General features: G+C 70.6%; 36 protein-coding genes and 1 pseudogene. 15 read left to right on the plus strand and 22 right to left on the minus strand.

From position 1 onward, the window contains the following. Positions 1 to 1,937 (minus strand): PQQ-dependent sugar dehydrogenase (locus ABZV06_RS26395; protein ID WP_355624852.1); only part of this gene is annotated, 1,937 nt, incomplete at its 3' end. A 1,090-nt stretch (positions 1,938 to 3,027) separates the two neighbouring features. On the opposite strand from ABZV06_RS26395, the gene ABZV06_RS26400 reads away from it, so the two are divergent. The 4 genes from ABZV06_RS26400 to ABZV06_RS26415 all read left to right on the plus strand — a co-directional run bounded on the left by ABZV06_RS26400 (position 3,028) and on the right by ABZV06_RS26415 (position 6,609). After that, positions 3,028 to 4,074, plus strand: a complete 1,047-nt coding sequence (locus tag ABZV06_RS26400; protein ID WP_355624854.1) for a polysaccharide deacetylase family protein — start codon at positions 3,028 to 3,030, stop codon at positions 4,072 to 4,074. A 198-nt stretch (positions 4,075 to 4,272) separates the two neighbouring features. Continuing rightward, positions 4,273 to 4,761, plus strand: coding sequence for an STAS domain-containing protein (locus tag ABZV06_RS26405; protein ID WP_355624856.1), 489 nt, complete (start codon positions 4,273 to 4,275; stop codon positions 4,759 to 4,761). 59 nt (positions 4,762 to 4,820) lie between these two features. Next, entirely contained in the window at positions 4,821 to 6,035 is a 1,215-nt protein-coding gene (locus ABZV06_RS26410) for a hypothetical protein (protein WP_355624858.1), read from the plus strand. Beyond that, a complete protein-coding gene (locus ABZV06_RS26415) occupies positions 6,028 to 6,609 on the plus strand; it encodes a hemerythrin domain-containing protein (RefSeq protein ID WP_355240202.1) in 582 nt (193 codons plus the stop codon). Before ABZV06_RS26410 ends, ABZV06_RS26415 begins: the two co-directional genes overlap by 8 nt. Before the next feature lie 52 nt (positions 6,610 to 6,661). On the opposite strand, the gene ABZV06_RS26420 is transcribed toward ABZV06_RS26415, so the two are convergent. Next, on the minus strand, positions 6,662 to 7,390 hold the full coding sequence (locus tag ABZV06_RS26420) for a GAF and ANTAR domain-containing protein (protein ID WP_355240204.1): 729 nt from the start codon (positions 7,388 to 7,390) through the stop codon (positions 6,662 to 6,664). Positions 7,391 to 7,560: 170 nt separating this feature from the next. Beyond that, positions 7,561 to 8,028 carry a MarR family transcriptional regulator gene (locus tag ABZV06_RS26425; protein ID WP_355624860.1) on the minus strand — a complete coding sequence of 156 codons (468 nt, stop codon included), beginning with the start codon at positions 8,026 to 8,028 and terminating at the stop codon, positions 7,561 to 7,563. Positions 8,029 to 8,125: 97 nt separating this feature from the next. Between ABZV06_RS26425 and ABZV06_RS26430 the strand changes: the two genes are divergently transcribed. Together ABZV06_RS26430 and ABZV06_RS26435 are read left to right on the plus strand one after the other, a co-directional pair. Next, a complete protein-coding gene (locus tag ABZV06_RS26430) occupies positions 8,126 to 8,971 on the plus strand; it encodes an SDR family oxidoreductase (RefSeq protein WP_355624862.1) in 846 nt (281 codons plus the stop codon). Positions 8,972 to 9,150: 179 nt separating this feature from the next. Then, entirely contained in the window at positions 9,151 to 9,492 is a 342-nt protein-coding gene (locus tag ABZV06_RS26435) for a metalloregulator ArsR/SmtB family transcription factor (protein WP_355240301.1), read from the plus strand. Positions 9,493 to 9,529: 37 nt separating this feature from the next. Here ABZV06_RS26435 and ABZV06_RS26440 read toward each other — a convergent pair whose 3' ends face one another. Together ABZV06_RS26440 and ABZV06_RS26445 are read right to left on the minus strand one after the other, a co-directional pair. After that, complete coding sequence (locus ABZV06_RS26440; protein WP_355240212.1) at positions 9,530 to 10,348, minus strand: SAM-dependent methyltransferase; 819 nt, start codon at positions 10,346 to 10,348, stop codon at positions 9,530 to 9,532. 74 nt (positions 10,349 to 10,422) lie between these two features. After that, the gene (locus tag ABZV06_RS26445; RefSeq protein WP_355240215.1) at positions 10,423 to 11,415 is read right to left on the minus strand and encodes a PaaX family transcriptional regulator C-terminal domain-containing protein; all 993 of its coding nucleotides are present in this window, start codon (positions 11,413 to 11,415) and stop codon (positions 10,423 to 10,425) included. A gap of 278 nt (positions 11,416 to 11,693) precedes the next feature. Here ABZV06_RS26445 and ABZV06_RS26450 point away from each other — a divergent pair, with 278 nt between their 5' ends. Then, positions 11,694 to 13,082, plus strand: coding sequence for a PHB depolymerase family esterase (locus ABZV06_RS26450; protein ID WP_355624864.1), 1,389 nt, complete (start codon positions 11,694 to 11,696; stop codon positions 13,080 to 13,082). Between the two features lie 68 nt (positions 13,083 to 13,150). Here the strand turns inward: ABZV06_RS26450 and ABZV06_RS26455 are convergent, their stop codons facing one another. The 3 genes from ABZV06_RS26455 to ABZV06_RS26465 all read right to left on the minus strand — a co-directional run bounded on the left by ABZV06_RS26455 (position 13,151) and on the right by ABZV06_RS26465 (position 16,677). Continuing rightward, complete coding sequence (locus ABZV06_RS26455; protein ID WP_355240221.1) at positions 13,151 to 13,765, minus strand: dihydrofolate reductase family protein; 615 nt, start codon at positions 13,763 to 13,765, stop codon at positions 13,151 to 13,153. Positions 13,766 to 13,948: 183 nt separating this feature from the next. After that, a complete protein-coding gene (katG, locus tag ABZV06_RS26460) occupies positions 13,949 to 16,225 on the minus strand; it encodes a catalase/peroxidase HPI (RefSeq protein WP_355624866.1) in 2,277 nt (758 codons plus the stop codon). Continuing rightward, entirely contained in the window at positions 16,222 to 16,677 is a 456-nt protein-coding gene (locus tag ABZV06_RS26465; RefSeq protein ID WP_355240227.1) for a Fur family transcriptional regulator, read from the minus strand. Before ABZV06_RS26465 ends, katG begins: the two co-directional genes overlap by 4 nt. Before the next feature lie 486 nt (positions 16,678 to 17,163). Here ABZV06_RS26465 and ABZV06_RS26470 point away from each other — a divergent pair, with 486 nt between their 5' ends. Next, positions 17,164 to 18,216 carry a glycoside hydrolase family 11 protein gene (locus tag ABZV06_RS26470; RefSeq protein ID WP_355240229.1) on the plus strand — a complete coding sequence of 351 codons (1,053 nt, stop codon included), beginning with the start codon at positions 17,164 to 17,166 and terminating at the stop codon, positions 18,214 to 18,216. 73 nt (positions 18,217 to 18,289) lie between these two features. On the opposite strand, the gene ABZV06_RS26475 is transcribed toward ABZV06_RS26470, so the two are convergent. Genes ABZV06_RS26475 through ABZV06_RS26485 form a run of 3 tightly spaced genes read right to left on the minus strand, consistent with a single transcriptional unit; the run spans position 18,290 to position 21,477 of the window. Next, positions 18,290 to 20,029: a multicopper oxidase family protein gene (locus ABZV06_RS26475; protein ID WP_355624868.1), complete on the minus strand. Its 1,740-nt coding sequence runs from the start codon at positions 20,027 to 20,029 to the stop codon at positions 18,290 to 18,292. Further along, entirely contained in the window at positions 20,026 to 20,478 is a 453-nt protein-coding gene (locus tag ABZV06_RS26480; RefSeq protein WP_355624870.1) for a DUF6220 domain-containing protein, read from the minus strand. Before ABZV06_RS26480 ends, ABZV06_RS26475 begins: the two co-directional genes overlap by 4 nt. Positions 20,479 to 20,487: 9 nt before the next feature. Then, positions 20,488 to 21,477, minus strand: a complete 990-nt coding sequence (locus ABZV06_RS26485; protein ID WP_355240238.1) for a carboxymuconolactone decarboxylase family protein — start codon at positions 21,475 to 21,477, stop codon at positions 20,488 to 20,490. A 144-nt stretch (positions 21,478 to 21,621) separates the two neighbouring features. On the opposite strand from ABZV06_RS26485, the gene ABZV06_RS26490 reads away from it, so the two are divergent. Both ABZV06_RS26490 and ABZV06_RS26495 read left to right on the plus strand, forming a co-directional pair. Then, positions 21,622 to 22,749, plus strand: a complete 1,128-nt coding sequence (locus tag ABZV06_RS26490) for a sensor histidine kinase (RefSeq protein ID WP_355624872.1) — start codon at positions 21,622 to 21,624, stop codon at positions 22,747 to 22,749. A gap of 17 nt (positions 22,750 to 22,766) precedes the next feature. Beyond that, positions 22,767 to 23,429, plus strand: a complete 663-nt coding sequence (locus ABZV06_RS26495) for a response regulator transcription factor (RefSeq protein WP_355240304.1) — start codon at positions 22,767 to 22,769, stop codon at positions 23,427 to 23,429. Positions 23,430 to 23,464: 35 nt separating this feature from the next. On the opposite strand, the gene ABZV06_RS26500 is transcribed toward ABZV06_RS26495, so the two are convergent. The 4 genes from ABZV06_RS26500 to ABZV06_RS26515 all read right to left on the minus strand — a co-directional run bounded on the left by ABZV06_RS26500 (position 23,465) and on the right by ABZV06_RS26515 (position 28,826). Continuing rightward, on the minus strand, positions 23,465 to 26,464 hold the full coding sequence (locus ABZV06_RS26500) for a glycoside hydrolase family 95 protein (protein ID WP_355240244.1): 3,000 nt from the start codon (positions 26,462 to 26,464) through the stop codon (positions 23,465 to 23,467). 369 nt (positions 26,465 to 26,833) lie between these two features. Beyond that, the gene (locus tag ABZV06_RS26505) at positions 26,834 to 26,992 is read right to left on the minus strand and encodes a hypothetical protein (protein ID WP_355240247.1); all 159 of its coding nucleotides are present in this window, start codon (positions 26,990 to 26,992) and stop codon (positions 26,834 to 26,836) included. A 53-nt stretch (positions 26,993 to 27,045) separates the two neighbouring features. After that, complete coding sequence (locus ABZV06_RS26510) at positions 27,046 to 28,236, minus strand: MFS transporter (RefSeq protein ID WP_355240250.1); 1,191 nt, start codon at positions 28,234 to 28,236, stop codon at positions 27,046 to 27,048. A gap of 98 nt (positions 28,237 to 28,334) precedes the next feature. Further along, on the minus strand, positions 28,335 to 28,826 hold the full coding sequence (locus ABZV06_RS26515; protein WP_355624874.1) for a MarR family transcriptional regulator: 492 nt from the start codon (positions 28,824 to 28,826) through the stop codon (positions 28,335 to 28,337). Between the two features lie 109 nt (positions 28,827 to 28,935). Here ABZV06_RS26515 and ABZV06_RS26520 point away from each other — a divergent pair, with 109 nt between their 5' ends. From ABZV06_RS26520 to ABZV06_RS26530, 3 genes are read left to right on the plus strand one after another with little or no spacing between them, the layout of a single operon-like run. Then, complete coding sequence (locus tag ABZV06_RS26520; protein WP_355240256.1) at positions 28,936 to 29,985, plus strand: LLM class flavin-dependent oxidoreductase; 1,050 nt, start codon at positions 28,936 to 28,938, stop codon at positions 29,983 to 29,985. Then, positions 29,978 to 31,009, plus strand: coding sequence for an LLM class flavin-dependent oxidoreductase (locus ABZV06_RS26525; RefSeq protein ID WP_355624876.1), 1,032 nt, complete (start codon positions 29,978 to 29,980; stop codon positions 31,007 to 31,009). The genes ABZV06_RS26520 and ABZV06_RS26525 overlap by 8 nt, the downstream gene beginning before the upstream one ends. A 30-nt stretch (positions 31,010 to 31,039) precedes the next feature. Next, on the plus strand, positions 31,040 to 31,777 hold the full coding sequence (locus ABZV06_RS26530) for an NADPH-dependent F420 reductase (protein ID WP_355624878.1): 738 nt from the start codon (positions 31,040 to 31,042) through the stop codon (positions 31,775 to 31,777). 11 nt (positions 31,778 to 31,788) lie between these two features. On the opposite strand, the gene ABZV06_RS26535 is transcribed toward ABZV06_RS26530, so the two are convergent. The 4 genes from ABZV06_RS26535 to ABZV06_RS26550 all read right to left on the minus strand — a co-directional run bounded on the left by ABZV06_RS26535 (position 31,789) and on the right by ABZV06_RS26550 (position 35,813). Beyond that, positions 31,789 to 32,514: a tetratricopeptide repeat protein gene (locus ABZV06_RS26535; RefSeq protein WP_355624880.1), complete on the minus strand. Its 726-nt coding sequence runs from the start codon at positions 32,512 to 32,514 to the stop codon at positions 31,789 to 31,791. 55 nt (positions 32,515 to 32,569) lie between these two features. Further along, a complete protein-coding gene (locus ABZV06_RS26540; protein WP_355624882.1) occupies positions 32,570 to 33,328 on the minus strand; it encodes a GNAT family N-acetyltransferase in 759 nt (252 codons plus the stop codon). Between the two features lie 83 nt (positions 33,329 to 33,411). Beyond that, positions 33,412 to 34,101, minus strand: coding sequence for a TMEM175 family protein (locus tag ABZV06_RS26545; protein ID WP_355240271.1), 690 nt, complete (start codon positions 34,099 to 34,101; stop codon positions 33,412 to 33,414). Positions 34,102 to 34,244: 143 nt separating this feature from the next. Beyond that, entirely contained in the window at positions 34,245 to 35,813 is a 1,569-nt protein-coding gene (locus tag ABZV06_RS26550) for a pectate lyase (protein ID WP_355624884.1), read from the minus strand. A gap of 813 nt (positions 35,814 to 36,626) precedes the next feature. Between ABZV06_RS26550 and ABZV06_RS26555 the strand changes: the two genes are divergently transcribed. Both ABZV06_RS26555 and ABZV06_RS26560 read left to right on the plus strand, forming a co-directional pair. Further along, a complete protein-coding gene (locus ABZV06_RS26555) occupies positions 36,627 to 38,369 on the plus strand; it encodes a cellulose binding domain-containing protein (RefSeq protein ID WP_355624886.1) in 1,743 nt (580 codons plus the stop codon). Between the two features lie 149 nt (positions 38,370 to 38,518). Further along, complete coding sequence (locus ABZV06_RS26560; RefSeq protein WP_355240280.1) at positions 38,519 to 39,454, plus strand: hypothetical protein; 936 nt, start codon at positions 38,519 to 38,521, stop codon at positions 39,452 to 39,454. Between the two features lie 17 nt (positions 39,455 to 39,471). Here the strand turns inward: ABZV06_RS26560 and ABZV06_RS26565 are convergent, their stop codons facing one another. From ABZV06_RS26565 to ABZV06_RS26575, 3 genes and pseudogenes are all read right to left on the minus strand, one after another. Next, on the minus strand, positions 39,472 to 40,545 hold the full coding sequence (locus tag ABZV06_RS26565) for a glycosyltransferase family 2 protein (RefSeq protein ID WP_355624888.1): 1,074 nt from the start codon (positions 40,543 to 40,545) through the stop codon (positions 39,472 to 39,474). 45 nt (positions 40,546 to 40,590) lie between these two features. Further along, entirely contained in the window at positions 40,591 to 42,381 is a 1,791-nt protein-coding gene (locus ABZV06_RS26570) for a hypothetical protein (RefSeq protein ID WP_355624890.1), read from the minus strand. Between the two features lie 171 nt (positions 42,382 to 42,552). After that, a pseudogene (locus ABZV06_RS26575) lies at positions 42,553 to 43,398 on the minus strand (endo-1,4-beta-xylanase); the annotation flags it as partial.

The raw sequence follows: 43,398 nt of genomic DNA on the forward strand, positions 1-43,398 counted from the left end.
TAGGTGCCACTGAAGTACGTCTGCACGTTCGTCAGACTGCTACCACTGATCACACCCCGGTACAGGCGCGTACCACGAGCGCAGGCGACATACAGGGCGTCCCGCACCACCGCGATACCCGAGCAGGAGCCCTCGGCCGTTGGATACGTACGCACCGGCGCGATATAGCCCGCCGTGCCGCAGGTGCCACTGGTGCCCTCACAGGCCGGCCACCCGTAGTTCCCACCCTTGGTGATCAGATTCGTCTCGTCCATGATGGAGTTGCCGAACTCCTGCTCCCACAGGCGGCCCTGCGAGTCGAACGCCAACCCCTGCGGGTTGCGGTGACCGTAACTCCACACGTAGTTACCGAACGGGTTGTCCGACGGCACGGTTCCGTCCGGGTTCAACCGCAGCACCTTGCCCTCCAGGGCCGCGCGATCCTGCGCGTACGTGCCGTTCTGCGCATCACCCGTACTGGCATACAACTTGCCGTCGGGACCGAACCGCAGGCGGCCACCGTTGTGGAACTTGTTGCGCCGGATCCCGCTGACCAGGATCTGCTCACTGGAGGTGGTCAACCGACCGTTCTCCAGCTTGATCCGCACGATCCGGTTGTCACTCGGCGACGTGTGCATGATGTACAACCACCGGTCACTGGCGAAACCCGACGAGATCGCCAGACCCAGCAGGCCACCCTCACCATCGGTGCTCTGCACGTTCGGCACCGTGCCGACGGTGGTCTTCGCCCCCGTGGCGGGGTTGAGCTGGATGATGTCGTGCGCGTCGCGGCGGCTGTAGAGGACGCTGCCGTCTGGCAACGTCGCCAGCCCCCACGGGACGTCGGTGTCGGTGGCCACCTGCCGCACGGTGCACACCGGGTTGGCGCAGGAGGTCCCGGTGCTCACCGAGACGGTGGAGCTGCGCGCCGACGCGTTGTCCTGACCGTCACGGGCCGCCACCTGGTACTGGTACGTGGTGTTGGCCGCCAGTCCGCTGTCGGTGAAGGTGGTGACCGGAGGAGTGCCGGCGACCGTGCCGACCTTCACACCGCCGCGGTACACGTCGTACGCCCGAACCCCGACGTTGTCGGTCGACGCCGTCCAGCGCAGCGTGACCGTCGTACCCGAGGCGGTGCCGGTGAGCTGCGTGGGCGTGCTCGGCGGCAGGGTGTCGGCCTGACACTGCGGCGGTGTGATCGTCACGGTGGAACTGGCCTGCGACACGTTGCCGGCGGCGTCCCGCGCGTTCACGTACAGCCCCCAGGTCGCGCCGGGCACCACGGTGAGGTTGGCGGACAGGGTAGTGCCGCTCACCGAGGTCATGAGCTGGCCGTCGTGGTAGATGTCGTAGAAGGCCACCGCCACGTTGTCCGTCGAGGCGTTCCAGGCGAACGTCACCGAGTTGCAGGTCAGGCCGCTCACCCGAGCGTTGCCGGGCGTCGTGGGTGCCTGGCTGTCGGTGCTGCCGAACGACGACGTCCAGCGCTGGTTGGCCTGCCCGTTGCAGGTCCAGAGACCGACGGTCGTGCTGTTGGCCGTGCCGCCGCCGGTCACGTCCAGGCACAGCCCGGACTGGACGCCGACGATGGTTCCGTCGGTGTTGATCCGCCACCGCTGGTTGGCCCCGCCGGTACAGCCGTAGATCTGTACGGCGGCCGGGGCGGTGGTGTCCTGACCGACCACGTCCAGGCACATCGTCGCGTCGTAGACCCGCAGCTCACCGGCTGTGGTGAACGTCCACGCCTGGTTGGCCTGCCCGCCGCAGTCGTAGATGTTGACACCGGTGCCGGCGGTCCGGCCGCCGCCCACCACGTCCAGACACCGGCCGGACGCCGCGCTGACGACTGTCGACGGGCCGGCCGCGGAAGCCGGCACCCCGAGTGTCACGGCCACCAGCACTGCCACGGTCACCGGCGGCAGCAGCCGTCGTGGTCTGACCCGCGCGAAGATTCTCATCCGTCCTCCAAGGTCGGGGCATCGACCGGCCCGACCCCACGCCGGGCGACCCAGCGCCCGACCAGACCGACGAGAAGACAACATCGACCATCAAAGATGGATTCCTGGCACATGTCAAACGATCCCGCTCCATCGAGGACAAACCGCGTCAAGGCCTCGGATCGGCGCGGCCTGCCCGACCGCGGCGGGCTGCGGCGGGGCACGACCGACCACGGCGCGGAGGAGCGGGCAGGCTGCATCACGGCGTGCGGCAGGAAGGCTGCGGCGTGGCGTGGCGTGGCGTGGGGCAGGCAGGCGGGCTGCGGCGGTGCGGCTTGGGGCAGGCGGGCTGCGGCGGTGTGGCGCGGCGGCCCAGCAACCGCCGCGCCACCGGCGCCTGTCGGCGCCGAAGCCGGACCGCCCGGTCCGCCGCTCCGGGCGGCCCGGCAGCGCAGCCTCCACCTGGCCGGGCGGGCCTCCCGGCGGCGGCGGAGCACTGCGCGCACCGACGTCGTGCGACGCGATGGCGTCGACCGGCCACCCCGCCATCGGCGACCGGTACACCGGGTTCGCCGCGGGCGACCCGGATCGACGTTCATCGAGGTCCGTCGGTGGCGAAAGTATTGGTACGACACGGACGCAGTGTCAACGTTTATCGGAACCTTTGCGAAAGGTCAGACGGGCCAATCATCCCGCCGACTGTTCGTCATCACTGGCCGGGGCACCGGCCAGGCGATTGAACCGGCTGTCGACGGCGACTCTGCTCGCCAGCCCGTTGAATTGACGCCGATAGTTCCGATGAATTTCCGGATCACGCCCCCCGCAGGTCAGCGCCTGGTGGGCAAACCGCCCCCAGGGCAGCCTCCACCGCGAGTGGATCGCCACTGCTCCGCGCGGGGACACCGGGCACACGCACACCCGTCCGGGCTATCGGAGGACTTCCGGAACTTATTGACGGCCTCGAATTCCCGCTGCAATACTCCGATCCACCGCGATCGATGCGACTCGGCGTCCGTCAGGTTGCTGTCGATCTCCCCACCCACCACCCACACGTCCGGACCGTGCTGTCCTTACACACCGGGACGGGCCCGGGCCGGTAGAAGGGGCACAGATGAGCACTGTCTCCGCTGGCACGCTCGTACGGTCCAGGCCACTACGGGCGGCGCTGTCCATCCTCGTAACCGCCGCCGCAGCGTGCGGGATCGTCGTCGTGGCCACCGCCACTCCGTCGAACGCCGCCACCTGCAACGGCTACGTCGGCCTCACCTTCGACGACGGCCCGACCGGCAGCACCAGCGCCCTGCTGAACGTGCTGCGCGCCAACGGCGTACGGGCCACCATGTTCAACATCGGGCAGAACGTGCAGAACAACAGTTCTGCCGCGCAGGCACAGGTGTCCGCCGGCATGTGGGTCGGTAACCACAGCTGGAACCACGCCCACATGACGTCGATGAGTCAGTCCCAGATGCAGTCCGACCTCTCCCAGACGAGTTCGGCCATCCAGTCGGCGACCGGCACCCGTCCCCAGTTGTTCCGACCTCCGTACGGGGAGACCAACTCCACTCTCCAGTCCGTCGCCTCCTCGCTCGGGATGCGGCAGGTGATCTGGGACGTCGACTCCCAGGACTGGAACGGCGCCAGCGTCAGCCAGATCGTGTCGAACGCCAGTCGCCTCCAGGCCGGCCAGGTCATCCTCATGCACGACGGCATCCAGAACACCCGGGACGCCATCGGCCAGATCATGGCCAACCTGACCAGCCGCAACCTCTGCCCCGGCATGATCTCGCCGTCCACCGGCCGGGCGGTCGCGCCCGACGGTGCGACCCCACCGCCCAGCGGTACGACCCCGCCACCCAGTGCGACGACTCCGCCGCCGAGCGGAGGCTCCTGCACCGCCACCGCGACGACCCCCAACGTCTGGGGCGACCGGTACAACACCTCGGTGACGGTCAGCGGAAGCAGCACCTGGACGGTGGTCGTGGCCCTCACCTCGCCGCAGCGGGTCTCCACCGTCTGGAACGGCAACGCCACCTGGGACAGCAGTGGCACGGTGATGACCGTGCGGTCCAACGGCAGCGGCAACACCTTCGGTTTCACCACGATGTTCAACGGCAACAGCAGCGCCCGGCCGCAGATCCGCTCCTGCACCGCCGGCTGACACGCAGAATCGTCCCGCGTGGCGCGCACGGCGGCGCCGCGCGGGACACGTGCGCCCACCCGTAGCCGCGCATGTGCGGGTCTGTCGGTGACGGGGTAGGGTCGTCTTCGGGTCAAGACATGCGCCCTCCAGTGGTCAACCGCGCGACGACACTCGTCACTCGCGGCTGATCACCCCGTTTCTGGGTGGAGGTGTCATGTGACAGGCCAGCGTCCGGTTCTTCAGCCGGAGCCGTACGACCCCCACTCCCCGCAGTGGATCCAACCCGCCAGACCCCTGCTGTCCCTGGTTGTGCGCGACGAGGGTTCGACCAGGTCGATCGTGGTGGCTGGTGAGATCGACATGAGCAACGCCCACCTGCTCACCGAGCTGGTGGAGTCTCTCAGTGCCACGCCCGCGCCGCTGATCACGCTGGACCTGTCGGAGGTCCGCTTCCTCGGCGCCCACGGGGTGAGCGCACTGCTACGGGCCCGCGAGCTGGCCATCTCGGCCGGAGGCCGCCTGACACTGCACGATCCGTCTCCGTTCGTGCTGCGCGTCCTCGCGGCCTGCAAGGTGCTACGGCACCTGGGGCTCGACGCCCAGACGGCTTCGGTCACCTCCCCACTCACCGCCGACGTCCCTCGCCCGGCATGCCTCGGACGAGGGCTGCGTGAGCGCGGTCATCGCCGAGCCGAAGCGAACTGAGGACGTTTGTTCTCGATGCGTTCGGCCGGATAGGGCTTTTTTCCCCCGAAAGGACAGGCATGTTCAACCCGCTTGATCACAAGGGTCTGCCACTGGACAGCCAGCTCCGCAACTGGCGCGAGCTGAATGTCGACCCGATCGACCCCGAGGCGGTCGACCCCTATACCCGGTGCCGGATCATCACGATGAACGGCATCGAGGTCGAGGCGATCAACTTCTCGCACCAGTTTGCCCGGAACTGCCCGGACCAGGAGGTCCGCCGGCAGCTCGCCTACGTCCGGTATGTGGAGAGCCAGCAGCAACGGGTGGTGAACTGGCTGCTCCCGGGCGCGGCGAGCGTGCTGGAGACGACGCTCGGCTATGAGCAGGTAGCCGTCGACCTCACCGCCTGGGTGGCCCGGCACGAACCCGACCCCTACCTGAAGCAGGCGTACGAATTCGGTGTGCTGGAGGACTTCGACCACCTGTACCGCTACGCCAACCTCTACGAGATGGTCGAGCGACGCAAGGCGGAGAAGATCGTCGACGGTCTGACCGAGGTCATGCCGGGCCGGCCGACGGTCCAGGAGCACCGGCATCCCTTCGACGAGGTCCGCACCCCGTACGACCGCAACTCCGTCGACCCGCGCTCGAAGTTGCACGCATTGACGATCCTCTCGGCCGAGCAGCAGGTGATGTTCTACTACATGAACGTCGGGCCGCAGTACATGGAACCGATCGCACGCCAGCTCTACCAGGAGATCAGCCTGATCGAGCAGGAGCACGTCACCCACTACGAGTCGCTGCTGGACCCGGGCGAGAACTGGTGGGAGCGGCTGCTCACGCACGAGTACAACGAGTGCTGGGTCTACTACTCCTTCCTCCAACAGGAGAGCGACCCCCGCATCAGGGCGATCTGGGAGCTGCACCTGCAGATGGAGTTGGCCCACCTCCAACAGGCCGCCGACCTGCTGCGCCGGCACGACGGCCGGGAGCCGGAGGAGATCGTCGGCAGCGCCGGCCTGCCCGAGCCGCTGACGTTCGAGCCCAACAAGGACTACCTGCGGCACCTGCTGGCCACCCAGATCGATCTCACCAAGCTCGGTGAGGGCTACGTCCGGGAGGCCCACGAGCGCTTCGAGTGGATGCAGCAGCAACTGCACGACGGTCAGCAGCCGCCGAGCGAGCAGGTCATCGACATGCACCGCGAGCGCTTCGGCGACGAGTACCGCATCGAGACCGAGGGACCGCATCCGGTCGAGGCGTTGCGCACCAAGGGAGGCAGCCATGCCTGACACCGGCACTCCGGCCACCCCCGGACCCGTGGAGGACGTCGTCGACCTGCTGCTCGCTCAGCACGCCCAAGTCGAGCAGCTCTTCCTGCTGGTCATCGGCGGCACCGGCGACACCCGGCGAGACGCCTTCGACGATCTGGTCAAGCTCCTCGCCGTCCACGAGACCGCCGAGGAGGAGGTCGTCCACCCGCTCGCCCGGACGCTGCCCGGTGGTGGCGGCGACGCGATGGTCGACGACCGGCTCGACGAGGAGCGTCAGGCCAAGGAGACGCTCAAGACGTTGATCGACGGCGGAGTGGACGCCGACGGCTTCGACACCGGCATCATCCTGCTGCGCGACGCCGTGCTGACCCACGCCCGCTACGAGGAGCGCTACGAGTTCCCGCTGCTGCGCCAGCACGTGCCGGCCGACCGCCTGCGCAGCCTCGCCACCGCCGTACGCGGCGCGCAGGCCACGGCACCGACCCGACCGCACCCGAGCGCCCAGTCAGCCACGGGCAACCTCGCGGCCGGACCGGCGTTGGCGATCATCGACCGGGTCCGCGACGCGCTGCGCAAACCCTCGGGCAGCTGACCCGGCGGGATGACTGTCGAGGGGCCGCCCCTGGCACGGGCAGCCCCTCGGGTCATCGACCGCCCGCGCCCCCACGGCCCCGCCCGCCCGCGTCGCCCTGAACCGCCTTCGCGACGAGGGACTCCGCGACCTCGCGGACCTTCCGGTTGCTGTCCTGGGAGACCTTCGACAGCAGCGCGAATGCCTCCTCGGCCGTGCACCGCCGCTCCCCCATGATGATCCCCTTGGCCTGCTCGATCACCGCCCGGCCACGCATCGCCTGTCGCATCTGCTCGGCCAGCGTGGTCGCGTTGTCGTACAGGTGCGCGTTGGCGAGCGCCACCGCCGCGTACGACGCGAAGCGCTCCGCGACGGTGACCGCCGCCGGATCGAAGGCGTTCGCCGGGCCGCCGTAGACGTTGAGCGCACCCACGACCGCCCCCTGGATCGGCAGCCCGATGGACAGGGAACTCCCCACGCCTGCGGCGTGCGCTTTGGTCGCCCACGCCGGCCACCGCTGCTCGGAGGCCAGGTCGGGCACGGAGAGGGTGTCGCCACTGGCGGACGCGTCCAGGCATGGGCCACGGTCCAGCTCGTACTGCCAGTCGTCGAGGTCACGGGCCAGGTCCGAGGTGAACGCCGCCGTCCAGCCGACGCCGCCGCGCAGCAGGGTCACCGACACCTCCCGGGCCGGAGTGACGGCTCGGCGGGCCAGCTCGGCGACCCGGCCCAGCATCTCGTCGAGGCTGGTCTCGTCGAGTCTGATCCGGCCCAGCTCGGCCAGCATGTCGGGGTCGTCCATGGCAGGTCCCCTACCCGGCGTGCCAGCAGCTCACACCCCGGCGAGAAGGTGCCGCACCCGGGGGTGGCACGCCACGGGGCGGGGGTCTGGCTGGTGGTCGATCTGCTGTTCCACGACCGGGACGACCTGGTCGCGCTACGTCGGCGCCGCCCTCGGTCCCCCGGTGGCGCTCAGCCCTCGGTGTCCTGGCCGCCCTGCGGAAGGCTTGCCACGCTACGGAGCAGCGCAGCCCTGAACTGCTGGTACAGGTCGCGGCCGAGCGCGTCGGAGAGCGTCCGCTCGATGACGGCCACGAAACCGTCGGACGCCTCCATGAGCCGCAGTCCCCGCTCGGTCGGAATGATCAGTTTCGCTCGACGGTCGGCCGGGTCCGGCGTACGTCGGACGTAGCCCAGCCGCTCCAGCTCGTCGAGGATCGCGCCCATCGTCTGCTTGTTCCGCCCGGCCAGGCGCGCCAGCTCGCCGGGGCGCGTTCCCTCCGGGTCGAGGTAGGCGAGCACGGCGCCGTGACGGGGTCGCACATCGTCGAAGCCCTCTGCGGCCGCGCGCGTGAAGATCTCCCGCTGGACGCGCCCGGAGAGCTGCACGGCCAGGACGCCGAGATCGGGGTCCTGCTCCTTACGTGTGCTGCGCTTCATATTTTGGTCCAATCATTGGACGGTACAAGTTTTGGACTATATCGTTTCGCCGGTGACCAGCGGCCCGACCAGGTCCGCGTGAAACCGGAGGACGACCATGACCATTCTGATCACCGGAGCGACCGGCACCGTCTCGCGGGAGGTGCTGCGGGAACTCGCCGGCAACGAGCAGGTGCGGGCGCTCGTGCGGGATCCGTCACGGGCGCCCGCCCTCGACGGCGTCGAGTACGTCGTCGGCGACCTGGACCGCCCCTCGACGCTGACGCCGGCGTTCGAGGGCGTCCACACTCTGTGGCTCCTCACCCCGATGGGTCCTCTCGCGCCGAGCAAGAGCATGAACGCGGTCTGGGCCGCGCGGCAGGCCGGCGTACGGCACATCGTCCGACTCTCGGCGATCGGCGCCGCGCACGACGCGCCCACCCGCAACGGCCGCCTGCACGCGCTGTCCGATGCCGAGGTGCAGGCGTCCGGCATCCCCTGGACGATCCTGCGACCGAGTTTCTTCATGCAGAATCTGCTCGGGTCGCTGGCCGGCGAGCAACTTCACGGACTCTTCGGCGCGGCGCGGGTCGGTGTCGTCGACACGCGGGACATCGCCGCCGTCGGGGCCGCGATCCTCGCCGCGCCGGAGCCACACGAGGGCATGATCTACACGCCCACCGGTCCGGAGAGCATCACCCTGGACCAGGCGGCCCAGGACATCGGCCGGGCGCTCGGCCGTCCGGTGCGGTACGTCCCGCAGAGCCCGGAGCAGACGCGCGACGGCCTCCTCGCGGCCGGCCTGGACGAGTGGTCGGCGGAGGTCCTCGCCGAGTACCGGGTCGCCTACGGCGCCGGCTGGGGCGACTTCACCAACGACCACGTCGCCCGGGTGACCGGCCGGCCGCCACGGACCCTCGCCGAGTTCGCGCACGACCACCGCGAGCAGTTCGCGGCTGCCTAAACGGCCACGGCCCGCCGACGCGCTCTACGGTGACCGTGCCGGGGAGCGCGTCGGTGTGGCCGGCACGACGCGCTGGTGTCATGAGGAGCACATCATCGGTCCGGCGATTTGTCCGGTTCGGCCACTCGAATCCTCAGGTAGGTGGAACGATGACTGTCGTGGGAACTGCCAATACCGCCATGCCTGCCATCTCGCCCCTTGCCGGCGAGCCGATCAAGCGCGCCGACGCCGAACGCCTCGCTGGAGTGCTGAAGGCGTTCGCCGATCCCGCCCGACTGCGACTGCTCAGTCTGATCCAGGCCGCCCCGGAGGGCGAGGCCTCGGTCACCGACCTCACCGCGCCACTCAACCTCTCTCAGCCGACCGTGAGCCATCACCTGCGGATCCTCACCGAGGCCGGTCTGATCGAGCGTGAGAAGCGCGGCGTCTGGGCGTACTACCGCATCGTGCCGTCGGCGATCGCGGCGATAGCCGACCTGCTGACCCCGCCGCGCAAACGGCCGACGAAGAAGACCCGCTGAGCGACCGCCTCGCCGACGTCGGCGACGGCCGTCGTCGTCAGAGGACCCGGGCGACCGCGCCGTTGAACGACACGTCCCGCACGGACGGGCGCGGCTGTGGCGCGTCGTCGGCGTGCCAGTGCGCCACGGAGACGATGCCCGGCTCGACGATGTCCAGGCCCTTGAGGAGGGCCGCGAACTGCTCGGTGCTCCGGGCCTGGAAGCGGCCGTCCCGGTTGTTGGCATCCAGCTCGGCGGTGACAGCGGGCGGCAGATGTTCCCAGGTCACGTGCGAGGCGACCACGTAGCTGCCGGACGGCAGCGCGGCGACGAGTCGGTCGAGGATGCCCTTGGGGTCCTCGTCGTCGCGGATGAAGTGCAGGATGGCCACCAGCATCAGCGCGACGGGCTGGGTGAGGTCCAGCGTCGCCCGCAGTTCCGGATGCGCGAGGATCTCGGCCGGCTCCCGCAGGTCGGCGTCGAGGTACGCCGTCCGACCCTCGGTGGTGCTGGACAGCAGCGCGCGGGCGTGGGCGAGCACGATCGGGTCGTTGTCGACGTAGACGACACGGGCCGACGGGTCGACGGCCTGCGCGACCTCGTGGGTGTTGTCGGCGGTCGGGATGCCGGTCCCGATGTCCAGGAACTGCCGGACACCACGCCGCGCCAGGAAACGCACCGCGCGTTGCAGGAACATCCGGTTCTCGACCGCGGCGAGCCGGATGGTGGGCATCGCCGCCGCGAGGGCGTCACCGGACGCCCGGTCCGCGGCGAAGTTGTCCTTGCCGCCCAGCAGGTAGTTGTATCTGCGCGCCGGGTGCGCGACTGACGTGTCGATCCGGTCGGTAGCCGAAGAATTCCCGCCGTGTGACGTCATCCGACCTCCCCGTCGCCGCGCGTCCTCCACAAGGTACACATCCCGGTGGCGAGGCGCGTACCGGCCGGCGCCGGTCAGGAGGCGCAACCCTGGGCCGCCTCGGCCGCCTCCGCGCCGCGTACACCGGCCAGGATGTCGGCGGCGGTGTGCGCCCGGATGCCGGACTGCGCGTCCTCGGCGAACCGGGCGACGACCGCCCGGACGTGCCGCTCGGCGGGTGCGGCGAGGCCGTCGTAGACGGTCTCGAAGAGCTCCCGCGCCGGCCGTCTCAACCATCCGGCCGGCAGGAGGTCCAGGGGCAGTCGGGGGTCGAGGGTGGGAAAGCGGCGGAAGGTGTCCATGACCTCGGTACGCGTCCGCACCGCCGCCGCGCCGTCGACGCCACCGGAACGCACCTGCGGCACCAGGGGCCTCCATCGTCGTAGGAACTCCTCGTAGTGCCGGCTGATCGCCTCGACGTCCCAGGCGTCGATCGGTGCGCGCTGGGCGATGGCGTCGAGGTCAGCCTGTCGCCCGCGGAACACCGTCACGGCGCCCGGGGCGAACCGGGCGAGCTGGGCCCTGCCCTGCGCACTCAGCTCGTACGGCGAGATCCACAGTCCGTCGTAGAGGGGCGCGTACCCGAGCCAGCGGAGCTGACCGCGCAGGGCCCGCCGCTGCGCGCCGCGATCCTGCGGCAACGAGAAGGCGACGATGGTCCAGCAACCGTCCCACGCGGTCACCTCCGTGGTGGCGGCCAGGATCCAACTGCCGCCGCTGGACAGGTTCGCGGCGGCGGCACGGCTCAGCCGGTAAGAGCTCCGCCGTCCCTCGCGGCTGCCCTCCAGCACGGCGCGACGGGCCAGCCGGCTGATCGCCGCGCGCGCCCCGGCCGTACTCACACCGGATTCGGCCAGCAGCGCGACGAGGGCCGCGGACGGAACCCGCGCACGGGTCCGCAACGTGTAGTCGGCCAGCAGGGTCACCGCGAGGTCCTGCGGGGAGCTGCCGGACTGCCGCCGAGGCAGTCGCGGGGGGTCGTCCCCGTGGTCGGGATAGATCTCCTCGATGGTGAAGGGGTCTGCCACAGGCGCTCCCGGCTCGACTCAGGGACGGGTGCACCGACTCTAGACGGACCGTCCGGGCAGCGGTGTCGACACCATCGCGCTTTGATCGAGATGCATCGATTGACACTTTGGCGACCGCGAGGAACACTATCTGCTACGCGACGCCGTACGCAGCCGGGCACAGGGCGAGCACACGTAGTGGGCGAGGCGCGATCACCACGGGGAGTTGGGCGCACCCGTGACCGCACAGCGCGCGCGACCACACCCACCCCGCACAGGCGATCGAAGGAGTCATCCCCGTGAAGATTCGAAGGAAACTGCTGCTCGGCCTGGTCACGTCACTGGTGGCCGCCGGCCTGGTGGCCCCCGCGCTCCAACCCGCGTACGCCGCCTCGCTCACCGAGGTGACCACCTTCGGCGACAACCCGGGCCGGATGCGCATGCACGTCTACGTGCCGGACACCCGCCCGGCCAAGCCGGCGATCGTGGTGGCCATGCACGGCTGTGGTGGGTCCGGCCCCGGCTTCTACTCCGGCAGCGATTTCGCCGCCCAGGCAGACCGGTACGGGTTCATCGTGATCTACCCGAGCGCGACCCAGCAGGCCGGCTTCGGCAACTGCTTCGACACCTGGTCGGACGCCGCCAAGCGCCGCAACGGCGGCAGCGATCCCGTGTCGATCATCTCGATGATCCGCTATGCGCAGCAGCAGTACGGTGGCGACCCCGACCGGGTGTACGCCACCGGCAGCTCGTCCGGCGGCATGATGACCAACCACATGCTGGCCCTGTACCCCGACGTGTTCAAGGCCGGCGCGGCGTTCATGGGAGTCCCCTACAACTGCTTCGCCAACGCGGCGGACTATCCGCCCGGAAGCAGCCAGTGCACTGGCGGAAACATGAACCGGACCCCGCAGCAGTGGGGTGACGCCGTGCGCGGGGCCTACCCCGGCTATTCCGGTCCCCGTCCCCGGGTGCAGTTGTGGCACGGCACCAGCGACACTCTCGTGCCGTACTCGCTGCTCCAGGAGACGATCGAGCAGTGGACCAACGTGTTCGGGCTCAGCCAGACACCGACCTCCACCGACACGCCGCAGGCCAACTGGAACCGCCGCCGGTACGCCGACGCCAACGGAACCGTCCAGGTCGAGGCGTACAGCATCCAAGGCGCGGGCCACAGCCTGCCGGCCGGCGGCATGGCCGCTGTCGCGGTCGCCTTCTTCGGCCTGACCACCCCCCCGAGCCCGACCACGCCGCCGCCGAACCCGACGACGCCCCCGCCGAACCCGACCACGCCCCCGCCGAACCCGACGACGCCCCCGCCGAACCCGACCACGCCCCCGCCCAACCCGACCACTCCGCCGCCGAGTTCCGGAGCGTGCCGGGTGGGCGTCGCCATCAACGCCTGGAACAGCGGCCTCACCGAGAACATCACCATCACCAACACCGGCACGAGTGCCGTCAACGGCTGGTCGCTGGTCTTCACCCTGCCCGGCGGCCAGAGCATCACCTCGGGCTGGAACGCGACCTACTCCCCCACGTCCGGTCAGGTGACGGCCCGCAACGCCTCCTACAACGCCAGCATCCCGCCGAACGGATCGGTGACGGTCGGCTTCCAGGCCACGCACACCGGCAACACCGCACAGCCGAGTTCGTTCACCCTCAACGGCGCGACCTGCACGGTCGCCTGAGCGACAGCGAGCCGTTCCGACCAGGTCGAACCGGCCCCGCCGCTCGCCGGCGGCGGGGCCGGCCCGACTCAGTTTCCGGCGGGCACCTGGTCCACGACCTCGTCGTACCCGACCGCGCCGGGCGCCGCCGTCGGCGCGTAGATCACGCGGAGCACGCCCGTCGGGAAGGTCTCGGTCGAGACGACCCGCAGGTGGTACGGCGAATCGCCGTCGTCGAAGAGCCGGCGGCCCTTGCGCGCCGCCACGGGGTGCACCAGCAGACGCAGCTCGTCGACCAGGCCGGCGGCGAGGAGCTGCTGCACGACCGAGATCGACCCGGGGATGAGGATGCCCTTGATCCCGGAGTCGGCCTTGAGCGCGGCGACGGCCTCGGGGAGATCGCCGGCGATCAGCTCGGAGTTGCGCCAGGAGAAGTCCAGCGGCTGGCGGGAGACGACGACCTTGCGGACGTCACCGAGCTGCTTGGCGAACCCGGCGTCCTCGCCACCCGCGGCCTCCCGGTCGGGCCAGGCTCCGGCGAAGCTGTCGTAGGTGACCCGACCGATGAGCAGCACGTCGGACGTGTCGTAGTCCTCGGTGACGGCGCGGCCCATGTTCTCGTCGAAGTACGGGAAGTGCCAGTCGGGGTCGATCTCGGCGACGCCGTCGGCCGAGATGAACAGCGTGGAGATGACCTTCGCCATCGCGGTGCTCCTTTGCATGAGGTGCTGTCGGGCTCATAGACGGGCACAGCATCGCAAACTCGTACGACGGTTACCGCCCTCTGCGGCCGCGTGCCGCCGACCGATCGCTCCCGTGGGGTCTGCGGCACGAGACGCGAACGAGCCCCGGCCGATCGCGGCCGGGGCTCGTCAGGTGACGCAGGATCAGGCGATGTCGAACCGGTCCAGCTCCATGACCTTCGTCCAGGCGGCGACGAAGTCACGCACGAACTTCTCGCGCGCGTCCTGGCTGGCGTAGACCTCGGCGAGGGCGCGCAGCTGGGAGTTGGAGCCGAAGATGAGGTCGACCGCCGTGGCGGTCCACTTCACCTCGTCGGTGGCCAGGTCCCGGATCTCGTACACGTGCTCGTCGGACTCCGACGCCTTCCACCGGGTGCCCGGGGAGAGCAGGTTGGCGAAGAAGTCCCCGGTGAGCACGCCGGGCCGGTCGGTGAGGACGCCGTGCGACGCGCCGCCGACGTTGTTCCCGAGCGCGCGCAGGCCGCCGACGAGGACGGTCATCTCCGGTGCGCTCAGGTTCAGCATGTAGGCCCGGTCGATGAGCAGCACCTCCGGCTGGGTCTTCTCGCCGGCGCGCAGGTAGTTGCGGAAGCCGTCCGCGCGCGGCTCGAGGACCCGGAAGGAGTCGACGTCGGTCTGCTCCTGGGTGGCGTCGGTGCGGCCCGGCCGGAACGGCACGGTCACCTCGACGCCCCCGTCGCGCGCCGCCTTCTCGACGGCGGCCGAGCCGGCCAGCACGATCAGGTCGGCGAGCGAGACCTTCGCCCCGCCTGCGGCGTTGAACTCCTGCTGGATGCCCTCCAGCGTGCTCAGGACGGTCGCCAGCTGCTCCGGCTGGTTGACCTCCCAGCTGCGCTGCGGCTCCAGGCGGATGCGCGCGCCGTTGGCGCCGCCGCGCTTGTCGGTGTGGCGGAAGCTCGCGGCGGAGGCCCAGGCGGTGGAGACCAGCTGCTCGACCGTGAGGCCCGAGTCGAGGACCTTCGCCTTGAGGGCGGCGATGTCGGCGTCGCCCACCAGCTCGTGGTCGACGGCCGGTACCGGGTCCTGCCACAGCTGCGGCTCGGCGACCCACGGTCCGAGGAAGCGCTCGATCGGACCCATGTCGCGGTGCAGCAGCTTGTACCAGGCCTTGGCGAAGGCCAGCGCGAACTGGTCCGGGTTCTCCAGGAAGCGGCGCGAGATCTTCTCGTACGCCGGGTCGACGCGCAGCGACAGGTCGGTCGTGAGCATCGTCGGCTTGTACTTCTTCGACGGGTCGAACGGGTCCGGGATGATCTCCTCGGCGTCCTTGGCGACCCACTGCTTCGCGCCACCGGGGCTGGTGGTCAGCTCCCACTCGTACCCGAACAGGATCTCGAAGAAGCGGTTGCTCCACTGCGTCGGCACGTCGGTCCACGTCACCTCGAGGCCACTGGTGATCGCGTCGGCGCCCTTGCCGGTGCCGTGGGTGCTCAGCCAGCCCAGGCCCTGCGCCTCGATCGGGGCACCCTCGGGCTCCGGACCCACGTGGTTGTCGGCGACACCGGCGCCGTGGGTCTTGCCGAAGGTGTGACCACCGGCGATGAGGGCGACGGTCTCCTCGTCGTTCATCGCCATCCGGCCGAAGGTCTCGCGGATGAAGTGCGCCGCCGCGGCCGGGTCCGCGTTGCCGCGGGGGCCCTCCGGGTTGACGTAGATGAGGCCCATCTCGGTCGAGCCGACGCCGGCCGCCATCTCCTTCTCGGAGGAGTACCGCTCGTCGCCCAGCCAGGTGTCCTCCGGGCCCCAGAAGATCTCCTCGGGCTCCCACACGTCCTCACGACCGAAGCCGAAGCCGAAGGTCTTGAACCCCATCGACTCCAGGGCCACGTTGCCGGCGAGCACCAGCAGGTCGGCCCAGGAGATCTGCTGGCCGTACTTCTGCTTGACCGGCCACAGCAGGCGACGAGCCTTGTCCAGGTTGGCGTTGTCCGGCCAACTGTTGAGCGGGGCGAACCGCTGGCCGCCGTCGCCGGCGCCACCGCGGCCGTCCTCGATGCGGTAGGTGCCCGCGGCGTGCCAGCTCATCCGGATCATCAGACCGCCGTAGTGGCCGAAGTCGGCCGGCCACCAGTCCTGCGAGGTGGTGAGGACATCGGTGATGTCCCGCTTGAGGGCCTCGACGTCGAGCTTGGCGAACTCCTTGGCGTAGCTGAAGTCCGGTCCGAGCGGGTTGCCCTTGGACGAGTGGGCGTGCAGGACCGAGAGGTCGAGCTGGTTGGGCCACCAGTCCCGGTTGGTGCGCGGACGACCACCGGTCTTCGGGGTCGGCGAGTCGATCGCCGGGTTCTCGCTCTCACTGCCCTGCGCGGTGACCGAGTCGTGCGCGACCGGGCAGCCGGCCGCGGCCTTCTGGTCCACGCCCTGCGCGCTGATGGGGCCGTTGTCCTGGGTGTCGCTCATGTACTTCCTTCCGAACTGGCGGATCGCTGGGAGGTGCGGTCGGCTGCGCAATCGGGGCAGATGCCCCAGTAGACAACCTCCGCCTCGTCGACCACGAAGCCGTGGTCGTTCGAGGCGGTGAGACAGGGTGCGTGGCCGACGGCACACTCGACGTCGGCGATGGCGCCGCAGGAGCGGCACACGACATGGTGGTGGTTGTCCCCCACCCGTGACTCGTAGCGGGCGGTCGCGCGGGCGGGCTGGATGCGCCGCACCAGGCCCGCGTCGGTGAGCGCGCGCAGCACGTCGTACACCGCTTGGTGGGAGATGGTGGGATGCTCCGCCCGGACCAGCGCGATCACCGTGTCGGTGTCGACGTGGGGGTGATCCCGCAGCACCGCGAGCACGGCCAGCCGGGGTCGCGTCACTCGCAACGAGACCCCTCTCAGCTGCGCTTCGAGGTCGGGCACCACGGGCTGCACACTAGCTCACTTTTTTGGAACGAATCAAGTTTTCGGCCACCGGCGCGTCGGCGTGGCGCACCTTCCACCTCCGGTTCGTCCGGCGGCAGGTCCGGAAAGTCTCCGGAAGTTCCGAGCAACATTCATCAGATGTTGCCGCCGGGCCGGCCGGTCGGCGCCGGCCCGGCCACCCCCTCTAATCGACTTCTGACCTCGACAGATGCTTTTCGTCGCGAGCATGGCGACGGGTTCACCGCTGCCGTCACCCTTCCGGAAAATGTTGACAAGTGGACGACCGGCTCAATACCGTCCACATCGACGGCATTCAATTGCCGCCACCGCTCGCACCGCGACTGCCGCCTCCGGTCGTCGTGCGGGACATCCGGTCAACCACCACCACGCGGTACGACGCCGTGGCCGTCACGAACACCCGACAGCCCAACGGGTCGTACCGCACCGCTGGCCTCGTGCCAGCCGTGACGAGGAGGAAACACCTCAATGATCGACACCGAGCACACCCCCACCGCAGCGCCGAGGCGCGGCCGCTTGCGGCTGCTCCTCGGCGCCGCCTGTGCGGTCGTCCTGGCCATCACCGGGACGGTCACGGCCACCAGCGCGTACGCCGAGGCCGACCGGACGCTCACCTCGAGCCTGACCGGCACGCACAACGGCTACTACTTCTCGTTCTGGAAGGACGGCGGCAACGCCAGCATGACGCTGCGCGAAAACGGCCGGTACTCCAGCAGTTGGGACCGGAGCACCAACAACTGGGTCGGCGGCAAGGGCTGGGCCACCGGCTCGCGGCGGACGGTCAGCTACTCGGCCAACTACAACCCGGGGAACAACAACACCTACCTCGCCCTGTACGGATGGACGCGCAACCCGCTCATCGAGTACTACGTGGTGGAGAACTTCGGCAGCTACAACCCGAGCAACGGCGCCACCCGGTTGGGCACGGTCACCACCGACGGCGGCACCTACGACATCCTGCGCAGCCTGCGGACCAACGCCCCGTCGATCGACGGCAACCAGACGTTCTACCAGTACTGGAGCGTCCGTCAGAACAAGCGCTCGAGTGGCACCATCACCACCGCCAACCACTTCGACGCCTGGGCCCGCGCCGGCCTGAACCTCGGCACCAACCACGCCTACCAGATCATGGCCACCGAGGGCTACCAGAGCGCCGGCAGCTCCGACGTGACAGTGCAGGAGGGTGGCGGCGGCAACCCGACCTCCGGGCCGACCTCCGGGCCGACCTCCGGACCCACCACCGGCAACCCGGGCGGCGGCAACTGCACCGCGACGCTCTCCGCCGGCCAGCAGTGGGGTGACCGGTTCAACCTGAACGTCGCGGTCAGCGGCACCAGCAACTGGATCGTCAGTCTCGGCCTCAACGGCGGTCAGAGCATCCAGAACAGCTGGAACGCGTCCGTCAGCGGCACCAGCGGGACCGTGACGGCCCGGCCGAACGGCAACGGCAACAACTTCGGCATCACGGTCATGGCCAACGGCAACTGGACCTGGCCGACGATCACCTGTCGCACCAGCTGACGCACTCTCCACCACACCGCACAGTCCGGCCCCCGCCGCCACGCGACGGGGGCCGGACTGTGCGCACCGGCTCTCACGAGTACAGGAGGTGCAGCATCATCCCGGCGTCGGCGTGGCCCAGGTTGTGGCAGTGGTTGGCCCACATTCCCGGGTTGTCGGCTCGGAACGCCACCTCCCACACCTCGCCGGGCCGGACGTCGAACGAATCCAGCCAGAGCGGACTTCCGGCCGCCGGCCGACGGTCACGGGACAGCACGAGGACATGATGGCCGTGCAGGTGCCACGGGTGCACGGCCTGCGACCGGTTGACGATCGTGAACCGGACGACGTCCCCTCGGCGGACGACCTGCGGCGGGATGTCCGGAGCGGCCGCGCCGTTGACGGTGTGGGCGTACCGCGGGAGCAGTCCGCGCAGGTCCAGGCCACGATCGAGGACCAGGGTGAACGTCCGGTCGAATCGGGACCAGGGCACCGCCGCCGGCTGGCCGTAGGTGAGCGGATCGAGTACGGGCCACCCGCCGGTCTCCGTCGACACCACGCCTGTCGAGTAGACCCGGCGTCCGTCGACGTCCAGCGCCACCGGTGTGTCAGCAGCGGTGAACACCAGGTCGTAGCGGCCCCCGGCCGGGATCAGCACGGCGGTGTCCCGCAGCGACGTCGCGCCGCTCAGCTCGTAGCCGTCGATCGCGGCGACCTGGAAGGCGGTTCCGGCCAATGCGTAGCGGTGCGTCGTGCTGTCGGTGTTGATCAACCGCAGCCGCACCGGGACGCCGGCGGCGACCTGCTCCACCTTCGCGTCCGGCAGCGGACGACCCGCCAGGGTGTGCACCGGCACGCTCACGTCGAGGCCGTTCGTCGGCCCGGGGCGCACCACCAGGACGCCGTACAGGCCCATCCGGACACCGACGTCCGAGACCGAGTGGGTGTGGTACCAGTACGTGCCGGCCTGGTCGGCGCGGAACCGGTAGACGAACTCCTGTCCCGGCAGCACCGCCGACTGCGTCACCCCGGGCACCCCGTCCTGATCATTCGGCACGTCGTACCCGTGCCAGTGCAGGGTGACGCCCCGCCCGATGTCCCGGTTGCGCAGCGTCACCTCCAGCACGTCGCCCACCGTGGCGGTCAACTCCGGCCCGGGCACCTGCGCGTCGAACGCCCACGCGGCGACGTCGTGGCCGCCCACGCTCACCGTGGTGGTACCGGCCGTCAGGGTGAACCGCCGGGTGGGTTCGTCGGGAATCCGCGCCTGCGGGTACGCGTGGTCGTGGGGTGCGGCGGGAGCGGCGCCCGGGGCGACGGCCAGGCCGGTCCCGGCCAGCAGCGCCGCGACCGCCACCGCGACGGCCGCCCGGGACACCGTCCGGGACGGGCGCGCGTCGATCAGACGCCACGAGACCGCCGTGGCCGTGACGACCCCGGCGACCACGAGCAGCCCCGCCGACGCCGACACCGGATAGCCGTGCAGGACCGTCACGAGCAGGGCGCCGCTCACGGCGTACCCGGAGAAGAGGAGCGGGACCGCGACGGTCCGGATGTCGTCGGCGGCCCGCAGCAGCCGCGGCCCGGCGACGGCGACCGCCGCGAGCGACAGCGGCGCGGCGATGACGACCTTCTCCGCGACGAACCACCAGCCGACGCGCGCGAGCGCGACCACTGTCGTCGCGCGGGCGAGCGTGGCCAGCAGGGCGACGGCGGCCAGCCCGAGTGCCAGGGGCCGCCGACGGGCGGCCGCAGCGGCCCCGCCGCCCAGCCATCCGACGGCGGCCAGGATCGCCAGCACGAGGTCCGCCGCGAGCAGCGAGGCGGTGGTCATGCCGGTTCCCCTTCCGGTACGACCGCCAGCGCGTCGCCCACCGGCGCCCCGGCGGCCAGCCGGCGCGCTCCGCGCAGGACGCCGACCACGACGTGCACCGCGACGATGCCGTTGACCGCGTGCAGCCCACCGACGATCAGGCCGAACGGCGTGCTGACGCCGACGGCGTCGGTGCCGGCGTTGGCGAGCATGGCGAGCAGCGCCTGCACGACCACCAGACCGAGCGGCAGGATCGCCAGGGCGATGAGTCGACCCGGCGCCCTTGCCAGCGCCGCGAGCAGCGCGGTGAGCAGGGTGAGGACCGGGATGACCGCCATGCCGTTGATGCTGTGCAGGGCGTACGCGCCGTCGTCCGCGGGCTTGGTGAACCCGCCGACGGCAGCGAAGACGAACTGGAGGGCGAACGCGGCGAGGAGCAGGCCGCTGCTGACGACGAATGCCTTACGCATGCCGACCTCCTAGAGATGCGCCGAGGAGAGCGCCCGGGCGACGTGGTCGGTGGCCGTGATCGCGCCGTACGCCACCAGGCGGACCAGGTCGGCGTCGGCGGGGTGCGACAGCCTCCACAGGGCGACGTCGCCCGGGCTCACCGCGCTGGGCGCGAACGCCGACAGCAACGCGATCCGCGTCCCGACGCGGTCCCGGCCGGGCACATCCCGGACGAGGTCGACGGCCCAGTCGGCGGGCCGAGCCGGGAACCGCCCGTCCTCCCAGCGCACGGTGGCCGTCACGGTCTGGCGAGCAACGTCGCCCAGCAGTTCACCGCCCCGGCTGGCGGCGTCCCGCAACGCGGCGTACGCGATCCCGACCGGGCTGTCCCCGGCCCAGGCCGGCGACGGCGTCCCCGGGGCATCCAGGAGCGGAAGACTGCGTCCGGGTTCCTTGCGCTCCCGGGCCGACCTGGCGTACAGCCGGCCACCCACCGAGCGCACCAGCGGGGCGCGTTGCAGGCCGCCGGGGAGCAGGTCGGGGTCGAGCAACGCCGAGACGACCCGGTTGACGAAGTGGAAGGCGAGCAGGGTGCCGGTGACCTCGGGGCCGTACGGACTCGTCCAGCCGCCGGCACGGGGGCTGCGGCTGGCCTCGGCCCAGCGGGCGAGTTCGGCGTGCCTCGGCTCGGGCGGCGTCTCGCCCCGGGCGACGACCTCGGCCAGCCCGTGCTCGCCGAGGGCGTGCAGCAGCAGCACGTGGGCGTCGAGGCAGAACCGACAGCGGTTGGCCCGGGACACCACCGCCGCGACGAGTTCACGGTCGACCCGGGACGTGTCACCGGCAAGCAGGGCCTCGCGCAGCAGCGACCACGTCGCGGTCAGCACCTCGGGCACGGCCGAGAGCGCCTGGAAGGTGGGCAACGGTCCGAGGAAGTCGTCGCGTAGCTGCTGGTAGACCTCCGCGGTGCGGCCGGTGGCCGCCCTGGTGGGAGCGGGTGTGCAGAAGCGGTATGTCATGCGGTCGATGCTTGCCGCGGCGGCCCGGGAAAACGTCGTGCCGCCGCAGACACTTCACCGGACCCGGATACCGCGCCCGTGGTACGTCTGATCTACCGCGCGCGCGGGATGCTCCACCATCGACGGCCGTTCTACAGTGCGACCATGCGCCGTGACCTGCCGTACGTCCTCAGCGGCCTCGCCCTCGGCGGTCTCCTGCTCGGCAACGCCGCGCTCGCACCGGACGCCGCGACGGTCGGGGCGCTCGATGTCGCCCTGGTCCTCGTCATGGCCGCGGCTCTCGGGGTGTGCCGGCGGCATCCGGTGCTCGCGCTGGGCGTGGTGACCGTCGCCATGCTGGCCCTGCACGTCCGGGTGCACTCGGGGGTGTCGGCCGCCTTCCCCGTCCTCGGCGTCGTCTACGTGACCGCCTGGCGGGGGCACCGGTCGGCGGCCGCCGTGGCCAGCGTCGCCTTCCTCGGTGGCTTCCTGGCCCGCGACGTCTCGGTGGCCCCGGTCGAGCGTCCGAACCAGCTGATCGTCGAGCGGACGGCCCTGCTGCTGGGATGGTTCGTGGCGGCCAACGTCGCCGGGCTGGTCGGTCGGCAACGCCGGGCCTACCTGGAACAGGTCGAACAGCGGGCCGTCGAGGCCGAGCGCACCCGCGAGGAGGTGGCGTTGCGGCGCGCCGGCGAGGAGCGGCTGCGCATCGCCCGCGACCTGCACGACTCCCTGACGCACAGCATCTCGGTGATCAAGGTGCAGGCCGGGATCGCCGTGCACCTGGCCCGCAAGCACGGCGAGGAGCCGTCGGCCACGCTGCTGGCGATCCAGGAGGCCAGCGCCGCCGCGATGCGGGAACTGCGCACCACCCTGGACGTCCTGCGCGCGCCCGACGACGAGCGCGTCGGACTGGCCCGGGTGGACGAACTCGCCGAGCGGACCCGGGCGGTCGGCGTACCGGTCCAGGTGACCGTCGCCGGCCGGCCCCGGAGCCTGCCGGACGAGGTCGACCAGGCCGGCTACCGGGTCGTCCAGGAGGCCCTGACCAACGTGGCCCGGCATGCCGGCCCGGCGACCGCGCACGTCCACGTCGAGTACGCCCCGGCCGGGCTGACCGTCGCGGTCACCGACGACGGGCGGGCGTCGCCGGCCCAGCCACCGACACCGGGAGTGGGACTGCGCGGCATGCGGGAGCGGGTCACCGGACTGGGCGGCACGTTGCTGGCCACCGCCCAGGACGACCACGGGTTCACGGTGCGGGCGACGTTCCCGCTGGACGAGCCGGCATGACCGGGCGGTCGCATCCGATGATCCGGGTCCTGCTCGCCGACGACCAGGCGCTGATGCGGGCCGGCTTCCGGGCGCTGCTGGCCGCCGAGGACGACCTGGAGGTCGTCGGCGAGGCCACCGACGGCAGGTCGGCCGTACAACTCGCGCGACGTCTGCGCCCGGATGTCGTGCTGATGGACGTGCAGATGCCCGGACTCGACGGGATCGAGGCGACCCGACGGATCGCCGCCGACCCCGACCTCGCCGCGATCCGCATCCTCATCCTGACCAACTACGGGCTCGACTCCTACGTCTTCGCCGCACTCCGCGCGGGGGCGAGCGGGTTCCTCCTCAAGGACGCCGACCCCGCCGACCTGTTGCAGGCCGTCGCCGTCGTGGCCCGTGGCGACGCGCTGCTCGCGCCGGCCGTGACCCGTACGCTGATCAGCGAGTTCGTGGCCGGGCCACCGCCGGCGGTGCCGGCCGCCGGTCGGGACGTGCTGACCGCCCGCGAACAGGAGATGGTCGAGCTGGTCGCCCGAGGGCTGACGAACGACGAGATCGCCCTGCGGATGGTGATCAGTCCGTTGACCGCCAAGACGCACGTCAACCGGGCGATGACGAAGCTGCACTGCCGGGACCGCGCCCAGTTGGTCGTGTGGGCGTACGAATCGGGACTGGTCACGCCGCGCCGCCGGTGACCGTGCCGTCACCGGCGACGCGGCGCGAGCCGGTGTCAGGACCCGATCGCGATGGCGAAGACGTGCATCGTCGGCACGTTCGCCGCGGCCCGTGCGCTGATGTTGGGCAGCACGACCTGGGTCACCGCCTTGCTCTGCAGCGCGACGCCCACGTAGTAGACGCAGGCCGCCGTGGCCTGGCGGCCGTTGTTGGGCCGGTTCTGGTACGCGGAAACGACGGCGGCGGTCGCGCCGGACACTGGGCCGCCGTACCAGTCGGGTGTGCTGAGCGTGAACGTCTGGCGCGTGCCGTCCGCGTACACCACCGTGCCGGTGCCCGAGACCGCGCCGTAGGTGCCGGTGATCAGGAAGCCGAGGGTGCTCCCGGTGCCGCTGATGCCGATGGTCTGGCCCGAGGCGATGGCGTTGTCGGCCGTGCCGGGGCTGACGTTGGGCCAGCGGAAGTTCACACCGTTGCGGCTCACCGTGCTGCCCGGGCTGGCACCGGCCTGCGCCAGGGCCTGCGCCGAGAGGGAGGCCCCGTTGCCGTCGAAGTTGCCGACGTTGGTGTTGCTGTCGTTGGTGATACCCGCGTTGGTGAAGCTCTGCTCCAGCGTCGGCGTGGCGGCGCCCGTACTGGTGACCCGGTAGGTGCGTCCCGCCTGCACGGTGACCTCGACCAGGTCGGACTCGACCCGGGTGACCCGGGGCGATGTCCCGTCGGCGGTGTCGACGACGCTGACGGTGCCGGTCAGGAACCGCGACCGCAGCCGGACGGTGCCGGCACGGTCCGGTCGCACGAGCACCTCGGTGGCCGCGCCGCTCGCCCACGTGATGCTGACCGTGTGCCCACCACGACCCCGCAGGCCGGTCACCCGTCCGCTGGGCCAGGCCGGCGGCAGCGCGGGCAGGATGTGCAGCTCACCGATGTGGCTCTGGAGCAGCATCTCGGCGATGCCGGCGGTGGCGCCGAAGTTGCCGTCGATCTGGAAGGGCGGGTGCAGGTCGAACATGTTGGGGGCGAGCCGGGCGGTGGTGGCGAGGTAGCGGATCAGGTCGTGGGCCCGCTTGCCCTCCTCCATCCGCGCCCAGAAGTTGATTTTCCAGGCCAGCGACCAGCCGGTGCCGTCGTCGCCGCGCAGCGCCAGGGTCCGCCGGGCGGCCTCGAACAACTGTGGGGTGCCGCGCTTGGTGATCTGGTTGCTGGGAGCCAGTCCGTACAGGTGCGAGATGTGCCGGTGGTTGGGCTCGGTCTCCACCCAGTCGTAGAGCCACTCCATGATGTTGCCGCGCGAGCCGACCTTCATCGGTGGGAGGCGGTCCCGGGTGGCCCGTACCTGGGCCCGGAAGGTGCTGTCCACGTCGAGGATCTCGCTCGCGCGGGCGACGCCGTCGAAGAGGTCCCGCAGGATCTGGTTGTCCATCGTGGGTCCGGCGCACACGCTGGCGTTGGAGTGGTGGCTCAGCTCCGGTGAGTTCGACGGGTTGGTGACCAGGTAACCGAGGGTCGGCTCGGTCACCAGGGTGTTGAGGAAGAACTGCGCGGCGCCCTTCATGGCCGGGTAGTTCGTCCGCAGGAACTCGATGTCACCGTTGAACAGGTAGTGGTCCCAGATCAACGTGGACAGCCAGGCGCCACCGGTCTGCCACATGCCCCAGAACGCGCCGTCGACGACCGCGGTGGCCCGCCACGCGTCGGTGTTGTGGTGGGTGACCCAGCCACTGGCGGAGCCGTACTGCACCTGGGCGGTCCGCGCTCCGGCGACGGCGAGCTCCCTGACCATGTCGAAGACCGGGTTGTGGCACTCGGCGAGGTTGGTGGTGTTGGCCGGCCAGTAGTTCATCGGCAGGTTGGCGTTGATCGTGTACTTCGAGTCCCAGGACGGGGTCAGCGAGTCGTTCCAGATGCCCTGAAGGTTCGCCGGCTGGGTGCCGGGCCGCGACGACGAGATCAGCAGGTACCGACCGAACTGGAACAGCAGCGCCGAGAACTGCGGATCGTTGACGCTGTTGTGCTGGGCGATCCGGACATCCGTCGTCTGGTCGGCCGCGGAGGTGCGGCCCAGGTCCAGGGTGACCCGACCGAACAGCGCCTGGTAGTCGGCGACGTGCCGGGTGCGCAACTGGTCGTAGCTGTAGGCGCGCGCCGCGCTCAGACGCTGCCGCGCGATGCCCCCGTAGTCGCCACCGACGTTGCGGTAGTTGACGTAGCTGGAGCCGATCGAGATCAACAGGACCACGCTGGTGGCGTTGGTGACCCGCAGGGTGCCGCCCGAGCTGGACACGCTGCCGCCGGTGACGGTGGCGTTGGCCAGGGCGAGGAAGCGGACCTGACCGGTGACGCCCTCCTGGCTGCCGGAGACGCCGTCGAGGCCGATCGTCGTGCCGTCCGGACTGGACACCGTCGTGCGCTGCGGGCTGTCGAAGGTGGCGGTGAAGCTGATCGAGGTGGCGCGGTCGGCGGTCAGCCGCATCGCGATGACCTGGTCCGGCGCGCTCGCGAAGACCTCACGCTGGTAGCGGATGCCGTTCAGGACGTACGACGTCGTGGCGGTCGCGGTGGTGAGGTCGAGGGTGCGGTTGTGCTGGGACGCTCCGCTGGCCGAGCCGAAGGCGAGCCGGAGGTTGCCGACGGTCTGGTACGCCAACTGGCCGCCCGGGTTGCCCATCATGGTCTGGTTGATCAGATCCTGGGCCTGGGTCCACTGGTTGGCGTTGACCAGTCGCCGGATCTCCGGCAGAGCGGCGGCGCCTCTGGTGTTGCTCGGGTCGTGCGGGCCGCCGGCCCAGACGGTGTCCTCGTTGAGCTGAAGTCGCTCGGTGTCGACGTTGCCGAACACCATGGCACCGAGTCGACCGTTGCCGATCGGCAGGGCGCGCAGCCAGTCCGTGCCGGCGCCCTCGTCGTACCAGAGGGCGAGGTCGTTGGCCGCCAGCACCTGCGGCGGCGCGACGGAGTCGGCGTTGGCGGTCGCCGTCCACGGCAGCGGCAGCAGGGCGCCACCCGCGCCGGCCGCACCGATCTTGAGGGCCTGCCGCCGGGTCAGGTCTGACATCGATCCTCCAAACGGTGACCGATACGGCCACCCAAGCGCGACAACGACGACCCCCGATAGTGGATCCGCGCGGTGGCACCGACCGTGCAGCGCAGGTCGTAGGCAGACCCGTGGACGACCAAACGTCCGATGTGTTTCGGGAAGATTACTCCGGCGTCACGCAATAGGCAACGGTCGATCGCTGCTGGATCACCGCCGCCCGGCGGCCCGGCCCCTGTCGGCCGAGGCCCGGCCCGATCGGAAGCGTGCTGCGGATCGACAGACACGACGACGGCACGCGTCAGACAATCGGTTCCACATACATTCGATGATTACGGCAGCCGCACCCGCGACGGCCTCGGTGGACCGGCGGGCGCGGCGGGGCGTCGCTCACTCCGGCAGCGTCGCCCCGGACTCCTCGGCCACCAGGTACGTCGCGTACCAGTCGGGCCAGTTCTCGTCCCGCTCGCCGGTACGCTCCTCGTGCGCGCCGTGGGCGGCCGCCGCGCGCCGCAGCGCGCCCGCCAGGTCGATCACCTCGACCACCACCGACGATCACCACGCTACGTCCCGCGCCTCGCCGAGGTACGGCGTTCGAGGCATCAGCCAGGTGCCGCCCGCGTCGCCCGGCGCAGCCCGAACAGGGCGACGAGCGCGAGGAGGATGACGGCGACGGAGTACTCGTCGGCCGTCCGCGGGAGCCCTCCGCCGTACACCACGAGAAAGCCGGCGATAACGGTGGGGAGGCCGAACCCGACGTAACAGACGACGTAGAGCAGCGACAGCACGCTGGCGCGTTCGTGCGCCCCGACCAGCGGCATGATCGTCTTGAGGCTGCCCTGGAACCCACCGCCGAAGCCGACGCCGCCGAGCGCGAGACCGACGAAGAACCCGGGTACGGACTCGGCCATGACCGCGACCACCGTGACGACCATGCCCAGGATGAGGGCGACGATCCCGGTCAGGATCACCCGCCGCGCCGGGGTGTCCCGCAGCACCAGGACGGCAACCGACCCGAAGAGCGCGAAGACGAAGAGGACCAGACCGGCGACCACGATCGACGGTTCCATCAGACTGTGCACGAGCGCCGGGCCGAGCGCGCCGAAGAAGCCGGCCAACGCCCAGACCGCGAACAGCACCGGGGCGACGACCAGCACCGGTCCGCGTACGGGGCGCGGCAGCCTGATCTCCGGTCGCAGACTGCGCCGCGCGCCCGCCATCCGCGTGACGGTCTCCGGCATCAGCGCGACCCCGACGGCCTGGATCAGCAGGACCGCGACGAGGACGACGTACACCAGCCGGGTCGGCGCGGGTAGGTAGCGGATGAGCAGCGCCGAGAGCAGGGCGCCGCTGCCGGTGCCGAGACCGGGGGCGATCGAGTTCGCGAGCGTCCCGCGGGCACGGTCGATGTCGAGCATGGCCGCGCCGACGGCTCCCGTGGCGGCACCCGCCGCGAGTCCCTGCACGAGGCGGGCGACCACCAGCGCGGGAACACCGTTGGCGAGGATGAAGACCACCAGCGCGAGGATCTGCACGGCGATCGCGGCAGCCAGGACCGGTCGCCGGCCGACGTGGTCGGAGAGCTTGCCGAAGGTGAGCAGGGATGCCAGCACCGCGAGCGCGTAGACCGCGAAGACGGCGGTGGTCGTGACCGGCGAGAAGTGCCAGCGCTCCTGGTAGATCCCGTAGAGCGGGGTCGGCGCCGCCGAGGCGGCCAGGAACGACACGAGGATCGACGCCAGCAGCACCAGGGAGGCGTTGGGCGCGAGTCGCGCCCGCCCCGCGATCGACATGTCGGTACTCCTCGTGCTGCCCGGCGGGCGTCGGGCTCGACGGCCGCAGCGGCGTACCCGATGTGCCGCCCTCCATGCGCCGACGCGGCGCGTGCGGACTACGCGTCGTCGCGCGGCCCGAGGTGCTCGCGCAGCGCCGCCGCGATGTCGCCGGCCGCGCGGAGCTGGTCCGGAGTGAGGGCGTCGACGAACAGCTCCCGGATGGTGCGCAGATGCCCGAAGGTGGCCCGCTGGAACGCCTCGGCCCCGACCGGGGTGAGGAGCACCTGCGACCCGCGCGGAACGGTCGCGCACTCCTCGCGACGGATGAGCCCGCGTCGTTCCATCCGGCCCAGGTGGTGCGAGAGCCGGCTCCGCTCCCACCCGATGTGTGCGGCGAGGGCGGAGGAGCGCATCCGTGTCTCCGGCGCCTCGGTGAGCGCGAGCAGGACGGCGTAGTCGCCCGACGAGAGGGAAGAGTCGACCTGGAGACGTGACCCGACCCGGGAGGTGAGGATCTCCGTCGTCTCGACGAAGTTCCGCCAGATCCGCAGCTCCTCCATCGTCGGCAGCTGGCGGCCCCTCCGCCGCTCGGGTATGGCGTCGACCATTGGAAGCTCCCGGGAATTGACGTGTCAATTGGCAGGTTAGCATCATTGACACGTCAACCGGGGAGGCTACTTCCCACGTGTCGACGGCGAGGAACGCCGAGGAGGAGACATGACGGCCGGGGCTTTCGAGTTGGGACTCAACTCGTTCGGCGAGGTAGCCACCGACGGCGACCGCACGCTGAGTGACGCCGAGACCGTACGACTGCTGGTGGACGAGGCCCGGCTCGCGGAGTCGGTCGGCCTCGACGTGTTCAGCCTGGGCGAGCACTACCGCGAGGGGCACAACGACTCGGCCACGCCCGTCCTGCTCGCGGCGATGGCCACGGCGACCGACCGGATCAGGCTCGGCACCTCGGTCACCGTCCTCAGCACGAACGACCCGGTGCGGCTCTACCACGAGTTCGCCACCCTGGACGCGGTCAGCGACGGCCGGGCCCAACTGGTCCTCGGGCGGGCGTCGGCGACCGAGTCGTTCCCCCTGTTCGGTTACGACCTGGCGGACTACGAACGGTTGTTCGAGGAGAAGCTGGACCTCTTCCTCCAGCTCCAGCGTGACGAAACGGTCACCTGGACCGGAACCGCCCGCAGCCCTCTGGTCGCGCAGCGGCTGCATCCGCGCATGCGTCCGGGCGGAATCCCGACCTGGATCGGCGTCGGCGGAAGCCCCAACTCGGTGATCCGCGCCGCCCGGCACGGGCTCCCGCTCATGCTGGCGATCATCGGTGGACGCCCACAGCGGTTCGCCGGTCACGTCGACCTCTACCACCGGGCTCTCGACCAGTTCGGGCATGCCGCGCGGCCGGTCGGACAGCACTCGCTCGGCCTCGTGGCGGACACCGACCAGGAGGCGGTCGAGACGTGGTGGCGGTACTGGCAGCCGACCGTGGCGCGGCTCGCCGAGGAGCGCGGTTTCTACAAGCCGGATCGCGCGCGCTACGAGGCCGAGGTCGACCACGGCGCGCTGTTCGTGGGGTCGCCGGAGACGGTCGCCCGCAAGATCGCCACGACGGCCCGCGACCTGGGGCTGAGCCGGTTCGACCTGAAGTACGACATCATGCACCTGCCTCGCGAGGCGCGGGCGCGCACCATCGAGCTGCTCGGCAGCGAGGTCGCGCCACGGGTCCGGGAGCTGTTGGCGAAGGAGCCCACCAATGTCTGATCTCGTGTTCGGCCTCGACACCTTCGGTGACGTACCGGAGGACGACTCGGGCAAGCCGGTGTCCCACGCCGCAGCGATCCGGCAGGTCGTCGACGAGGCGGTGCTGGCCGACGACCTCGGCGTCGACGTCATCGCCCTCGGCGAGCACCACCGACCGGAGTACTCGGTGTCGACACCGGAGACGGTGCTGGCGGGCATCGCCACCCGCACCTCGCGGATTCGGCTCTCCTCCGGCGTCACGGTGCTCAGCTCGGACGACCCGGTCCGCGTGTTCCAGCGTTTCGCCACTGTCGACGCGCTGTCGCACGGCCGGGCCGACGTCATCCTCGGCCGGGGCTCGTTCACCGAGTCCTTCCCCCTGTTCGGCTACGACCTGGCCGACTACGACGTGCTGTTCGAGGAGCGGATCGAGCTGTTCGCGAAGCTGCTCGACGAGCAGCCGGTCACCTGGAGTGGTACCACCCGCGCTCCGCTCAAGGACGCCGACGTCTTCCCCAAGACGGAGTCGGGACGCCTCACCACCTGGGTGGGCGTGGGCGGCTCTCCGCAGTCGGTGGTGCGGACCGCCCGGTACGGCCTGCCGCTCATGCTCGCCATCATCGGCGGCGCTCCCGAGCGTTTCGCGCCCTACATCGACCTCTACCGCCGGGCGGCCGACCAGCTCGGCACCACCGCGCACCCGGTCGGGATGCACTCGCCCGGCTTCGTCGCCGACACCGACGAGGAGGCCAAGGAACTGTACTGGCCGCACTACCGGGTCATGCGCGACCGGATCGGCGCGCTGCGCGGCTGGCCGCCGATCCGCCGCCAGGAGTTCGACTCGGAGGTGGAGCACGGCTCGCTCTACATCGGCTCGCCGGAGACGGTGGCCCGCCGGATGGCCAGCGCCATCAAGGGTCTCGGCGTCGGCCGGTTCGACCTCATCTACACCGCCGGGGCGCAGCCCGTGAGCGCCCGGATGCGCGCCGTGGAACTCTACGGCTCCCGGGTGATCCCCATGGTCCGCGACATCCTGGCCAGCTGACCCACCGACCGACCCCTCGGGAAGGAAGACATGAATGACAGCGGCTCCGACCGACCCCGGACCCTCGCCGTCCTCGGCGCCGGCAAGGTGGGCACCGTCCTCGCCCGGCTCGCGCTCGCCGCCGGCTACCGGGTGCTCGTCGCCGGCTCCGGCGATCCGGCGAAGATCGCCCTGACCATCGAGGTGCTCACGCCAGGGGCGGTGGCCACCACCGCGGTCGACGCCGTGGCCGACGCCGACATCGTCATCCTCGCCCTTCCGCTGGGCAAGTACCGTGCGCTCCCCGCCGAGGCGCTGCGCGGCAAGCTCGTCGTCGACGCGATGAACTACTGGTGGGAAATCGACGGCATCCGCGACGACCTGACCGACCCGCGTACCTCGTCCAGCGAGATCGTCCAGGCGTTCCTGGCCGGGTCGCGGGTCGTCAAGGCGTTCAACCACATGGGGTACCACGATCTCGAGGACGGGTCGCGACCGGCGGGCACGGCCGGGCGCAAGGCCATCGCGATCGCCGGGGACGACGAGGACGACCTCGCGCCGGTGGCCTCGCTGGTGGACGCCCTCGGCTTCGACCCGGTCGTCGCCGGCCCTCTCGCCGAGGGCGTACGACTCGAACCGGGCAGCGAGTTATTCGGCGCCAACGTGAGCGCCGACGAGGTGCGTGCCCTCCTCCGGCGCTTTCCCGAGTCGGATCGCGGCCGGGTCGTCGCCGCCGCGCGCGCCGGCGACGACCGCGCTGCCCAGGCAGGCCACGACTCCTCGGCCTGACCGCCCGGACCTCAGTGGTCGTCGTCGAACGCCGTCCGAGGGTCGAGCTGCCGACCTCGCTCCAGCGCGGCGGCGTAGTCGTCGTGGCCGAGCGCCTCGACCGCGGCGTCACGCACGGCGGCGAGGTCGGCCGCGTCGTCCGGGTCCGGTACCTGGCCGAGGGCCGCGAACGCCGCGTCCGCCAGGCCGACCATGAGCGCAGCCCGTGGGTGGTCGCCCTCGGCGGAGGCGAGCGCCGCGCCCGCCACGCAGACGTACGGCACAAAGTCGTCCCAGCCGTTCCGGAACACCCGGGTACGGCTGACGGCGAACAGCCTCCTCGCCTCCGCGAGGTTGCCCAGGCCCAGCTCGCAGAAGGCCAGGTTGTGCGTCTCGGAGTTGACGGTCTCCGGCCGACCCAGCGCCTCGTTCAGCGCGATGCTCTCGCGGTACAGGTCCCGCGCCCGGGTCAGGTCGCCCGCCATCCGCGCCACTGCGGCCAGCACGTGCCGGGGTCGCTCCTCCAACGCGCGGTCGCCGGAGCGCACCGCGACGTCGAGCGCCTCGCGCGCCCGCGCCTCCCCGAGCGGCAGGTCACCGCCACGGATCGCCACCCGGGCCATGCTGTAGCGGGCCTCCACCTCGCCCGCCGCGTCGCCGACGGCCCGGGCCCGCTCGATCTCGGCCGCACTCATCCGTACCACCGCGTCGGTCTCCCCACGCCGGAAGGCCGAACGGACGTCCGCACTGAAACTCACGGTCGATGCCCCTGTCGTGTGTCGTGCACCGTCGCGCCTACCCTCTCGGCGCTGCTCACGCATGCAGGGCCGTCCAGTTCTCCTCGAAGCGGAAGCCCATCGACTCGTACAGAGGTCGGCCGAGCGCGCTGGACTGGAGGTACGCCGCGTCCGCGCCGGCGGCGACGCCGTCGCGCAGCACCTCCTCGGTGATCGCACGCCCCACGCCACGACCGCGTGCGCTCGGGACGACAGCGATGTTGAACACGCCGACGACACCCCGGGTGTGCATGCCGAGACCGGTGCCGAGGAACTGGCCGTCCTCTTCGTACAGGTAGCCGTCGATGCGCTCGGCGTCGAGGACCGCGCCGCCCATCAACGACCCGAACAGACCATCCGGGGCCTCGAAACCCCTGGTGAGAACGTCCGTGTACCGGTCACTGTCCGCCGCGCCGACCCGTCGTACGCGCTCGCGCTGCGCCTCGTCGGTCCGGTAGACCAGCTCGTCCGCCGTGCAGGCGAGCAGGGGCAGAGCGCTGCGCGCGGAGAGCCCGTGGCGGGCGGCCAGCTCGGCAACCGCGCTGTCGGCGTCGCCCCGGACCACGATCGCCCAGGCCTCGACCTGCCGGCCCACCTCGACCGCCATCTCGTCGAGCGCCTCGAGATCCGGCGTCGGCGACAGGTCGTACGCCACGTTCAGCGTGGCCGCTCCCGCATGGGTGACCGCCGCACGGGCGGTGCCCCGCCGCGCGTAGTAGCCCTTCGGCGTCGCCGCACACAGATCCTCGAAGGCGACGTCGTACGCCGCCGCCATCCGATCTCCGATGACCTTCATGCCCATCCCCCCTGACGAACTCCCCCAAGCGCGCAAAGATAGCCGCAGCTTCGCGACCTGCGTGAACCGAGGTACGGCGGGGGTCAGGATCGGCGGGAGCCACGCCCGGGCCACCACCGCCCGGCGCGGAGTCCCTGGCTGGTGGCGCCATGGAAGATGATCATTACGACTACGCCGATCAGACCGAGGAGCGGGTGCACCAGCCAGCCGAGCAGACCGGTCAGACCGTAGAGGACCAGGCCGACGATCGGGCGAAGCTCCTGCACCCGTACCTGGTCCGGGGTGACGGTGTCGGCCCGCAGCGCCGGATGGCGACGCACGTAGGCGAAGAGCACCCACCAGGGCGCCGACATCAGCGACGCGGCGAACGCGTACAGGACGACGGCCACTCGCAGGTCGTCGGTGTTGCCGTCGGCCAACGCCGACGCCAGGACGGCGGTGGGGAACGGAATGATCACCACGCCGAAGAGGATGCCGAGGTTGATCGAGCTGAACGCGGGGGTGGTGCCCCGCACCAGTTGGAGCACCGCGTGATGATTCAGCCAGAGGACGCCGACGTAGATGAACGACACCACGAACGCCAGATATGACGGCCCCTCACCGAGAAGCCCCTCGGACAGCCCGCCCTCGTGGAAATCCGGCACCCGCAGATCCAGCACCAGCAGCGTGATGACGATGGCGAACACCCCGTCGCTGAAGGCCGCCAGGCGGCCCGCGTCGGTCACCGCGAGGCCGCTGTCGTCTGCGGGGATCCCCCGTTCACCTGCGGACATTGCCGCATGCTAGCAGTGAGCAGGCGACCACCGAGCGTCATTGAGGGCGGCGGGCTCAGACCCGCCGCCCTCGCCGATACGCTCCGGAGCGATATTCCTAGCAGGAATATTCATACCTCTGAGGTATGCCGCTCACCACCGCATCAGCTGGCGTACGTCTCGAACTCGCCGACCCGGGGCGTACCGCTGGAGCTGTTGATCTTGAAGGTTATCTTGCTCAACGTCGTCGCGGCGAAGCTGATCGCGCCCGCGCCCGCCCCCGAGGCCAGGACGGCGCCGGTGTCGTGGTTGACGAGCTGCCAGGATCCGATGGAACCCTGGGTTCCGGAGGGCTCTCGAATGATCACGCGGGAGACCCGGGTGGCGGTTCCCCACTTGATCGAGATGGAGCCGGTCGATCCGGCCGGCGACCAGTACGTACTGATGTCGCCGTCGCGCACGTTCCCGTAGCTGGTTCCGCTGGCCTTGCTGGAGCCGTCGGCGCCGGCGCCCAGGCTGAGGTTCGTCCCGCCGGCCGGCGGGGGCGTGGTCGGGGGCGGCGTGGTGGGCGGTGCGGTGGTCGGGGGCGGCGTGGTGGGCGGGGCCGTGGTCGGCGGCGGTGTCTGCGCCGAGCAGCTTCCGTCGGACACCCGCAGGCCCGTGTTGGCACCCGCCGTCTGACCGACGACGCTGGGGACGCAGCTCGCGCCGTCGAGGCGGTACGCGTACGGGATGCTGACGGTGGTGGTGGACGTCGGGTTGGGGCCGGCGGGGTAGTTCTCGCTGCCGGGGGTGGACCAGGTGACGTTGTCGAAGATGTTGCCGCTGACCTGCCAGTAACCGCGCTCGTCGGTGTAGAAGGTGCCCAGCACGTCCTTCGAGTCGCGGAAGTGGTTGTTCTCCACCCTGGCCCGGGCGCCGGCTCGGGAGTTGATGCCCGACTCGTTGAGGCTCACGTAGCTGTTGTTGTAGATGTGGGCGACGCCCCCGCGCAGCAACGGCGTGCGGGAGTCGATGTTCTGGTAGAGGTTGTGGTGGAACGTGACGAAGCCGTTCGACAGGTCGCTCTCACTGGACCCGATGAGGCCCCCACGACCGGAGTTGCGCAGGACGCTGTACGACAGCGTCACGTACTGGGTGTCGTCCTTCATGTCGAAGAGGCCGTCGTACCCCTCGGACTCCCCGCCGGACGCCTCCAGGGTCACGTGGTCGACCCACACGTTGCGGACCGTGCTCTCCATGCCGATGGCGTCCCCACCGTTGGAGGTCGGCGACCCCGACTTCTTGACGTTCCGGACCGTCACGTTCTGGATGATGATGTTGCGGGAATCGCGGATGTGGATGCCCAACTGGTCGAAGACCGCTCCACTACCGACCCCGATGATGGTGACGTTGCTGATCTGCTTCAGCTCGATCACGCCGTCCGCCGTGTTGCAGCTCGCACCCGAGACCTTGGTGGTGTTGCCGTGGTTGATCGTCCCGGTGACCTCGATGGTGATCGGAGTGCTGCTGCTGGCACGCCCACAGAGCGCGGCGTGGATCGCGGTGCCGGTGCTGGCGCGTACCGTCTGCCCGCCCGCGCCCCCGGTGGTCCCGCCGTTCTGGGTGGCGTAGCCGGTGGCGGCACCCACCGCCGCCGCGGGCCGGGGGCCCTGCAGGGCCACGCCGGCCGCGACCCCGACGGCCACCGTCACGAGCGCGGCCGGAAGTCGCCGTACGACTGTTCGTCTCATCTCGCCTCACCTTCGAAGAAATCGAGTGATGCGCCGATGTCGGACGGTCCGGGATGACCGCCGTCACGCAACCCGGAATAGGCAACAATCAATTACTAATCGATCGTCGGCAATATCCTCACCCTGACGCCTGAGGCAGAGCCGCTGGCCGGGCGGCACGCAGCCGGCAGCACTCCGAGGCGTGCCGAGCCGATCCAGGGAAAACATCGACGTGCAGCAATCGTAGGGAAAGCGTTTTCCCTGAAGCAATAGCTACCGTTTGCAGGTTTTTTGCAGCCCCGACCGCCTCGACCCTGCGGGGCAGGCGGGGTGGGCGAGGGTTGGCGAGGGCTGGGTGGATGTGGCGTTGACAAGGGGGCATCGAACGAAATAAATTCCTTGCTACGAGAAACTGTTTCGTGCGCTCGCAGTGCGGCACTCACCCGCGGGCCCACGAATGAGCAGAGCGCCCGGCCGTCCGCCGAGCCGGTCGACAAAGGAGGGTGCCGCAGTCCCGCCGGACCCGTTCGCCGCACCGTCAACCTCGCGTCGCCGCACCCTCAGCACCGCCGACGCGAGCCTCGGTCCGGCGTCGACGTTTCGGCCGCCGCACCGGCGCTCCCCCGGTGCCCCTCCGCGACTGTTCGCGCAGCCCCGGACTCGGCGGCCGAGAGACATGTCGAGGTGACCGGCCGGCTGATCTGGACAGCCGACATCCGACACCCCGCCGTCGCACGCCTGGGAGCGCTCCCGGCGATGCCCGACGTACCGCCCGACGCTCCCCCGAACGACCAGCCCGGACGCGTCGGCCACCACCACCTCGGGAGAAGTCTGATGAGAAAACGAACCAACACCGCCCTGATGTCGGCAGGCGCCGTCCTGCTGGCGTCGACGGCGGTCGCCCTGGCCGCGCCGGCCGGCGCCGCAGCCGCCGGCTGTGCCGTGGACTACGCCGTGTCATCGCAGTGGCAGAGCGGCTTCGGCGCGAACGTCACCATCACCAACCTCGGCGACGCGGTCAGCAGTTGGACGCTGAACTGGTCCTACAGCGCCGGCCAGACCGTCACGCAGGCCTGGAACACGACACTGACCCAGAGCGGCGCAGCGGTCACCGCCAAGAACGTCAGCTACAACGGTGCCATCCCGACCAACGGGACCGCGTCGTTCGGCTTCAACGGCTCGTGGACGGGCAGCAACCCCGACCCGTCCAGCTTCGTGCTGAACGGCGTGACCTGCACCGGCGACACGACACCGACGACACCGCCGCCCACCTCGGCGCCCCCGACCACCCCACCGCCCACCACACCGCCGCCGACCACACCGCCCCCGACCACACCGCCGCCCAACGGCCCGGCGGACATCACGGTGAACAGCGCCACCAGGTACCAGACCGTCGACGGCTTCGGCGCCGCCCAGTCGATCTGGGGCAGCGCCTGGTCGACCACCGACACGCAGACGCTGGTCGGGCTGGGCGCCAACCAGCTCGGCCTGTCCATCGTGCGGACCGGCCTCTCACCGGAGTCCAGCGAGTGGGCGACCCACGTCAACTCGTTGAAGACCGCGAAGGCGTACGGGTCGAACGTGAAGATCCTCGCCTCGCCGTGGACCGCGCCCGCGGCCTGGAAGACCAACAACAGCAGGACCAACGGCGGCAAGCTGAAGACCGACTACTACGACGACTACGCGAACCACCTGAACAGCTACGTCCAGTACATGCGGGGTCAGGGCGTGACCATCGACGTCACGTCCGTGCAGAACGAGCCGGACTGGCACCCCGACTACGACTCGATGGACTGGAGCGGCACCGAGCTGCGCACCTTCGTCCGCGACCAGGGTGCGAAGGTGCAGAACACCAAGCTGATGGTGGCCGAGGCGGTCAACCTGAACTACGGCTACACCGACCCGACCCTCAACGACGCGACCGCCCGGAACAACATCGGTTACATCGGCGGCCACCTGTACGGCACCGAGTCCGCAGGGCGGCTGGCCCCGTACCCGCTGGCCGCGACGTACAACAAGCCGGTGTGGATGACCGAGTGGAACCTGCACGCGGCGGACGGCGGCGGCTCGAACATCTGGGGCAACCCCAGCAACCTGGCCGTCTGGAACGAGACGCTCGACGACATCATGCGTACCGTGCACAGGTCGATGGAGGCCAACTGGAGCGCCTACATCTGGTGGTACGGCAAGCGCTACTACTCGTTCATCGGCGACGGCGAGGCGGCCTACGGCACCACCGCCGGCGCGCCGCTCAAGCGTGGGTACGCGTTCTCGCAGTACGCGAAGTACGTCCGGCCGGGCTACCAGCGCGTCGCCCTGACCAAGAGTTCCAAGGCGTCCCCGCTGGAGGTGACGGCCTACCAGGGTGACGGCAAGATCACGCTGGTCATCCTCAACCGGTCGAACAGCGCGGTCAACAACGCCGTGATCCAGGCGCCGCAGAACGTCAGCAGGGCCGAGTACTACCTGACCTCGCAGAACGCCAACGCGGCCAGCCAGCCGACAAGCGTGAACGGAGGACAGGCCACCATCAACGTCGGCGCACGCAGCATCTCGACCCTCGTGTTCACGCTCTGACCGTCCCAGGGCGGCGAACCGGCGGGGTGTGGGGTGTGCACGGATCGCGCGCACCCCACGCCCCGGCGGGGTCGGTTCCCCCGATCCGGGGAGCGCCTTCCCCGACCGGAGGGAGGCCTGCCGGCCTGCGCCCCGCGAGGATCGCAGACATGACGACGACGGCACCCCACACGCGCCGCAGCGGCCACGGCCTGACGTACGCCGTACTCGCCTGGGCCGTGGCCTACGGGGGCGTACGTCTGGCCTGGACGATCGGCGAGACGCCGGAGTTCGGACCGTTCGGGTTGGACCTGCTCGGATTCACCGGCTGGCGGTCGGTGGCGTTGTGCCTGGCCGCAGGCGCGGTGGCGGTCGCCCTGGACCGTGCGTCGACCTGGCGACCGGCGCTGGCGGGACTGGCCTGGACGGTCGCCGGCGCGTTGGTCGCGGCGGCGGCGATCCTGCTGCCGGAACTGGTAAGCCTGCTCCTGCTCGCTCCCGGCCCGTCCTTCAACCCGCTGGCGTTCGCCAGTCGGCTCGGTTGTGCCACCGGCGCGGTGCTCCTCGGCCTGGCCGTCTTCGCCTATCAGCGCCGTACGCGGGGCGACTGTCCCGACTGCTGCCGGACGATCCGGCCCGGTCAGCGACGCCCGGCACCCGCGCCGTGGGCGCGCTGGGGAGCGTACGTGGCGGTGACCGGGCTCGTGACCCGTTTCGCGGCACAGGCCGTGGTGGGCTTCGACGACGTCGCGCAGGACGCCTCCATCATCGGGTTGGAGATCGGTCTGGTGCTGGCCGGGGTGCTGTTGCCGCTGGCGCTTGTGCACTCCTGGGGTGAGGTCTGGCCGGGCTGGGTGCCGTTGCTCGCCGGCCGTACGATTCCCCGCCGGCTGTTGCTGGTGCCGGGCTTCGGGCTCGGGGCAGCCATCGTCACCTACTTCGGCATGGGGATGGTGCAGGTGGCCTCCGGATCGGCCAGTGAGTTCTCCGACGCGTTCCTCTGGGTGGCCATGTCGGCGTACTGCCTGCTGGGGCTCGGCCTCCTCGTCGCGTCCAGCGACTACCACCTGCGTACCCGCAGCGCGTGCCGGACCTGCGGCCGCTGACCGGCCGCAGGCCCGGGTCAGCTGCCGTCGCGGTCGCCGACCTCGCGTCGGCCGGGCCCGGGGTGGGGATTGTCCCGGGCGGGCGGCACCCGTTGACCCCGTACCGGCGAGCGCGGCGCGGGCGGGACGGGACGCCGCAGCGTCCCGCCCGTCTCCGCGACGAGGTACTCGGTCTCCTGCACCAGGTAGTGCGGTCGGCGTTTGGTCTCGTAGTAGATCCGGCCGATGTACTCCCCGATCACGCCGAGGATCGTCATCTGGATGCCGCCGAGCCCGATCACGCTGACGATGATCGTGGTGTACCCGGGGACGTCGATCCCCTTCTCGACGGCGTCCGCCACGACCCAGGCCATGTAGGCGAGCGCGATGAGGGTGAGGAACAGCCCGCCGTAGATGGCCAGGCGCAGGGGCCGGTTGTTGAACGACAGCAGGCCGTCGAACGCGTAGTTGAACAGCTTGCTGAGCGTCCACCTGCTCCGCCCGGCCTGCCGGGTCTCGTTGGGGTGGGCCACCACCGCCGTGCGGAAGCCGATCCAGGAGAACAGCCCCTTGGAGAAGCGGTTGTATTCCGGCATCGCCAGTATCGCGTCCACCGCGAGCCGGGACAGCAGGCGGAAGTCGCCCGCGCCGTCCTGGAGGCGCACGTCGATCCACCAGTTGATGATGCGGTAGAACGACCGGGAGGCGACCATGCGGACGAACCGGTCACCGCGCCGGTCCCGCCGGGCGATCACCTGGTCGAAGCCCTGCTGGTACAGCGTCACCATCTCGGGCAGCAGGCGCGGCGGATGCTGCAGGTCGGCGTCCATGATGACGACCGCGTCGCCGGTGGCCCGCTGCAACCCGGCGAGCATTGCCGCCTCCTTGCCGAAATTGCGGCTCAGCGACGTGTAGCAGACGGTGGGGTCGGCGGCGGCGAGCCGCCGCAGCGCCTCCAGGGTGCCGTCCTCGCTGCCGTCGTCGACGTACACGACCTCGACCTCGACGTCGGGCAGCTCGGCGAGGGCCGCGCACACGGTCTCGTGCAGCCGCTCGACCGACGCCTCCTCGTTGAAGCAGGGCACCACGACGGACAGTCGCACGCTCGTCACCTCACCCTGCCCGTACCCGGACGTCCGTCGCCGGCGCCCACCCGGTCAGAGGTGGTAGACCAGCATGCCATCGAGATCCTCCCGGGTAATGCCCAACCCGTCGATGGGCCGGGTCGCGATGCTCTCCCACGGCGTGCCGACGACGCGGCTCGGCACGACCATCACCGACCGCACGCCGATCCCCCGCAGGTGCGCGATGCTCACCGGATCGGGGAACGACGCCACCGCCGTCCGGGTCTGCGCCTGGCTGACCGGTTCGAAGCCGGCCAGACCGTTCGTCAGCCGGGGGAAACCGTCGGTCGACCACAGCATGTACGTCAGGTCGCCCAGTCCCCCGGCCGGCAGCACGAGGATCGGGTCCTGCACCGTCCGCATCGCGGCCGGCGGTTGTGGCACGGTCGGGTGCGGCGTGTTGTTCACGCCCTCCAGGGTGACCACTGTCAACGGAATCAGCAGGACCAGCGGCGTGAGGGTCGCCGCCCAACGGCGGGGAGTGGACTGGCGCAACGACTCCGCGAGAGCGGTCACCGCGCCGGCCGCCAGCACCGCCAGCAGCAGGCTCGTCCAGTGCATCATCCGGCCGGGCGTCCGCAACGCGTCCCAACCCGGCAGGAGCGTCGACAGCGTCAGGTAGCCCGGGTCACCGTCGCCACCGAGGGTGGCGCCCAGGCCCAGCAGCACCGTGCCGACCGCGCCGAGCCCCAGCGCGACCCGGTGCCGCAGCGGGTACGCCGAGAGGAACAGCCCCGCCGCGGCCAGCCCGATCACCATCATGCCCGGCAGCAGCGCCATCTCCGGCGGCCAGGAGAGCTGTTCGCGTGCGCCGGCGTGCCGCTCACCCCACAGCCACGAGTCGGCCGGCGCGGTGACGAACCCGATCAGCGGAGGCGAGAACATCTTCGTCCAGTCCAGCGTCCGCTCGGCCTGCGGGTTGAGGTCGACGACGCGCAGGTAGACCATGCCCAGCAGCAGCGTCACCAGGCCGAACGCCCCGCCGCCGACGAGATCCGCGATCAGCAGTCGCCGGCCGAACGGAGGCCGTTCCCGCTTTCGCCACCAGGACCAGCCGTAACAGCCGGCCGCGACCAGGACCGTGGCCAGCAGGAAGTAGACGAGCGGCAGGCCGATGCCGAAGCCGAGGCTGACCTGCCAGGCGGCGACGAGCCACCCGGCCACCGCCCAGCCGGGCCTGCGCAGCTCGGGCCGGTACCCGTGGCGCAGCGACCAGCCGTGACCACGGGCCAACATGGCCAGCGACAGCGCGATACCCGCGCTGGACAGGATGTTCAGGTGCCCCGAGTGCGCCAGCCGCCAGGGCGCGTACGCCCAGGCGATCCCGGCGACCGCGCCGCCCCACCGGTTCGCGCCGAGCTGCCGCGCCAGGGCGTACGCCCCGAACGACGCCAGCGCGTGCAGCAGCACGTACAGCAGGTTGTAGTGGATCACGGAGGCCGTGAAGCCGGAGCCGAGCATCCCCATCGGGGCGTAACCGAGCAGGGTGTCGCTGTAGGCGTAGGTGTACGTCTCGGGGTAGAACGTGTTCGAGTTCCAGAGATCGGCCGGGCTGCTCAGCAGGGCGTGCCCCGACCAGGCGACCTGCCACGCCTGCAACAGCGGATCACCCAGGTCGCCGGGGATCGTCGTCGCCGGGTGGCGCATGGTCGGCCAGGTCAGCACCACCGCCAGTAGCAGGCTTGCCGCCACCGCCACGGTCCATTCGGAACGCGCCCAACTCCATCGCCCCCAGTCGGCCGGCGGCCGATCCTCGGGGATCTCGTCGGGGGTCACGTCTTCCGAGGTCGAGGTCGGTGGAGGGGTGGCGGACCGGATAATCATGAAATCGATGCTCTCCAATAGTGCCGGGCTTGTCCATCTGTTGTCCGAAGCGTGGCGTGTTCTCGCGCACGACGCAACGGCCACATACCAACAGACGTCGCGGGGAGCGGCGACGGTGGCACGGACGAGCGTCCGCGCCACCGCGCCGCCGATTCGACCGACCGATGATCAGCCGATCTTGATCAACTGCCACTGCTGGTTGGTGCCGCCCCAGTCCGCGTACTGCACGACGTTGCCGCCGTCGGCGGTGGACGCGCCCTGCACCTCGACGGCCTTGCCGCTGTTGCGGTTGATGAGACGTACGTAGCCCCCGGAATCCGCCAGCCGGAACTGCTGGTTGGTGCCGTTTCCGTCGGTCCACTGCACGACCGCTGCGGAGTCGGCGGTCGAGCGGTTGTAGACGTCCAGAACCTTGCCGGAGTTGCGGGACTTCAGTCGGTAGTAGCCGCTACCGGAGTCGACGAACTGCCACTGCTGCCACGCCCCGTCGTTGCGGGTCCACTGGTCGATCCGGGCACCGTCGCTGGTCGCCCGCTCGTACACGTCCAGAGCCTTGCCGCTGTTGCGGTTCACCAGGACGTACCAGGCGGTGGTGTCGACGGGCGAGCCCGGCGGGGGCGTGGTCGGGGTGCCGCTGCCCGCGTTGAGGGCGTTCAGGACCGAGGTGTACGCCGCCTTCTTGTTGCCGGACCGGTCGAACAGCAGGGCGTTGTCATCCCCGCGCCACGAGTCGCTGTCCCGCACGCCCCAGGTGGTGATGCCGGTGCAGCGCGCGACGGCGAGGCAGGCGCGGGTCACGGAGGCGTAGATGGTGGCCTGGTTGGAGCCGGTCATCACGTCCAGCTCGGTGATCTGCACGTCGACGCCCAGGTCGGCGAAGCGTTGCAGGTTGGCCTGGTAGTCGCTGGCCAGCGTGGTGCCGAGGTGGGACTGGAAGCCGACGCAGTCGATCGGTACACCGCGGGACTTGAAGTCGCGGACCATGTTGTAGATGCCGGTGGACTTCGCGTTGATGCC

This window comes from Micromonospora sp. NPDC005172 (assembly GCF_040608555.1).
Classification (GTDB): Bacteria; Actinomycetota; Actinomycetes; order Mycobacteriales; family Micromonosporaceae; genus Micromonospora.

Excerpts from the sequence above, each read along its gene's own strand:
- ABZV06_RS26500 (WP_355240244.1), bottom strand. The coding sequence starts at position 26,464 with ATGTCAGACCTGACCCGGCGGCAGGCCCTCAAGATCGGTGCGGCCGGC.
- ABZV06_RS26480 (WP_355624870.1), bottom strand. The coding sequence starts at position 20,478 with ATGCGTAAGGCATTCGTCGTCAGCAGCGGCCTGCTCCTCGCCGCGTTC.
- ABZV06_RS26530 (WP_355624878.1), top strand. The coding sequence starts at position 31,040 with ATGAATGACAGCGGCTCCGACCGACCCCGGACCCTCGCCGTCCTCGGC.
- ABZV06_RS26455 (WP_355240221.1), bottom strand. The coding sequence starts at position 13,765 with ATGGCGAAGGTCATCTCCACGCTGTTCATCTCGGCCGACGGCGTCGCC.
- ABZV06_RS26550 (WP_355624884.1), bottom strand. The coding sequence starts at position 35,813 with ATGAGACGAACAGTCGTACGGCGACTTCCGGCCGCGCTCGTGACGGTG.
- ABZV06_RS26400 (WP_355624854.1), top strand. The coding sequence starts at position 3,028 with ATGAGCACTGTCTCCGCTGGCACGCTCGTACGGTCCAGGCCACTACGG.
- ABZV06_RS26435 (WP_355240301.1), top strand. The coding sequence starts at position 9,151 with ATGCCTGCCATCTCGCCCCTTGCCGGCGAGCCGATCAAGCGCGCCGAC.
- ABZV06_RS26475 (WP_355624868.1), bottom strand. The coding sequence starts at position 20,029 with ATGACCACCGCCTCGCTGCTCGCGGCGGACCTCGTGCTGGCGATCCTG.
- katG (WP_355624866.1), bottom strand. The coding sequence starts at position 16,225 with ATGAGCGACACCCAGGACAACGGCCCCATCAGCGCGCAGGGCGTGGAC.
- ABZV06_RS26555 (WP_355624886.1), top strand. The coding sequence starts at position 36,627 with ATGAGAAAACGAACCAACACCGCCCTGATGTCGGCAGGCGCCGTCCTG.
- ABZV06_RS26525 (WP_355624876.1), top strand. The coding sequence starts at position 29,978 with ATGTCTGATCTCGTGTTCGGCCTCGACACCTTCGGTGACGTACCGGAG.
- ABZV06_RS26510 (WP_355240250.1), bottom strand. The coding sequence starts at position 28,236 with ATGTCGATCGCGGGGCGGGCGCGACTCGCGCCCAACGCCTCCCTGGTG.
- ABZV06_RS26515 (WP_355624874.1), bottom strand. The coding sequence starts at position 28,826 with ATGGTCGACGCCATACCCGAGCGGCGGAGGGGCCGCCAGCTGCCGACG.
- ABZV06_RS26440 (WP_355240212.1), bottom strand. The coding sequence starts at position 10,348 with ATGACGTCACACGGCGGGAATTCTTCGGCTACCGACCGGATCGACACG.
- ABZV06_RS26415 (WP_355240202.1), top strand. The coding sequence starts at position 6,028 with ATGCCTGACACCGGCACTCCGGCCACCCCCGGACCCGTGGAGGACGTC.
- ABZV06_RS26410 (WP_355624858.1), top strand. The coding sequence starts at position 4,821 with ATGTTCAACCCGCTTGATCACAAGGGTCTGCCACTGGACAGCCAGCTC.
- ABZV06_RS26495 (WP_355240304.1), top strand. The coding sequence starts at position 22,767 with ATGATCCGGGTCCTGCTCGCCGACGACCAGGCGCTGATGCGGGCCGGC.
- ABZV06_RS26560 (WP_355240280.1), top strand. The coding sequence starts at position 38,519 with ATGACGACGACGGCACCCCACACGCGCCGCAGCGGCCACGGCCTGACG.
- ABZV06_RS26470 (WP_355240229.1), top strand. The coding sequence starts at position 17,164 with ATGATCGACACCGAGCACACCCCCACCGCAGCGCCGAGGCGCGGCCGC.
- ABZV06_RS26430 (WP_355624862.1), top strand. The coding sequence starts at position 8,126 with ATGACCATTCTGATCACCGGAGCGACCGGCACCGTCTCGCGGGAGGTG.
- ABZV06_RS26490 (WP_355624872.1), top strand. The coding sequence starts at position 21,622 with ATGCGCCGTGACCTGCCGTACGTCCTCAGCGGCCTCGCCCTCGGCGGT.
- ABZV06_RS26485 (WP_355240238.1), bottom strand. The coding sequence starts at position 21,477 with ATGACATACCGCTTCTGCACACCCGCTCCCACCAGGGCGGCCACCGGC.
- ABZV06_RS26520 (WP_355240256.1), top strand. The coding sequence starts at position 28,936 with ATGACGGCCGGGGCTTTCGAGTTGGGACTCAACTCGTTCGGCGAGGTA.
- ABZV06_RS26420 (WP_355240204.1), bottom strand. The coding sequence starts at position 7,390 with ATGGACGACCCCGACATGCTGGCCGAGCTGGGCCGGATCAGACTCGAC.
- ABZV06_RS26540 (WP_355624882.1), bottom strand. The coding sequence starts at position 33,328 with ATGAAGGTCATCGGAGATCGGATGGCGGCGGCGTACGACGTCGCCTTC.
- ABZV06_RS26545 (WP_355240271.1), bottom strand. The coding sequence starts at position 34,101 with ATGTCCGCAGGTGAACGGGGGATCCCCGCAGACGACAGCGGCCTCGCG.
- ABZV06_RS26570 (WP_355624890.1), bottom strand. The coding sequence starts at position 42,381 with ATGATTATCCGGTCCGCCACCCCTCCACCGACCTCGACCTCGGAAGAC.
- ABZV06_RS26425 (WP_355624860.1), bottom strand. The coding sequence starts at position 8,028 with ATGAAGCGCAGCACACGTAAGGAGCAGGACCCCGATCTCGGCGTCCTG.